Origin of the sequence: Mesorhizobium hawassense, assembly GCF_003289945.1 — a bacterium.
GTDB classification, from domain to species: domain Bacteria; phylum Pseudomonadota; class Alphaproteobacteria; order Rhizobiales; family Rhizobiaceae; genus Mesorhizobium; species Mesorhizobium hawassense.
Map to the genome: position 1 here is coordinate 1 of NZ_QMBP01000005.1, position 51,840 is coordinate 51,840.

Consider the following 51,840-nt stretch of genomic DNA (forward strand, 5'->3'; position numbering starts at 1 on the left):
GGGGGAGATCAGCAGCGGCGTGCTCAGCGCCATTCCTCCAACGCGATTGCGGAAAGCGTATGCGCCAGCCAACCTTCCCCCTTGCGGCGAAGACACCCAGCGGGGCAAGAAAGTGACTGCACGCCAATTGAGCGAGCCTGAGCCACCGTCAAAGGCAAGAGCATGAATAGTTTCCTGGACGAGGTTGAAGCATCGTTTCCCGCAGCGCTGCACCTTCCTGAAGAGCTCAGGATGGCACTCCGCTGGATGGAGCAAAATGGCTTTGTCCAGCAGGAGGCAATTCGCTACTGCGGACTTTATCCTGCAAGTGTGCCGCGAGGATTGCGCTCGGCATCGGCCCATTTCACCAAGGTTGATTCTAACCATGCGGGATACTGGCTGGGCAATCACGACACGTCGGTCACAAGCAGGCTGGCGCCATTTATCGTTACTGGGGCCGATGGATCCTACGCGGGGCTTTGGCTGGACGATAGCGGACGGCAACGATTCGTGCATATGGGCTCTGGGTCCGGTTCCACGCTGGCCTGTGTGTTGGTGAGCAATGCTGTCGATCTCTTGCGCTTTTTAGCCATCGGCTATGAGGAAACATGTTTGCCGGATCTTTTCGACCTTACACCCGAAGGCGCTTACGCGGAGGAATATTCGAACGATCCATACCGCCCGCCTTTAGAGTTCCGGCATTGGGTAGAAACCAGCTTTGGGGTTCAAATCCCAAAAACTGCCTCAGAGATTGTCGGGCAGACAGCGTGTATGGACGACGGTTATTCTGATGATCCCTTCTGGCAATGGGCTCGCAAGGTTGCCGCTTAGAATCCCATGACATCATTCCATCTCGTCGAATCCTCGATCGCCGATCTGCGCCGCGCGCTGGAGGATGGCATGGTCACCAGCGTCGAGCTCACCGCCGCGTATCTGCGGCGCATTGCGCACTACGACCGGCACGGCATCGCGCTCAACGCCGTGCCGATCCTCAACCCGAACATGTTCGAGGAGGCGGAAGCGTCCGACCGCCGCCGCCGTTCTGGCAAGTCGCTCGGGCCGCTCGACGGCATCCCTTACACCGCCAAGGACAGTTACAAGGTGAAAGGCCTGACGGTCGCCGCCGGCTCGCCGGCCTTCGAGCATCTGACGGCAAGCGAGGACGCCTTCACCATCGCCCGGCTGCGCGCCGCTGGCGCGGTGCTGATCGGTCTCACCAACATGCCGCCGATGGCCAATGGCGGCATGCAGCGTGGCGTCTATGGCCGCGCCGAGAGCCCGTACAACAAGGATTTTCTCACAGCTGCCTTCGGTTCGGGCTCGTCGAACGGCTCGGGGACGGCGACGGCTGCCAGCTTCGCCGCCTTCGGGCTGGGCGAGGAAACCTGGTCGTCCGGGCGCGCTCCCGCCTCCAACAACGCCCTGGTCGCCTATACGCCGTCGCGCGGTGTGATCTCGGCCCGCGGCAACTGGCCCCTGGTGCCGACCATGGATGTCGTGGTGCCGCACATGCGCAGCGTTCCCGACCTGCTGGAACTGCTCGACGTCATTGTCGCCGACGATCACGAGACGCGCGGCGATTTCTGGCGCGTGCAGCCCTGGGTGGAGATCCCGAAGGCCTCGGCGCTGCGGCCTGCAAGCTATGCCGCGCTGCCGCTGCAAGGCGCGCTCGAGGGCAAGCTTCTCGGCGTGCCGAAAATGTATATCGGCAGGGATGAAGGCGCGGACCGCCCGATCGAAACCCGCGCGTCGGTGCTGGAGCTCTGGCGGCAGGCGGCGCGCGACCTCGAAGCGCTCGGCGCCGAAGTGGTCGAGGTCGATTTTCCCGTCGTCTCCAATTACGAGCGCGACCGCCCCGGCGCGCTGTCGATGGCCGATCGCGGCCTGGTGCCGCCGGACTTCGCCGAGCGCGATCTCTGGGACCTGTCGATCTGGTCGTGGGACGATTTCCTGCGTGCCAATGCCGACCCGGCCATTCCCGATCTCGCCTCTGTCGACGGCAGGAAGATCTTCCCGCAGCCGCCCGGCGCGCTGCCCGACCGTTACGGCGACGCCGACTTCGATCTGGCGCACTATGTCGAGCGCGCCCGGACAGGTGTGACGCCGCTCATGGAGATTCCCACCATCGAAGAGGGGCTGAAAGGCCTTGAGGCAACGCGCCACGTCGACTTCGAGGCGTGGCTCGATGCCAACGGCCTCGATGCGGTGGTGCTGCCGGCCGTTGCCGATGTCGGCCCGGCCGATGCCGACGTCAACGAAGCCTCGGCCGCGCTTGCCTGGCGCAATGGCACCTGGGTCGCCAACGGCAATCTCGTCTGGCGCCATCTCGGCATCCCGACGGTGACGGTGCCGATGGGCACCATGGCCGATATCGGCATGCCGGTCGGGCTGACTTTTGCAGGCAGGGCCTATGACGATGTCGCGCTGCTGACGATTGCCGGCGACTACGAGCGCGCCACGCAGCGCCGCACCGTTCCGCCACGCACGCCGGCGCTGGCCGACGACGTGTTCGAGGGCAGGGCGGGTGCTGCCTGCGATGCGCCGCTCGGCCTCACGCTGAGCGTCGAGACGATCCACGGTGGTGATACCGATGAGATTGCGATCGTGCTAGCGGTTGGGGCGGAGGAGCCGGCCGCCGTGAAAGTCCACGTCAACGGCGAATCGGTCCTCATGCAGGCAAACGGCAGCCGCCACACCGGCCGGGTGGTCGTGCCTGCCTCGACGCATCAAGGGTTTCATAGCGTCTGGCGAGCGGCCTATGGCTCGATCGTCACGGCAGTGGTGCGGTTGCCGGATGGGCGCGCAGGCGGTGCGTATGTTGTGACGGGCGGGATTGGCTGAGGCGGCGAAGCTGCTGATCTCCCCCCTCGTGGGGGAGATGGCCGGCAGGCCAGAGGGGGGGCGCTGTCCCGCCGGCGTCTCAATCAACCTTCGCGCTTGGATAAGACCCTCGCAAGGCAAATTAGGAAAGCCGCGTTCCTTCGCGCCCCCCTCTGCCCTGCCGGGCATCTCCCCCACAAGGGGGGAGATTGGCAGTTTCGGCGCCGCCGCTACCCCACCAAATCCACCACCAGCGCCATCACCCCGAACACCGCTCCAACGGCGCATACCGCGTTCCAGCCGCCCCAGGCCCAGGCGATGCCGGCCAGCAGCGAGCCGATCGCGCCGCCGATGAAGAAGATGCCGACGAACAGCCCGTTGATGCGGCCGCGCGCCTTCGGCTGCAAGAGGTTGACGGCGCGGCGGCCGAGCGTCTGATCGCCGACGACGCCGATGTCGAGCAGCACCGCGCTCGCGCCCATCAGGATGAGCGGCAGCCATGCGCCGCCGGTCGCGGCGGCTCCCGCAAAGGCGGCGAGTCCGAGCGCCGCAATCAGCACGAGATGGCAGGCAATCGTCGCCGGCCGCGTCCAGCCGCGGTCGCCGGCGCGCCCGAACAGCGGCGTCCCCGCCGCGCCCCCGGCGCCGACCAGCGCGAACAGCGCGATGCCCTTCTGGCTGAGGTCGAAAGGCGGAGCCGCGAGCCTGAGCGCCACCGCCGTCCAGAACACGCTGAAGCCCGCCATCACCAGGGCTGCGGTCAGGGCACGCCGCCGCAGCACCCGCTCCTGGCGCAGGAGCTCGAGCAGCGAGGCGATGAGCGCTGTGTAGCTCGCATGCGCCAGTGGCCGGCGCTTCGGCATGGCGAAGCCGAGCAGGAGGGCGAGCAGCGCCAGCGTCGCGGCGACGATGCCGTAAAAGGCGCGCCAGCCGAAAGCGTCGGCGACGAGGCTGGCCAGCGGCCGCGACAGCAGGATGCCGATCATCAGCCCGCTCATCACGTCGCCGATGACGCGCCCGTCCTGTCCGGGGGGCGCCATGGAGGCCGCGACCGGCACCAGCACCTGGATGCAGGAGGACGCCGCGCCCAGCACGAACAGCACGAGGAGCAGCGAAGCCGCCGACGGCGCGACGGAAGCGACCGCCGACGCCAGCACCGCCGCGCCGAGCATGCGCAGCACCAGCACGCGGTTCTCGACCAGGTCGGCGAGCGGCACCAGGAAGAACAGCCCGGCGGCATAACCGAGCAGGGCGGCCATCGAGACGAGCCCGGCCTCGGATGCCGCCGCGCCCAGCGACGGGCCGATCAGCCCGACCAGCGTCTGCGGCGCGAAGATGTTGGTGATGATGATGCCGACCGACCCGGCAAACAGCAGTGTCTGCGCCCGGGTGATGGTTTGAACGCCGGTCTCGGCAGGGGCCGCGGCGAACGCCGCCGGCACCATTTCAGCGTTGTCCGATCCGTCCATGATGAGTCCTCGCAATCCTCATATCTCACGAGTACTTTATTCCAGGTCAGCATAATGCTACAATTCAAATGACCTGATAATGATTATGCGAGATGCGCATGAACATTCACGATCTCGAAGCTTTCGTCGCCGTCGTCGAGACCGGCTCCATCGTCGGCGCCTCGGCCAGGCTGAACCTCACCCAGCCTGGCGTGACGCGCCGCATCCAGAACCTCGAGGAACGGCTGGCCACCCCCTTGCTCGACCGCCAGTCGAAGCCGTTGAAGCCGACGGTCGCCGGCCGGGAGGCCTACGAGCATGGCCGCCGCGTGCTGCGCTCGCTGGAAGACCTGAAGGCGGGCGTCTCGCTGGACGGCGCGGTGCGCGGCGAGTTCCGCCTCGGCATCATGCCATACCTGTCGACCAGCGCCTTGTCGGCGCCGCTCGACAGCCTGCGCGAAGCCTTCCCGCAGCTGACGCTGAAGATCACCTCCAGCCTGTCGCCGCGCCTGGTCGAGCAGGTGCAGCACAGCGAGATCGACGCCGTCGCCGTCTGCCTGCCCGAAGGGGTCGCGCCGCCGCCGGAGCTTGCCTGCGACGATCTCGGCGCGCAGTCGGTGCTGCTCGTCGCTTCGCCGGACCTCGGCGTGCCGAGGCCCGTCGAGATCGGCGCGCTGTCGCGCTACCCCTGGGTGCTCAACGAAACCGGTTGCGGCTTCCGCGCCTTCATCCGACATCGCTTCGAGGTGGCAAGGCTGCCCTTCCATGTCGGCGTCGAGGCGCAGGGCGCGGACTTGCGTATGTCGCTGGTGGCGCGCGGCCACGGCATCGGCATCGTCACGCCGGGCGCGCTGTCGGGCAGCCAATGGCGCGACGCCGTCGAGGCGGTCGACTGCCCCGGCTTCAAGCCGCAGGTGCGCTGCTGGCTCTTGCACCGCCCGCCCGCCGGCAGGCTGGCGCGGCCGATCGCGGTTTTCCGCGATGCGCTGGCGGAAGCGCTGAAAGGCCCAATGCCGCTGATGTCGTAGGGCGGGGCGCCGGAACCGCCGATCTCGCCCCTTGTGGGGGAGATGGCCGGCAGGCCAGAGGGGGGCGCTGTCCCGCAGGCGTTTCGGTCAACCTACCGACCACTGGGATCGATGCTGGTGGGCCAACTGGGGAACGCCGCGTTCCTTCGCGCCCCCCTCTGCCCTGACGGGCATCTCCCCCACGAGGGGGGAGATCACTCTCTCCCCCGCCTTGACCCATCCCCCACCCACGCTATCTTCGCCGCCATGCCAGACACCGCCACCGCACCGCTCATCGTCATCGACCTGCAGACCGGCATGTTCGACGGCCGTTTCGAGCCGCCGATCCATGACGCCGACGCCATCGCCGAGCGTACGCGCGCACTGATCGACTGGGCGCGCAACTCCGGCCGTAAAGTCGCGTTCGTGCGCCATGACGGGCCGGAAGGCGACCCGCTGGCGCCAGGCGCTTCCGGCTGGCCGGTCTGGCCGCTGCTCGGCCAGGCCGCCGACGAGCCGACCTTCGGCAAGCGTGTCGGCAACGCCTTTTCCAACCCCGAGCTGGCCGAATGGGTGGCCTGGCAGGGCGCCAGGAACGTCGTACTCATCGGCGCCCAGACCGATTTCTGTGTCGCCGCCACCGTGAAGGGCGCCTTTGCCGAAGGGCTCGGCGTCACCGTGGTCTCCGACGCGCATTCGACGCTGGACAGCGACAAGGAAAAGGCGCCCGACATCATCGCCCGCCACAACGAGGCTTTCGCGGCGCAGGGCGTGCGGATGACGACGACGGCTGAGCTGGTTGGCTGAGCGCGAGAACCCGAGGAGCCCATCTTGCCCGACCTCGCTCTCCCCGCCGAAGGTGGCTGCCGCTGCGGCCGCGTGCGCCTGAGGATCTTGGCGAAGCCGTTGCTCACCATGGCCTGCCATTGCACCGGCTGCCAGTCGATGTCGTCCAGCGCCTATTCGCTGAGCGCGGCCATTCCCTCGCAAGGTTTCGAGATCACCAAGGGCGAGCCGGTGATCGGCGGGCTGCATGGCGCGTCGAGGCATTATTTCTGCGGCCACTGCATGACCTGGATGTTCACCCGCCCCGAAGGGCTCGACTGGTTCGTCAATTTGCGCCCGACCATGCTCGACGAGCATGCCTGGTTCACGCCCTTCATCGAGACCTGGACGGCAGAGAAATTGCCCTGGGCGACGACGGGAGCGGTACACAGCTACACGGCGCTGCCGTCCTTCGAGGAGTATGAGCCGCTGGTCGCCGAATACGCCGGCGCGCAAGCCTGACGAAGTGCACGGCTGGTCAAAAAAACGGCGACCTGGTCAGGTCGCCGTTGGCATCTCCGTCAATGGTCGACGCGTCCGTTGGGGGCGCATTGTTGGGGATGTGCTTGGGCGTCCGCGTCGACCACGGCGGCCTCATACCGCAGACTCCACTATCGCATTTTTTTGGTGCGCGGAAACTTACGCGAAAGCGGAATAGGCGGGGGTGATCTCCCACAACGAGCGAAACACTTTCCAGCCCCGCTGCATTGACCTCATTCATCGGAAAGGCGACGAGTAACCCGGTCACTTTCAATGGATTGCATCTTGAACCAGACTCATTTTCTCAACGCCCGGCTGGCCGATGGCACGGTCGCCGACCTCACCGTGGCTGGCGGCCGCTTCAGCGCCATCGCGCCGGCCGGCAACGCAGCCAGGTCCGGCGCCGTCGATCTCGCCGGCCGGCTCGTCCTGCCGGCTTTCGTCGAAGGCCATATCCATCTCGACACTTCCTTCTACGGCGATGCCTGGCGCCCGCACGTTCCCTGCGCCAATGGTTTCGACGTGCGCGAGCGGGTGGCTTTCCAGATGCGCAACCTCGAGCAGGCCGCGCCGATGGCGGAGCGCGCGAAAAACCAGCTCGAGCTCTGCGTCGGCCACGGCAGCCTCGCCATGCGCAGCCATGTGATGGTCGATGCGGCGGTCGGGCTGAAGCATGTCGAGACGATCCTCGCCGTGCGGGAGAAATACCGCGACCTCATCGATATCCAGCTCGTCGCCTTTCCGCAGAGCGGCATCCTGTCCTCGCCCGGCACCGCGGAGTTGCTCGACGAAGCGCTCAAGCTCGGCTGCGACCTGATCGGCGGGCTCGATCCGGCGAGCTTCGACCGCGATGTGAAGGGCCATCTCGACGTCGTCTTCGGTCTTGCCGAAAAGCATGACGCCGGCGTCGACATCCACCTGCATGACCGCGGCACGCTTGGCCTGTTCGAGATCGAGGAGATAGTCGCCCGGACCACGGCATCAGGCATGCAGGGAAAGGTCGTCGTCAGCCATGCCTATGGGCTGGGCGACATCTCCGCCGATGCGTTGGCCGGAGCGGGCGAGCGGATCGCCGCCGCCGGCGTCGCCATCATGACCAACGCGCCCGGCGATCATCCTTTCCCGCCAGTGGCCGCGCTGCGCAAGGCGGGTGTCACGGTCTTCGCCGGCTCCGACAACATCCGCGATTCCTGGTGGCCCTATGGCGATGGCGACATGCTCAACCGCGCCAACATGATCGGCTACCGCTCCGGCTTCTATGAGGATTGGGAACTGGAAGCGGCTTACGACGTGGTGAGCCATGCCGGCGCCAGGGCGCTGGGGCTGGAAGGTTATGGCATCGCGGTTGGTGCGAAGGCCGACTTTGTGGCGCTGAAGGCCGAGCATGTGCCGGAAGCAGTGGTGGCGGTGCCGACGGAGCGCACGGTCTATCGCGCAGGCAGGGAAGTGGCACGGGGCGGGAAGGTGAGCTTTCTAGGCTGCCCTATATATCGCTCGCCTGACATTGCCTGAAACGGTAGACTGAATCCGAATGGCTTTGGAGGGATAGCCATGTCGCAATTCAATGTCGGCTTCGTCATTTTCCCGGGCATCACCCAGCTCGACTTAACCGGCCCGTTCGAGGTCTTGAGCCGGCTGGCAACGCCTGCCTCCATGTCCGTACCGAGCCGGTTTCCGCAGGCGAAGACCTTTGTCGCGGCCAAGACCATGGCGCCGGCCGTGAGCGACCGAGGCCTTCTACTGCTGCCCGATTGCACCTTCGAAGACTGCCCGCCGCTCGACCTGATCTGCGTGCCTGGCGGCGCAGGCATCATCGACGCGCTCGCCGACGTCGAGACGATCGGTTTCATCCGCCATCAGGCAGCGAATGCCCGCTACGTCACGTCGGTCTCCATTGGAGCTTTCCTGCATGGCGCCGCCGGGGTGCTGAAGGGGCGTCGCGCCACCACGCATTGGGCGCATACCGACCTGCTGCCGCTGGTCGGCGCCACCCACGAAAAGGCGCGCATCGTGCGCGACGGCAACATCTTCACCTCGGCTGGCGTGTCCGCCGGCATCGACTTCGCTTTCGCGATCGTCGCCGAGCTTGCAGGACCTGAGGTCGCAAAAGCCATACAGCTTTCGATCGAGTATGACCCCGCGCCGCCTTTCGATGCCGGCCACCCCGACAAGGCATCTGAAGCGGCAGTTGCGCTAATGGTCCAGCGCAACGCCGCCGCCCACGCAGGGATCGAGCAGGCGCTGGGCAGGCTGTCGATGTCGGCGAACTGAGCCGCAGGCCCTCCGTTGGCTTGACAGCCTGTGTGCCGATACCTCACCTTCCGCGCGAGGTTGGGGAACAAGGACCATGAAGAAAGAATACTCGAAGCCGACGCTCGTCCGCATAGGCCGGCTCTCGGCCCAGACCGCGCAGCAGGCCGGATCGGATTCGCAGGCGCCGGAGTAAGGCGCGGCTTCTTTTCGACGGGAATGTGAATCAGAACATCGGGCGATGGGCTTAAGCGTCTGCGGTACAGGCCATGCGTTCCGACACCCGGCACGCAAGCTGTGCGGCCGATCCCGGTAAATTAGTTTGCATGCATATGTTTCAAGCCATCCCGGCTTCGTGAAGCATTTCACCGTTCGCGCGCAATCCCCTGGTTACAGACGCATCGCAAAAGCGGCGCCGGGTGAATGGGCGGCGCCGGTTTGCGCCGCTGATTTATGGGAGTTTGCGATGTTCAAAAGTCTCAACCGAATCCGCGCCGCCTTCGCGCAGGCCAGCAAGCGCCGCCGCACGACGCGCGAACTCAACGAATTGCCGACCGAGATCAAGAAGGACATCGGCTGGCCGGACAGGGCCGAGCCGGACGAAATCCGGTTGCCGTTCTGAGGCAAAGACAAACGCGCCGCCCCAACGCGGGCGGCATGTCGCCGGGTTCGGCCGCCGGCGTCGGCCGATCACACATGGTGGTCCGGCCACGCCTTTCAGGAAACGTCCTCAGCCAATTTCGGCAACGACTGTCCCGGACACCGGATCGGTCACGCCGAGATCGCCGCCGAGATCCTCCAGCATATCGCGGAACGTGTCGAGAATGCCGATCATCATCGGGCGCGCCGCGGCGAGGCTGTCCATGTCGTTCCACTCGCCGACCATGCAGAATGTGCGCTCGCCGGTCTTGATGAGCGCACCTTTGCGAAAGCCCTTGGCGTTCAGCGAAACCTTCGCGTGCGCGTCGACGAAGGCTTTCTCCTTGCCTGGCTTGGTACGAAAACGGACGACGTTGTAGGCGGTCATGGCGTCCTCCCGTCAGCCGGCGGGCTTGTAGGCGCCGGCTGCCTTGTTGGCGGCCGCGATCACTGCCTTCATGTCGAGCTCTTCGAGGACGACGAGATCGCTCACCGAACCGCTTGCCCGCACGGCAAGCGTCATACCCATCCCGGCAATCTGGTCCGGAACCTCGCCATTGACGATGACGTCGTAGAGGCCGCGCGTGAACATCAGGCTGTTCATCCGGCCGCCGACGCTTTCAAACAGCGCCGCGATGGCTACTTCCCGGTTCGATCCTTGCATCAGCCCTTTGGCGGCATGGGGTTCGTAAGTCGCGAGTATGGTAACCTTCATGGGATCCTCCTCCAGATATCATGAGCGCCCGGCTGCTCGAGCAGCGCGGACTTGCTGGCTTTTCCTTGGTATTTGACCTGGTCCGTGGACCGCCGGGACGACATGGCCAACGGCGGTTCAGCCGGAGCATGGCTTCGGCTTCCTACAATATGCGCTTTTTCTAATATAACGACAATCCCGCCATGTGCCGGCGGCGGGGGCCCTTGCCCGCTTATCGACCGTCGCGAGTGGCTGTCGTTATCCCAGCCACCACCACAGCCCGCCAATCGCAAACGCGATGGCCAGCGCGACGCCAGCCAGCATCGCATAGGATCCCATGATCATCCCGCTGATGATCTTCTTGATGCTGGCACGGTCGTTGAGGTTGGGGAAGGGCTCATTGGGCAGCGCGACGCCGAGGAAATCGCAGAGCGGCGCCCAGCCGTCGCTGGCCTTGAACACCAGGAGCTTCTCCGGCGGCACCGCCGCCTTCACCTCGGAGATATAGGCATTGTAGCGCGCCACCGCCTTGTCGCGGTCGTCCATCACGCCCTTCAGCGTTCGGCCCCAGACCAGCTTGCGTGACATGTCGCCGAACTTGCGGCCGAACGGCGTCAGCCATTCCAGCACTTTGAACTGCCAGACATTTTCCGTGAAGTAGATCGTGTCGATGGTGCTGTCGTACCAGGCTTCGGCGCCGCGCGGATGCAGCGTCAGAAGCACTTTTGCTTCCGGATAGGCAGCCATCAGCTCGCGCCACACGCAGCAGCCGGGATTGTCGACGGTCGCCCGGTAATTGGCGAAGACCCGGTTCCAGTCGTGCTGGCTGCCCGGCTGGCTGTTCGCCACCTTGCGCCAGAAGTCGAGATGGCCCTTGTTGGCCTTGTTGATGATGACTTCCTGCATATGGTAGCTCGGAAAGCCAAGCCGGTTCAGCGCGGCGAAAGTCGACCATGTGCCGGTGCGGCCGAACCCGGCCCCGATGAGTTCGAGTGTCATGCGCATCCCCCTGCAGCCGGATTGTTTTTCTCTCAGTTGCCGGCTAGCTGGTTGCGATCGTGCGCCTGGCCAAACCATGGCGCAATGGTTTTTCATTAGCATTTGCGAAAATCCGGGGCCAACGCATGTCGCCCAAAAGTGCGAATCGGTTTTGCGAGTACGATTTGCGTGAAAGAATGTCGTCTGAACGATGCGCCATGACCGTTTTGTGTATTCACGCGAGGCGCCGCGACTGATAATAGGTCAACCAAGCTGACCTAAATAGAAGCACTGCGGGAGGTGCGCCTTGACCCTGTTGAACCTTCTGGCCTCGCGCTCGTCGCGCATGAAGGCTTCGGAAATCCGCGAGCTGTTGAAGCTGCTCGACCAGCCGGACATCATTTCGTTTGCCGGCGGCATTCCCGACCCGTCGCTGTTTCCGGCGCAGGCGATCGGCGATGCCTACCAGGCCGTGCTCGGCGGCCCGGAAGCAGGGACGGCCTTGCAATACCAGGTCAGTGAGGGCTTCCTGCCGCTGCGCAAATGGCTGGCCGGCCAGATGGGCAAGCTCGGTATCCAGTGCGACGAAGGCAATATCTTCATCACCTCCGGCTCGCAGCAGGCGCTCGACTATCTCGGCAAGCTCTTTTTGTCCCCCGGCGACACGGCCTTGGTCACCTGGCCGACCTATCTCGGCGCGCTGCAGGCCTTCAACGCCTATGAGCCGCGCTACGACCGGCTGAACACCGCCGGGGGCAACATGACGCCGGAGGCCTATCGCGCCGCTGCGGCTGCGAATGGCGGCAAGGTGAAATTCGCCTACCTGGTGCCGGATTTCGCCAACCCGACCGGCAACACGCTGGACGCCAGGCAGCGCGAGGCGGTGCTCGACCTTGCGGGCGACCTCGACATCGCCGTGATCGAGGACGCCGCCTACCGGGCGCTGCGCTATGACGGCGAGGGCGTGCCGCCGATCCTGGCGCTCGACTGCGCCCGTTCGGGCGGCATCGACAAGGCGCGCACGCTCTATTGCGGTTCCTTCTCGAAAATCCTGTCGCCCGGCATGCGCGTCGGCTGGGTCTGCGCGCCGCGCCATGTCGTGGAAAAGCTGGTGCTGATGAAGCAGGCCTCCGACCTGCACAGCCCGTCGATCAACCAGATGGTCATGCACCGCGTCGCCGAAACCATCTTCGACGATCAGGTGGACAAGCTGATCGGCGCCTATCGCAAGCGCCGCGACGGGCTGCTTGGCGCGCTCGAAGCCAATATGCCCGACGGCATTTCCTGGAGCCGCCCGGACGGCGGCATGTTCGTCTGGCTGACGCTGCCGGAAGGCACGGATGCCACCGAATTGCTGGCGCGTTCGGTCAAGGAGGCGCGCGTCGCCTTCGTGCCCGGCAACGCCTTCCACGCCGACGGCACCGGCCGCAACACGCTGCGCATGTCGTTTACGTTGGCCGACGACCGCGCGGTGGGCGAGGGCGTGCCGAGGCTGGCCAAGCTGCTGAAGTAAGGGACGCGCGGCGTCTAAGCTGCCAATCTCCCCCCTCGTGGGGGAGATGTCCGGCAGGACAGAGGGGGGCGCGAGGAACGCGGCCTTTCCGTCTTGTCCGTCTTCCAACCGCTGAGACGCGGGCGGGACAGCGCCCCCCTCTGCCTTGCCAGGCTTCTCTCCCACAAGGGGGAGATCAGCAGTTTAATTCGCCGGCTATCACCTGTCTCTCGCGCAGGCGTGATTGGTAGTGCGCAGGCGTGATTATCGGCCCGGCCGGTTCCTCGGCTAGGGTCGCGACCGATCCAACACCCCCTGGATCGACCCGACCGTGGTGTCCCACCTCCATGGTCCGTATGAAAGAGCCCCGACGGCCTCCACCGGCGGGGCTTTTTCGTTTTCCGTGCAGGCCGGCGCGTCGGCTGCCCTCTTTCGGGCCGCTTTTGCGCTACGCTGCGTTATCTCAGGGAGGATAGGATGAGTTTGCGCCTCGGCTTCATCACGCTAGCCCTTGCTGCCTTCGCCACCCAGGCGCAGGCGTTCGAGATCTCCAGCCCGTCGGTCTCCGACGGCAAATGGGATGCGAAACATCTCGGCGACAAGGCCGGCTGCGGCGGCAAGAGCGTCTCGATCGCGCTTGCCTGGAAGGACCCGCCGGCCGGCACCAAAAGCTACGCGCTGACCATGTTCGATACTGACGCCAATGGCGGCAAGGGTTTCTGGCACTGGCTGGCCTGGAACATCCCGGCCAGCGCCAAGGGTCTGAGCGAAGGCGCCGGCGCGCAGGGCGGCAAGCGCATGCCCAGGGGCTCGGTGCTGGGCAAGGGCGGCGTTGGCCGCGCCGGCTATTTCGGCCCATGCCCGCCGCCGGGCAGCGGCGAGCACCACTATGTCTTCACGCTCTATGCGCTCGGCGAAAAGACGCTGCGCATTCCTGACAATCCGCTGCCGGACATGGTCTCGGTCGCCGCCAAGAGCTCGGCGCTGGGCGAGGCGAGCGTGACGTATACATACGGGAGGTAGCGGAGTTGATCTCCCAGCGACCTTCGCATTCGTCATCCTAGGGCGAAGCAAGGAGCGAAGCGACGCGCGCAGACCCTAGGATCCATGCCGTGGCGCTAAAGCGTTGCAACGGTTACAGAATTCTGCACCGTTGCGCTCCACGAGAGAGGTCACGGCATGGATCCTCGGGTCAAGCCCGAGGATGACGAAGCGTTGGCTGGGCCGAGAACCAAGCGCTGAAAGCTGCCCCCCTCTGGCCTGCCGGCCAAGCATTTACTCCGCCGCTTGCAGCTTGTCCTGCGTCTTCGTCTCGAAGTCGCTGGCGTCGTGGCGCTCGCGCAGCTGGAACGCCGGATCGCCGGACATGCGGTTGACCATGCGGCCGCGCTTCACCGCTGGCCGCGCGTCGATCGCGTCGGCCCAGCGCTGCACGTTCTTGTATTCGTGCACCGAGAGGAACTGATGGGCGTCGTTGTAGCTGCGGCCCTTGGCGAGCCCGCCATACCAGGGCCACACCGCCATGTCGGCGATGGTGTAGTCGGGGCCGGCGAGATATTCGCTCTCCGCCAGCCGGCGGTCGAGCACGTCCATCTGCCGCTTGGTCTCCATGGCGAAGCGGTCGATGGCATATTCGATCTTCTCCGGCGCATAGGCGTAGAAATGCCCGAAGCCGCCGCCGAGATAGGGGGCCGAGCCCATCTGCCAGAACAGCCATGAGAAGGTTTCGGCGCGTGCCGCGCGCTCGGTCGGCAGGAATTCGCCGAATTTCTCGGCGAGATAGGTCAGGATCGAACCGGACTCGAACACCCGAACCGGCTTCGGCTCGCTGCGGTCCATCAGCGCCGGGATCTTCGAGTTCGGATTGACCTCGACGAAGCCCGAGCCGAACTGGTCGCCGTCGCCGATCTTGATCAGCCAGGCATCGTATTCGGCGCCCTTGTGGCCGAGCGCCAGAAGCTCCTCCAGCATGATCGTTACCTTCTGGCCGTTGGGCGTGGCCAGTGAATAGAGCTGCAGCGGGTGCTTGCCCACCGGCAGTTCCTTGTCATGCGTCGGGCCGGCGATCGGCCGGTTGATCGAAGCGAACTCGCCGCCATTCGGCTTGTTCCAGGTCCAGACTTTCGGCGGGATGTATTGGTTCATCGTGACGGCCTTGCGGGTTCGGGAGGGCAGCGACGTCTGCTGATGCCGATAGACTTAGGTGCGGGTTTGCGCGCGTCAAAGAAAAAAGTTCAATTTTCGTTGAACTAGTGCTTGGGCCAGCATCTTTCCCTTCTCCCACAACAAGGGGAGAAGGGAAATCCGCCCTTGCACCGCGCGCCTTTGGCCATACTTATAGAAAAACACCCGCAATGCAGGATGGATCGATGACCATCGAGAAAATTTCGCGCTCCGTCGTTGCCGTGCGCGCCACGGTTCCGGACGACGCTTTCACCGCCAATGCGCTCGGCACGCGCCGCGAGGGCAGCGGCGTGGTGATCCGCGACAACGGGCTGGTGCTCACCATCGGCTACCTCATCACCGAGGCCGAGGAGGTGTGGCTGACCGACCAGGACGGCCGCGTGGTCGCGGCACATGCTCTGGCCTATGACCAGGAGACCGGCTTCGGCCTGGTGCAGGCATTGTCGCCGCTCAATCTGCCGGCGGTCCAGCTCGGCAACGCCAGCAAGGCCAGTATCGGCGACGCCGTGACGCTCGCCGACGGCATCGGCCAGCAGGTCGACGCCCACATCGTCACCAAGCAGGAGTTCGCCGGCTACTGGGAATATCTGATCGACGAGGCGATCTTCACCGCGCCCGCGCATCCGTCCTGGGGCGGGGCGGGCCTGTTCGACCGCGACGGCAAGCTGCTCGGCGTCGGCTCGCTGCGCCTGCAGATGAGCCGCGCCGGCGAGGTTGCCGACATCAACATGGTCGTGCCGATCGACCTCTTGCGGCCGATCCTTGACGACCTCATCAAGCGCGGCCAGGCGGCCAAGGCGCCGCGTCCGTGGCTCGGCGCCTTCTCGGCCGAGTCGAACGGCATGGTGGTGGTGATGAGCGTGGCCGAGGGCGGCCCGGCGGCAAAGGCGGGCCTGCGCCAGGGCGACATCATCTCCGACGTGCGCGACGGCGAGGTCGACGGTCTCGCCGATTTCTACAGAAAACTCTGGGAGAACCCGGCCGGCTCGGAAATTCCGCTGCGCGTCGTGCGCGACGGCCGCGAGACCTGGCTGCGCGTCAAATCCGCCGACCGCAATTCCTTCCTGAAGAAGCCGCAGCTGCAGTAGCGCCGCCCGCCCGATGCATCCGAGGCTGCTGACGACCTTTCTGGCGGTCGCGCGAACACGCAACGTCACGCGCGCCGCGCAAGAGGTCAATCTCGCCCAGTCGAGCGTCAGCGACCAGATCCAGGCGCTGGAGGCCGAGCTTGGCGCCAGCCTCTTCACCCGCTCGCGGCAGGGGCTGGACCTGACGCCGGCGGGCGAGGCGCTGAAACCCTACGCCGAGGATCTGCTGGCGCTCGCCGACGACGCACGCGCCGCCATCGACGCCACCAGGGCAGGGACGGCCGGCAGCCTTTCGATCGGCGCGCTGGAGACGATCGCCGCCGCAAGGCTGGCTCCATGGCTCGCCGCTTTTCGCGCCGCGCACGCGGGCATCGATATCAAGCTCAGGATCGCCGGCAGCGGCGAGTTGCTGCGCCGGCTGGGCGAGGGCGAGATCGACGTCGCCTTCTGCTTCGAGCGGCCCGCCGATCTTGAAGTTGCCGACGCGCCGGACCAGCGCCTGATGAGGCGCGTCGTGGCACACGAGCCATTGGCCCTGATCGCGCCGCCCGGCGACAACCGGGTGGATGTCGATCTGGCGGCGCTAGCCGAAAAGCATTTCGTCGCCACCGAGACCGGCTGCGTCTACCGCGCCATGGTCGACAAGGCGTTTGCCGAGGCAGGCCTGGGCAAACCCGGCCTCGCCGCCGAAGCCGGTAGCATCGACGCCATCGCCGGGCTGGTGGCGGCCGGCGCCGGCTTTGGCCTCGTGCCGCGGCTGGCGGTCGCCGCCGCGATCGATCGCGGCGAGGTGGCCGAGCTTGCCTGGCCCGGCCCGGTTCGCTCGGCCGACATCGTCATGACCTGGCGGCGCCGCCGCGTCCAGCCGCCGGCGCTGAAGGCGCTGCTTGCTGCTGTCGATGAGGGCTTTGCTTCGGTCAGCTCAGCCGGTGCCCGCCCTCGACATGCAGTGTCGTCCCCGTCGTAAAGCCGTTGCCGATCAGGAAACGGATCGCGTCGGCAATGTCGTCTGGCCGTCCGACCCGTCCGGCCGGCAGGCGCTTCGCCATCGCGGCCAGCGTCTCGTCCTTTTTGTCACCGGCGACGAACTCCCAGATCGGCGTGTCGACCCAGCCGGGCGAGACGGCGTTGACGCGGATCGGCGCCAACTCGACCGCCAACGCCCGCACCAGCCCTTCCAGCGCTGCGTTGACCGCCGCGACCACCGCGCCGCGCGCCGCCGGCCGGTAGGCGGCAATGCCGGAGACGAAGGTCAGCGAACCGCTCGACGCCAGCTTGGGCGCGCCATGCTTGGCAAGCAGCAGCGGCCCATAGAACTTGCTCTCCACCACCCGCTGCGCGGCCGAAATTTCGATCTCGGGCAACAGCCGGTAGGCGCCTTCGATCGCGGCGGCCGTGCTGACGATATGGTCGAGCCGACCGATACGCGCGAAAAGTGCCGCGACCTCATTCTCGCGGCTGATGTCGACCGCCGCCGTTTCGAGCGCGTCAGGGCGGCCGAGCCCGTCCCGCGCCGCGCTCAGCTTCGCTCCGCCGCGCCCGGCGATGATGACGTGCGCGCCTTCCTCGAGGCAGCGCCCGGCGAGCGCCAGCCCCATCCCCGAACTGCCGCCGACGATCAGGATTTTTTCCATGTCCATGCCTTTCCTCTGCATGGACGCCGATGTGGCAGGCGGCCGCGCGAAGCGGAAACGGAAGAAACCGATAGTGCTATCGGCGAGTCCGATGGCATTGGCTAGCTGGCCGGTTGCCGTATTTCGCCAATCAACAATCTACAATCTGCAGATATTGGGGCACCGCAAGCCCGCGCATCACGTGGTCTCGCGTCATGATCGGGATTTTGCGAACCCGGGCGGTAGCGATCAGATAGCAGTCGCCTGGGTCCTTGTGGCCAGTCACCGTCACCACGGCTGCCGCCTCTATCGCGATACGCTGTTTGATTGGAATGATTTTAGCCGCAGTAGCTTCAATTGCGGCCGAAAACCAGCGTGCCGGAGTATTGGCACCGAGGTCAGGCGGTGCCTTGTGCGCGGGCTTCCGCGCTGCAATAGCCAACTCCCATGCTGTGATCGGAGATACGAAAAGCGTGCCGGCGTCTTGATTTTCGCCGATTGCCACCAGCGCATCATTGGAAAGCGGCTCGGCGCCACTCACTAGCCAGTAAAGAACGTGAGTGTCGAGCAGGATGCCCGGCACTATCAGCCTTTAGCCGCGTGTTTCGCAGTCTGCGGCTTGCCTTTGAGGGCTTGCTCGGCGATAGGCTTCGTCAAGTCCACGTTCTTCTTGATCGCGAACTTGCTGCCTTTCAGCGATTGCGCGCCGCGCACGGTCACAAACTGACCGGTCTTCGCGTTGCGGACTGTCACGTTTGATGCGGTGCTTGTCTTAGCCATGCTCCCTATATAGCCACTTTCGCACGTTCGGACGAGGGCAATTGTGTTCAGGGGTGACGATGCTCGTTGAAGGAAGACTTCTGTAATGGCCCCGATCAAGGTCGATCCCGACAAGGTCCGCGAATTCCCCGATGCCGAGAGCTTCCTTGCCTGGCTGGCCGACAACCACGCCTCTGAAAGCGAGGTCTGGATCAAGGTCCACAAGGTCGGCTCGGGGCTGGCTTCGATCACGCCGAAGCAAGCGATCGACGTCGTGCTTTGCTTTGGCTGGATCGACGCGGTGCGCAAGTCGCTCGACCACAAGAGCTTCCTGCAGCGCTACACGCCGCGCGGCAAGAAGAGCATCTGGAGCAAGATCAACATCGACAATGTCGCGCGGCTGGTCGAGGAGGGCCGCATGACCAGCCACGGCCTGCGCGAGGTCGAGGCGGCCAAGGCCGACGGCCGTTGGGACCGCGCCTATGGCGGCTCGAAGGACATGACCATCCCGCCCGACCTGCAGGCGGCGATCGATGCCGAACCGAAGGCGAAGAAGATGCTGGAAACGCTTTCCGCCCAGAACCGTTTCTCGCTCGCCTTCCGCACCCACAACATGAAGACCGAGGCGGGGCGCAAGAAGAAGATCGCCGATCTGGTGGCGATGCTGAAGCGGGGCGAGACGATCTATCCGCAGAAGAAAAAGTAGAGCGCGATCCCCAAAAAGGGGATTCCGGTTTGGCAAATATCACACGCAGCCAAAGCCCGAGAAAACAAAAACGCCGTCCTTTGGAGGACGGCGTTTCCGGGAAGCGGTGATCCCGGTTCCCTTTGAAGCGGCGCGGGATCATCCGTCATGAAGTCTTGCGCAATAGCTTAAAAAATCTGGCGGGAGTGGGTCTTATGCGGCCTGCTTCTTGGTGTGCTTCTTGTGGGCGTGCTTGTGCGCGCGCTTCACATGATGCTTGCGCACGTGATGCCGACGGTGCTTGCGCAGGTGATGCTTGCGGGCGTGATGACGGCGGTGATGCTTCTTGTGCTTCTTGTGCTTCTTGTGATGCGCGACCTTGGCGGCGGGCTTCGCCGTCTCGGCGGCGGCCGGAGCAGCGGTGGTCGAGGCCGGAGCCGTGGTGGTCGTCGCCGGCGCGGTCGTCGTCGTCGTGCTGGTCTGGGCGTTGGCGGCGGGCACCGCGAAAGCGAGCGCGACGGCCAGGCCGAGCGCGGAAAGAAGGGTCTTTTTCATATCGGCATTCCTTTTCGAAGATCGATATCGGATTGTCGCTCGCCGCATTCGTCGGCTGCTCCGGGTATCGTTATGACAGCCGGTCTTTTCGCGAGTTTTTCCAAACTGTTGAATCTGGTTTCTGGATTGTGTCCGGCATTTCCCCACCCGTGGAATGGATGGCTGCCTGGTGGTCAAAATCCGACGCTTGGTATCCGATGCGGAACGCGCCTTTCGACCGACCCAGGCGGACTATCGGACTCGACGATGGCATCCAAGCCGCTGCTGGGCTAATGTTGCCCGAACGAGGCCAAAACGCTGTCCGGCCGATAGACCTGTTGTTAACACCAGCGTCTGGCGCCACTTCGTACTGGAAGATCAGTTCCGATGCCTACGTTGCTATCGCTGCCTGACGACATATCGATCGAATCGGCGCTCGGGGAATCTGTCCTTGAAGCCGCTCGCCGGGCAGATGTCCCGATCGCCTGCGCTTGCGGCGGCAAGGCCAAGTGCTCGACCTGCCGGATCTGGATTCTCGACGGTGCGGACGGCTGCCCGGAGCGCACCGCGCTGGAGCGCACGCTCGTGGAGCGATTGGGGCTTGGCAACAACGTGCGTCTGGCTTGCCAGCTCAGACCTGCCTCCGACATCACCTTCCGCAGGCTCGTGCTCGACGAGACCGACCTGCGAATGACCAGTCAGTTGCTTCCGCACAGGTCCACGAGCGCGGGCGAGCTGAAGTCGGTCGTCATTTTCTTCAGCGACGTGGCCGGGTTCACCCACTTCTCCGAGACGTTGACGCCCTACGATGTCATGTATCTGCTCAATCGGTATTTCACTCAGGTCGCCGAAGTCATCGAGCTCAACGACGGCTACATCGACAAGTTCGTCGGCGACGGGCTTATGGCGATATTTGGCGTGAACGGCCAGGACGATGCACCGGTGCGCGCGGTCAATGCGGCCCTGCAGACCCTTGCCACGGTCGATCGGCTAAAACCCTTTTTTGCCTCGATGTACGGCATCGACTTCGATATTCGCGTTGGTTTGCATCTGGGCGAAGCGGTGATCGGCTCGGTCGGATCACCCGGCAACGAGCGCCTGACGGCTATCGGCGATGCGGTCAATGTGGCGAGCCGGGTCGAAGCGGCCAACAAGGAGGCCGGAACCCGCCTCCTGATTACCGAGACGCTCTATGAACAGGTAAAGAATGAGGTTGAAGTATCCGATTTCATTCGGGTGCGTTTGCGCGGTACCTCCGACCGAATTTCGCTGTACGAGATAAAGAAGCTGAAGGTTGAAGCCGAGCGCCGGCTGAACGAAAAAGGCGCGCGGGAGACTATGCAACTGGGCGGCAAGACGTGGCACCGGGCGGTCGCCACGAGCGAACTGAAGGACGGCGACCACAAAGTCATCGAGTTCCAGGCGCTCTATGCCGTGATTTTGCGCAGGGGCGGGCGCGTCTATGCCTTTAACAATGCCTGCCCGCATTTGAAGTTGCCATTCTTCGAGACTGCCTCGCGGGCCAACGGCCACGCAGGACGGGCGAGCACTTTCGGCGAGGACGGCACGCTGGTGTGTCGCTGGCATCACAGCGGATTCGATCTGGATACAGGCGAAATCGTAAGGTGGTGCGAGGCGCTCAACGAGGACGGAACTTCGGCCGGCATGGAGATGCTCGGCGATATCTCGAAGAACCGGGCTCCGTTGCGTCTCATTCCATGCCGCGAGGAGGACGGCTACATCTGGGTCGGTCTCGATTGAGCGTGCCGGCCATCGTCCAAAATTCCCGCCAATCCGCTGTCGGTCTCGACCAGTGGCGGGTTCCTCCAGCCGTTAGGCCCTGAGGCCTCCTCGCCACGCCGACCGGGCTTATGACTCCTTACCACGCGTCAGATTCTGACCACTGGCGCTCGGCGAGGAGGGGCAGTGCTCCCGGATGCGGCTACCTCCTTCTGCGGGGCGGCGATGGCGATCCGGTTTGCTCGAGACCGCGCCCATTCATGAGCCGCATTGCGCAGTGAGCGCCAACTCGGCGCTCTAATCGGTCGGCGTGATCGATCCCATCTTTGCTGTCGATAAGAGGAAATTGAAAGAGCAGGAGCAATGACCAACAACAAGGATCATTCCGGCAGGGTGGCGCTGGTCACCGGCGGCAACCGAGGCATCGGCCTGGAGGCGGCGAGGCAACTGGCCGAACTCGGCTTCACCGTGCTCATCGGCGTGCGCGATCTCGCCAAGGGCGAGGCGGCGGCGAACACGCTGGACGGCAAGGTCGAGGCCATCGCGCTCGATGTCGCGGCGCCCGATGCGGCAGCGCAGGTCGCGGCCGAGGTCGAGCGCCGCTTCGGCCGGCTCGACGTCTTGGTCAACAACGCCGCCATCCATTACGACCCATCGGCGCGGGCGCTCAAGCCCGACTGGACGATGATCCGCGAGGCTTTCGAGACCAATGTCTTCGGCGCCTGGCGCGTTGCCGCCGCCTTCGCGCCGTTGCTCAGCGCCTCCGGCCATGGCCGGCTGGTCAACGTCTCGTCGGAAGGCGGCTCGCTCGCCTCGATGGGCGCCGGCGCGCCGGCCTATTCGACCAGCAAGGCGACGCTCAACACGCTGACCCGCATCCTGGCGGGCGAATTGCGCGGTTCGGGCGTGCTGGTCAATTCGATCTGCCCCGGTTGGGTCGCGACCGACATGGGCGGGCAGGGCGGTCGTCCTGTCGCGCAAGGGGCAGCCGGCATCGTCTGGGCCGCGACCTTGCCGGACGACGGCCCGACCGGCGGCTTCTTCCGCGACCGCAAGAAACTGCCGTGGTGAGCGGTTCGAGAAATCATTTAATGACGGCAAGGGTATCCAAAATGGCTATATCATATTGTTTTTAAACAGTTTTCCACTATTATGATGGGGGACTGGCATAAAAGTGGAAAAATGCATATAACAAACTGAATAATAGTGATTTTCCACTATCAGAATGGAGAGGCAACGGAAGAGTGGAAAAATTGAGCCTGAGGGAGCTGACGGGCGAGCAAAGGCGCCAGTTCATCGACACCCAGCAGGTCTATGAGGCCTGGCTGAGCGCCGAGGCTGAGCGCATGAGGCGCTTTGCCGGCAGCATGCGCTGGGTTGAGCGCAACGGCGCCGACTATCTATTGCGCAAAATAAGGCAGGCCGAAACCTCGCTCGGTCTTAGAAGCCAGGAGACGGAAAAGGCATTTGCCGCTTTCTCCGAGGGCAGGGACCTCAACAAGGATCTGCTGGCAGGCCTGTCCGCGCGCCTGGACGGATTGGCCAAGGTCAATGTGGCCATGGGATTGGGAAGGGTGCCGGCCATCGCCGCACGCATTCTGAGACGCTGCGCCGAGACGAACCTCTTGGGAAAACAGTTGCTCGTCGTCGGCACGAATTCCCTGTTTGCCTACGAAGCGTTGGCGGGGGTCCAGATTTCCAGCGGGCTCGTCGCGACCGGCGATATCGATCTGCTCTTCGATTCGCGCCGGCGCATCAGCTTCGTGACGTCGGAGAAAATCAGCCAGTCGGGCCTGATAGGCATCTTGCGGAAAGTCGACAAATCCTTCAGGCCGCTGCAGCCGAGAGCCTTCAGGGCCACCAACCGCGACGGCTATCTGGTGGACCTTATCCGGCCGCAGGCAAGAAATGTTCTAGGAGACCGGTCGCCGGCGTCGATCACCTCGATTGCCGATGATCTTGAGGGCGCGCCGATCGACGGGCTGCAATGGCTCATCAACGCGCCGAAGACGGACGGCATCGCCATCGACGAGCGCGGCTATCCCGTGAAGATACCGACGATCGACCCGCGAGTGTTTGCGCTTCACAAGGCCTGGCTGGCGCGGCGGCCCGACCGCTCGGCCGTCAAGGCAAGCCGCGATCGCGAGCAGTCGGAGGCCGCGGCGCTCATCGCCGAACAATATCTGAAGCTGCCTATGGACGAAGACGAAGAGTATCTGGCGGCTTTTCCGGCAGCGTTGCGCGAGGCGCGCTCGACGCTTGCTCCCCACAATCCACCGGGGCTTTCGGAAGACGCGCCGATCGAGCCGGACTGGTAGAGCGACGCGCCTTGGAGCAATTCCAGGAAAAGTGTGAGCGGTTTTCCGTTTGGAATTGCGTAAAAACAAAGAGTTAGAACGGTTCGCCGGTTCCGTGTGAAACGGTGAACCGCTCTAGGCCGCGTCGTTCTTCCCGATCTCCTGCAGGTAGAAGATCTTGCTAGGCTGCAGGTGGTTGACGCACAGCTGCGCCAGCTCCTGATTGTCGCGGTGTTTCATCGCCTTGATCATCAGTTCGTGCTGCCGGCGCGACACCTCGAGCTGTTCGGGGTCGGCCAGTGAATTGGCCCGCACCGGCAAGCTCAGCCGCATATACTGCTCGATCGACGACACCAGGTAGTCGTTGCCGCAGGCCGAAAACATCGTGATGTGGAAACGATCGTTCGCTTCATGGATGCCGCGCAAATTGCGTGCGTCGACTTCGCGACTATAGGCGCCATGAATCTCCATCAGTTCCTCGATCAGCGCCTCGCTTGCCGGCAGTGGAAGCATGAGCGCCGCCTGCCGCTGCAAGAGCTCCCGCACCTCGTAGATCTGCCGGACCTCCTCGGGCGACAGCCTTCTCACCATCGCGCCCTTGTTGCGTTCCCGCGTGGCGACGCCGAGTTTTTCGAGCTGGTAGAGCGCCTGGCGGATCGTATGCCGCGACACCGGGAAGCGGGCAAGCAGCACGTCCTCGACCAGCCGCGTGCCCGGCGCCAGCCGGCCGAAGATGATGTCTTCCTCCAGCGCCCTGACCACATCGGCTTCCTTGCCGCCATAATCCGTCACGGTGAGCATCCATAATTGCTTATCGGCAAGCGGAGTTTGCCGCGTTCGTCCTGCTCCGGCAATCGCGTGATCGTGCCGGTCCGCGCAGCAACCTCACGTGGTCGTGACCCCATGGGCCCGGGCAGGGGGCGGCATGCTACGAAAATAGCATTCTCCGATCGCGAAACTGAATGCTACGGTCGCCGCGCTTGCAATTCAGGCAGGCAGCGGTCCGCGGCACGGTGGAGGTGACGCGGGACGCTTGTTTTCAACGAAAATCGGGGCGGGACAGTTGAACCATCGCGAGGCCGGCGCGTTTGACGTGGTTGGCCACAAGGGAGGAATACCAGTGAAAGCATCCTATCTCGTCTCGGCCGCGTTGCTTGCGGCATCGGCAATGCCGGCGGCGGCCGGCCAGATCTCCGACGGCAAGGTCAAGATCGGCATCCTCAACGACCAGTCGGGCGTCTATGCCGATTTCGGCGGCAAGTGGTCGGTCGAGGCCGCCAAGATGGCGGTCGAGGATTTCGGCGGCAAGGTGCAGGGCGCGCCGATCGAGATCGTCAGCGCCGACCATCAGAACAAGGCCGATATCGCCTCCAACATCGCCCGCCAATGGTACGACACCGAGCAGGTCGACGCGATCATGGAGCTCACCACCTCGTCGGTGGCGCTCGCCGTCCAGGGCATTTCCAAGGAAAAGAAGAAGATCGATATCGTCACCGGCGCCGCCTCCACCGACCTTACCGGCAAGCAATGCTCGCCCTATGGTTTCCACTGGGCCTACGACACCCATTCGCAGGCCGTCGGCACCGGCGGCGAGCTGGTCAAACAGGGCGGCGACAGCTGGTATTTCATCACCGTCGACTACGCCTTCGGCTATTCGCTGAAGGACCAGACCGCCAAGCTGGTCGAGGCGAGCGGCGGCAAGGTGCTGGGCGAGGTGCGCTATCCGCTCGGCGCAACCGACTATTCCTCCTTCCTCCTGCAGGCGCAGTCCTCCGGCGCCAAGATCGTCGGCCTTGCCAATGCCGGCCTCGACACCTCGAACTCGATCAAGCAGGCGGCCGAGTTCGGCATCGTCGCCGGCGGCCAGAGGCTGGCCGCGCTCCTCTTCACACTGGCCGAAGTGCATGGCCTCGGCCTGCAGGCGGCGCAGGGTGTGGTGCTCACCGAAGGCTATTACTGGGACCGCGACGACAAAAGCCGCGACTTCGCCCAAAAATTCTTCAAGCGCACCAACCGCATGCCCAACATGATCCAGGCCGGCACCTATTCGGCGGTGACGCAATATCTGAAGGCCATCGACAAGGCCGGCACCGACGAGACTGAGGCGGTGGCCAATGAGCTGCATGAAATGCCGGTCAACGACGTCTTCACCGCCAACGGCAAGGTGCAGGCCGACGGCTCGATGGTGCACGATATGTATCTCTACCAGGTCAAGAAGCCGGAAGAGTCGAAGAAGGACTGGGATTACTACAATTACCTGGCGACCATTCCGGGCGACAAGGCCTTCATGAAGGCCGAAGACAGCGGCTGCCCGCTCGTCACCAAGTGACGCTCGACACCGCCACCGCCGTCCGCCCGGACGGCATCGACCGGACGCCGCGGGTGGTGCTTTCCGCCCGCGGCCTCAGGCGCGACTTCGCCGGCTTCGTCGCCGTGAAGGATGTCGACCTCGACGTCCATCATGCCAAAATCCATGCGCTGATCGGCCCGAACGGCGCCGGCAAGACGACCATCTTCAACCTCTTGACCAAGTTCCTGCAGCCGACCAGCGGCAGGATCGAACTGCTCGGCAGCGACATCACCCGCACGCCGCCGGCGCGCGTTGCGCGCATGGGTCTCGTGCGCTCCTTTCAGATATCGGCGATCTTTCCGCACCTTTCCGTCCTCGACAATGTGCGCGTCGCCCTGCAGCGTCCGGGTGGGCTGGGCTACCAGTTCTGGCGCCCGGTCTCGGCGCTCGACGCGCTGACGCCGAGGGCGCGCGAGCTGCTCGCCATCGTCGGCCTCGACGATGCCGCGCATCGCCTGGCCGGCGATCTCTCCTATGGCAGGAAGCGCGTGCTGGAGATCGCCACGACATTGGCGCTCGACCCGAAAGTGCTGCTGCTCGACGAGCCGATGGCCGGCATGGGGCATGAGGATGTCGGCATGATCTCCGGCATCATCCGCTCGCTGGCGAAAGACCGCGCCGTGCTGATGGTCGAGCACAACCTCACCGTCGTCGCCGATCTCTGCGACTGGATCACCGTCATGCAGCGTGGCCAGGTGCTCGCCGCCGGCGACTACAAAACCGTTAGCAAGGACGAGCGCGTGCGTGTCGCCTACATGGGGACAGCGCATGAAGAGGGTCGGGCATGAGTGAGCCGCTGCTTGCCGTGCGCGATCTCCACGCCTGGTACGGAGAAGGCCACGCTTTGCACGGCGTCGACCTCGACGTCATGCGCGGCGAAACGGTGACGCTGCTTGGCCGCAACGGCGTCGGCAAGACGACGACGCTCCGCGCCATCATGGGGCTGATCCGCAAGCGGACGGGAAGCGTCACCTTCAATGGCAAGGATCTTCTGCGCCTGCCGCTGCACCGCGTCGCGCATCAGGGCATCGGCTTCGTGCCGGAGGAGCGCGGCATCTTCGCGACCCTTACCGTCGACGAGAACCTGATCTTGCCGCCGGTGGTCGCCAAGGGCGGCATGAGCGTCGAGGAAATCTTCGAGCTCTTCCCCAATTTGAAGGAGCGCCGCAACAGCCAGGGCACGAAACTCTCCGGCGGCGAACAGCAGATGCTGGCCATCGCCCGCATCCTGCGCACCGGCGTCGAGATGCTGCTGCTCGACGAGCCGACGGAGGGCTTGGCGCCGGTCATCGTCCAGCGCATCGGCGAATTGCTGGCGACGCTGAAGAAGCGCGGCATGACCATTCTCTTGGTCGAGCAGAATTTCCGCTTCGCCGCCCGCATCGCCGACCGCTTCTACCTGATGGACCACGGCAAGGTGGTGGAAGGGTTTCCGGTCGACGAGTTTTCCGCGCACACCGACAAATTGCACGAGGTGCTGGGGGTATGATCGCATCATGTTGACGGTCTTCGGCATACCCATCCAGGCGCTGCTCGGCCAACTCCTCGTCGGCCTGATCAACGGCTCGTTCTACGCCATGCTCAGCCTTGGCCTCGCCGTCATTTTCGGCCTGCTGCGCATCATCAATTTCGCCCATGGCGCGCTCTACATGCTGGGCGCCTTCATCGGCTATCTGCTGCTGGTGCATCTCGGCATCGGCTACTGGCCGGCGCTGGTCATTGTGCCCTTGCTCGTCGGCTTGCTCGGCATGCTGGTCGAGCGCCTTGCTTTGTCGCGGCTCTACCGACTGGACCCGCTCTACGGCCTGCTCTTCACCTTCGGGCTCGCCTTGGTCATCGAAGGCGTGTTCCGCTATTACTACGGCGTCTCCGGCAATCCCTATGCCGTGCCGACGCTGCTCGCCGGCGGCACCAATCTCGGCTTCATGTTCCTGCCCAACTATCGCGGCTGGGTCGTGGTTGCTTCGCTGATCGTCTGCATCGGCACCTGGCTTTTGATCGAGAAAACCAGGCTCGGCTCATACCTGCGCGCCGCCACCGAGAACCCGGAACTGGTGCAGGCATTCGGCGTCAACGTGCCGCTGCTCTTGACGCTCACTTACGGATTGGGCGCCGCCCTTGCAGGGCTCGCCGGCATTCTCGCAGCGCCGGTCTACCAGGTCAGCCCGCTGATGGGTTCGGATCTCATCATCGTCGTCTTCGCCGTCGTCGTGGTCGGCGGCATGGGCTCGATCCTCGGCGCCATCGTCACCGGCTATATGCTCGGCCTCGCCGAGGGCCTGACCAAGGTGTTTTATCCGGAAGCCTCTAACCTCGTCGTCTTCGTCATCATGGCGATCGTGCTGCTCCTGCGCCCCGCCGGCTTGTTCGGAAGGGACGCCTGAGATGAGCGAGGCGACCCTTCACGCGGAACGCGCCGCCGCCTCCGTCAGGCTGGAACGGGCGCTGGTGGCGCTGGGCATCCTGGTGCTAATCGCGGCGCCCTTCGTCATCTACCCGATCTTCGTCATGAAGATGCTGTGCTTCGCTCTGTTCGCCTGCGCCTTCAACCTTTTGCTCGGCTACACCGGCCTGCTGTCCTTCGGCCACGCCGCCTTCTTCGGCGGCGCCGCCTATTTCTGCGCCTATGCCGTGAAGGCCTGGGGCTTGCCGCCCGAGGCCGGTATCCTGCTCGGCACCGCGGGCGCCGCGCTGATGGGCCTGGTCATGGGCTTCCTCGCCATCCGCAGGCAGGGCATCTATTTCTCGATGATCACACTGGCGCTGGCGCAGATGTTCTATTTCTTCTGCGTCCAGGCGCCCTTCACCGAGGGCGAGGACGGCATTCAGGGCGTTCCGCGCGGCCATCTCTTCGGCGTCGTCGACCTCGGCGTCACCATGAACATGTATTTCTTCGTGCTCGTCGTCTTCCTGATCGGCGTCTTCGCCATCTGGCGCATCGTCAACTCGCCCTTCGGCATGATCCTGCGGTCGATCCGCGAGAACGAGAACCGCGCCATTTCGCTCGGCTATTCCGTCGGTCGCTACAAGCTCGCCGCCTTCGTCATGTCGGCGGCGCTCGCCGGCCTTGCCGGCGCCACCAAGGCGATCGTCTTCCAGTTCGCCACGCTCACCGACGTCACCTGGCAGATGTCGGGCGAGGTGATCCTGATGACGCTGCTCGGCGGCATCGGCACCATGGTCGGCCCGGTTGTCGGCGCCGGGCTGGTGGTCGGGTTGGAGAATACGCTGGCGACCTCCGGCTTCCCGGTGACCATCGCCACCGGCCTGATTTTCATGGTCTGCGTGCTGATCTTCCGGCGCGGGATCGTGGGCGAGATTCATGCACGGTGGCTGGGGCGGGGAGGCAAAGGCTCCTAGGCCGCCGCCTCGAACCGCTCGATCTCTTTGAGCTCTTCCTGAAGCGACGCGCCCTCGACAGCCAGATCGTAACTGGCCTGCATGTTCATCCAGAACTGCGGTGTTGTGCCAAAGAACTTTGCCAGACGCAAAGCCGTGTCCGGCGTAACAGGCGTGGTCTCGTTGGCCAGGCGCTCGATACGCGTGCGTGGGACGTGAAGCTTCTTCGCCAGCGTATACGGTTTCAGGTCGAGCGGCTCGAGAAACTCGGCCCTCAATATCTCGCCGGGGTGAATGGGTCTGTCGAGGTTGATCATTCGGTTCCGCTCCTGCGAAGAGAGCTGGTCGGCTCGTTAGTGATAATCGGTGATCTCTACATCGTCCGCCCCGCCATCGGTCCATCGAAAGCAAACGCGGAATTGGTCGTTGATGCGAATTGAGTACTGGCCGGCGCGATCGCCTTTCAGCGCCTCAAGTCGGTTTCCCGGCGGGACCTTGAGATCCACAAGTTCGGTGGCGTTATCGAGCATGAACAATTTCCGCTGAGCGGTACGAACCAGATCTGCCGGAAACCCTTTCGGAGCTTTGCCTGTCGAAACCGCTTCCGTGGTCTTGTCCTTGAACGAACGTATCATCCACCGCCCTCGAATCGTATCCTACCATGATACGTTCCTCCGATCAAGAAGAAAGTATCGTTTCATGATACGAGATCTCGAACAGACTATGCCCGTCAAGGCCACGCGAACGCCATACGTCAGGCAGCGCGCTTCGGTTCCACCGCGAACGGGCTGAGGCCGAGCCACGTCTGCATCTGCTTGCCGATGGCCTTATCGCCGGTCAACGCGACTTTCGCGCCGGCCTTCTCGACGGTGAGCAGCCCCATCCAGATCGCCGTCATCGTGTGCAGGTCGGTCGAGACGTAGAGGTCGACCTCGAAGCCCGGATCGTACCAGCACAGATCGACCTCGCCGTGCTTTTCGACGATCAGCCACCACGAGCGTTTCGACGCCGGCAGATCCTGATACAGAAATTGTATTACGGTTCGTCCTTCGGGTAGCGGCGAGGGGTTCAGGTTGCGCCGCATATCCCACATCAGCAGCGACGGATCGAGGTTCTTCAGCGACAGCCGGGACTCGACCCATTTCTGTCCCCAGAAGCCCATCGCCTCGACCACGGGGCGCAAATCGCGGCCCGCCTCGGTCAGCCGATAGTCGAAGATGCCCTTTTCGCCGGGGACTTCCCCGCGCTCCACGATCCCGGCCAGCTCCAGCTCCTTCAGCCGTTGCGACAGAAGCGTCGGCGACATCTTCGGCACGCCGCGGCGCAGGTCGTTGAAGCGGGTCGAGCCCGCCACCAGCTCGCGCATCAGCACCATCGTCCAGCGGGTGCACAGCACCTCGGCCGCCATGGATAACGGGCAGAACTGCTTGTATCCGTGCTGTGCCATGACCGGTGTCCCTCCCTCGAAGCCGGAGCGAACATTAGCCCTTCATGAATGAAGCCGCGAGTACAGAAACTGTACCTGCCAGTACAGATCGCGGACTGGTTGGCGCAGGCCCCGCCATGCGAGCTCCTTGGCCGACGCACGGGATTTCCCTGTGCGCGGCAACCAGGAGAGTCAAGCATGACCGCTTACCTCATCGCGGACATCAAGGTGAAAGACCCGAAATGGATACCGGCCTACGCCGCTTCGGTGCATGAGCTGGTTCACAAGCATGGCGGCAGGTATCTGGCGCGCAGCGGCAATGTGAAGACGCTCGAGGGCGATCCGCTCGACACGACACTGATCGCGCTAATGGCATTCCCGTCGGAGGAGGCGGTGCGCGCCTTCACCAATGATCCAGCCTACGCACCCTTCGTATCGGCCCGCCAGGGCGGCAGCGACAGCCGCTTCCAGATGATCGACAACACCGATGTGGCAGGAACGATTTCATATCTGCCGAAGGGATGATCGGCGGCGGCCGCATCGAACCCGGGATCATCAAGCACAAACAGCCACGGCGCTTGCCCGTCGCGCCGCCGTATTTCCGGCGGCCGGCCAGCCGGGCTTTTCAGGAAGAACGAGAATGAACATGACACCGAACTTTTGGAACAGGCTTCTCATGGCGGCGGCCCTGTCGTCGGCCTGCACGACCCTCGCGCAGGCGTATCAGGACGGGGCTGCCTCCGTATCCGGCGCCAGCCCGCTGGCCGGCAAGGTACGAGCGGCCAACAGCCGGTTTCTCGACGTCAAGGCTGCAACGGCCGAAGGGTACGCGCCCATTCCCTGCGCCAGCGGCATAACCGGCGGCGCGATGGGCATCCATTACGTCAACGGCGATTATCTGAAGGACGACAAGGTCGACATCGCGCGCCCCGAAGCGGTGATGTACGAGCCGATGGCCGATGGCTCGCTGAAGCTGGTGGCGGTTGAATACATCACCTCGAAAGGGCCGGCGGCGCTGGATGGCCAGCTGTTCAACTTCAACAGCGCGCCCAACCGCTACGGTCTGGGCGAGTTCTACGAACTGCATGTCTGGGCCTGGAAGGACAACCCGACCGGCACCTTCGTCGACATGAACCCGAAAGTCTCGTGCGAACACGCGATGGCGCCGACCCAGTAGGAGCAGATGCCAGGCGGCGCCATGCCGCCTGGCGTTTCTACGCCAGCGACACCTCCAGCCCGACCTTCACGCGGTCCATCGCCACGAAGGTGCGGAACCGTTTCACATTGTTGTCCGCGAAGAACAGCCGCCTTGTCAGCGCCTCATAGTCGGCCATCGAAGCCACGGTGACGACCAGGATGAAGTCGGCCTCGCCGGTGACGTAATAGCATTGCTGCACTTCCGGCACCGCGGCAAAGCCGCGCTTGGCGGCGTCGATCAGTTCGGCGCGCTCGCTCTCCACCTCGACCTCGACGAAGATGGTGATCGGATGGCCGACCCTGGCCGGATCGACCAGCGCGACATTGGCGCGGATGACGCCGGTCTCCTCCATGCGCCTGATGCGCCGCTGCACGGCCGGCGCCGACAGATTGACCCTCTCGCCGATGACGCGTTGCGGCGTCGTGTTGTCCCTTTGCAGGATGGCGAGGATCGCGCGGTCATAGGCGTCGAGTTCAGGCGAAGCGGACATGGTGGCGTTCCAAACGAAACAAACTTGCATTTCAACCGCCAAAACAGAGCGCCTTTCTCGCTCGGCTTGCAATAAATTTCCAGTCATCGAGACGGAGAAAGCCGACCCATGTTCCTGCTCAATCGCCACCCGGACCATCGCCGGCCGCTGACCGAGGAAGACGCCGCGACGCTTGGGCTCGCCGAGGCCGCCGAAGCGGAACGCTTCCTTGCCGCGCGCGACAACCGTGCCGAGACGCCGCTGCATGCCTTGCCGGCGCTGGCCGGCGAGCTCGGCATCGGCGCGCTGCATATCAAGGACGAGGGCAAGCGCCTCGGCCTCGGCAGCTTCAAGGCGCTGGGCGGGGCCTATGCCGTGATGCATCTGGTGCTGGAAGAGGCGGCAAGGCGGCTCGGTCGCGTCGTTGACGTCGCGGAACTGCATAGCCACGAGGTCAAGGCGGTCGCCGCCGGCATGACCTTCGCCTGCGCGACCGACGGCAATCACGGGCGCTCGGTGGCGCAGGGCGCCGGCCTCGTCGGCGCGCGCTCGATCATCTTCGTCCATTCCGGCGTCAGCGACGAGCGCGTGGCGGCCATCGCCCGCTTCGGCGCCGAGATGGTGCGCATCGCCGGCGACTACGACCAGTCGGTCAGGGAAGCCGCCCGCGTCGCTGACGAGCGCGGCTGGACCGTCGTCTCCGACACCTCCTGGCCGGGCTATGAGCGCATTCCGGGGCTGGTGATGCAGGGCTACACGGTGATCGTGCGCGAAGCGCTGAAGCGCTTGGCCCAGCCGCCCACCCACGTCTTCCTGCAGGCCGGCGTCGGCGGCTTCGCCGCGGCGGTGGCCGGCCATCTCGCCATCGTGCTCGGCGAGGATCGCCCCAAGGCAGTCGTGGTCGAGCCAGCGCGTGCGGCCTGCCTCTATGAAACCGCGAAGGCCGGGCGCCCCGTCGCGATCGAGCACAGCAAGCCCACGGTGATGGCGATGCTCGAATGCTACGAGCCGTCGCTGGTCGCCTGGCGCGTGCTGTCGCGCATCGGCGACGCGTTCATGACCGTGGACGAGGAAGATGCCGTCGCGGTGATGAACCGCCTGGCGCGACCTTCGGGCGACGACCCTGCGATCGTCTCCGGCGAGAGCGGCGGGGCGGGGCTCGCCGGGCTGATCCGCGCCGCCGGCGACAGGAAGATGCGGGCCGCGCTCGGCCTCGACACGGCCTCCCGCGTGCTCATTGTCAACTCCGAAGGCGCGACCGACCCCGGCCGCTATGCCGAGTTGGTCGGGATGGCGCCGGACGAGGTGACGCGGGAGAAGCAGCCGGCATGAGCAACCTCACGATCAACGCCGACCGTCTGCTTCGCCGCATCGAGGAGCTCGGCAGCCTTGGCCGCGATGCGCAGGGCCGGCTCGTCCGCGTCGCCGCATCCGACATGGACAGGCTCGGCCGCGACCGCCTCGTCGGCTGGCTGGAGGAGGCGGGGCTGGACGTTGCCGTCGACCGCATCGGCAACATCTTCGGTATCTGGAAGACCGGCGCCAACGCAAGCCAGGCGCCGATCATGCTCGGCTCGCATATCGACACGGTGATCGACGCCGGCATCTATGACGGCTGCTACGGCGTGCTCGCCGGCCTCGAGGCGATCGAGAGCCTGAAGGAGGCCGGCTTCGCGCCGGCGCGCCCGCTCGTCGTCGCCGCCTTCACCAACGAGGAGGGCGTGCGCTTTTCGCCCGATATGATGGGTTCGCTGGTCTTTGCCGGCGGCCGCGACCTTGGCGAAGCGCTGGCCTCGGTCGGCACCGACGGCACGGTGCTGGGCAAGGAGCTGGAGCGCATCGGCTATGCCGGCAGCCTCGAGCCCGGCTTCCTCGAGCCGCATGCCTATGTCGAGCTGCATGTCGAGCAGGGGCCGGTGCTCGAGCGCGAAGGCATCGCCATCGGCGCCGTCGAGAACCTGCAGGGCATTTCCTGGCAGCGCATCACCATCGGGGGCGAGGCCAACCACGCCGGCACCACGCCGATGTCGATGCGCCGCGATGCCGGCGTCGCCGCCGCGCGGGTGATCGGCTTCCTCGCGGACCGCGCCGACGCCTCGTCGACGCGGACGGTCGCCACCGTCGGCACCATCGCCTTCGAGCCCAACGCCATCAACGTCATCCCGTCGCGGGCGACCTTCACCATCGATCTGCGCGATCCGAACGAAACCCACCTTCGCGAACAGGAAGCAGCGCTCGCCGCCTTCCTCGAAAAACTTGCCGCAAGCGCCGGTGTCACCATCCATGCCGAAAGCCTGGCGCGTTTCGAGCCGGTCACCTTCGATGCCGGCATCGTCTCGCTGATCGAGGATGGCGCCAGGGCCGCCGGCTTTTCCTGCCGGCGCATGACCTCCGGCGCCGGCCACGACGCGCAGATGATCGCGCGCATCGCGCCGTCGGCGATGATCTTCGTGCCCAGCCGGGGCGGCATCAGCCACAATCCAGCCGAGTTCACCGCCCCCGGCGAACTGGTGGCCGGCGCCAACATCCTGCTCGGCGTCGCCGCCCGGCTGGCAGCCGACTGATTGCGGAGAAAACGCATGCGGGCGTCGCCGACACCGTGCCATCGGGTCAAAATACCCCCAAAAATAGTCAAGTTTGATGTTTCGAGTCGCTGCGAAGCGAACATTCGGCGACATCCAATCGAAACAAACTTCAATCACTTAGCCAATTAAGGCGCCAAAATCCCGCCGGATTCGCGCCCGCCAACAGAGTTTCAGTGCCTTGCAGGAAAGCTAGCATGCTGCTTCTCAACCAACGTCCAGAACACAACCAGCCGTTGGTTGCCGCCGATGCAGAGGCCCTCGGCATGGCCGGCGGCGCGCGAGCCGAGCATTACCTCGGGGCGCGCGACGACCATGCCGAAACACCGCTGCACGGCTTGCCGGCGCTGGCCGATGAGCTCGGCATCGCGGCGCTTCATGTGAAGGATGAGGGCCAGCGCCTTGGCCTTGGCTCCTTCAAGGCGCTGGGCGGCGCCTATGCCGTCGTCCGGCTGGTGCTGGAGGAGGCCGGCAAGTGGCTTGGGCGCGCCGTCGATATCAGCGAGATGAACGACGCCAAAGTGCGCCAGATCGCGTCGAGCATGATCTTCGTCTGCGCCACCGACGGCAATCACGGCCGTTCGGTCGCGCAGGGCGCCGGCATGGTCGGCGCGCGTTCGGTGATCTACGTCCATGCCGGCGTCAGCGCCGAGCGTGTCGCGGCAATCGCCCGCTTCGGCGCCGAGATCGTGCAGGTCGAGGGCGGCTATGACCATGCTGTGCGCGAAGTCGCCCGCGTCGGCGCCGAGCGCGGCTGGAAGATCGTCTCCAACACCTCCTGGCTGGGCTATGAGCGCGTGCCTGGCCTGGTCATGCAGGGCTATACGGTGATCGTGCGCGAGACGCTGCGGCGCATGGCCGAGCCGCCCACGCATGTCTTCCTGCAGGCCGGGGTCGGCGGTTTCGCGGCGGCGATCGCCGGCCATATGGCGGTAATGCTGGGCGACCGGAGGCCGAAGGCGATCGTGGTCGAGCCGAAGCGCTCGGCCTGCGTCTTCGCCTCGGCCCAGGCCGGGCGACCGGTATCGATCGCCAATCAGCAGTCGACCGTGATGACGATGCTCGAATGCGCCGAGCCGTCCCTCGTCGCTTGGCGCGTGCTGATGCGAGTCGGCGATGCCTTCATGACGGTGGACGAAGAGGACGCGGTCGCGGTGATGAAGCGGCTGGCGCGGCCCCTGGGCAACGATCCGGCCATCGTCTCCGGCGAGAGCGGCGGAGCAGGGCTCGCCGGACTGGTCCGCGCCGCGGGCGACAGGCAAATGCGCGCCGCGCTCGGCCTCGACAGCCATTCGCGCGTGCTCGTCATCAACTCGGAGGGCGCGACCGACCATGGCCGCTTCGCCGAGCTGGTCGGGATGGCGCCGGAAGAGGTGTTCCTGCAGACTGCCTGAGACAGGCTTGAGGGCGACGATGACTGAACTCGACCGACAGGCACTGCTCAGCGAAATGACGGCGTGGCGGCATGATCTCCACGCCCATCCCGAATTCGGCTTCGAGGAAAAACGCACCGCCGCCTTCGTCGCGCAACAGCTGCGCGGCTTCGGGCTGCAGGTCGCCGAGGGCATCGGCGGCACCGGCGTCGTCGGCACGCTGACGCGCGGCAGCGGCAATCGCGCCATTGCGCTGCGCGCCGACATGGACGCGCTGCGCATCGCCGAGCAAGGGACCGCGCCTTATCGCTCACAGGCACCCGGCACCATGCATGCCTGCGGCCATGACGGCCACACATCGATGCTGCTCGGCGCCGCCAAGCTGCTCGCTAGCGAAGGCGGCTTCGACGGCACCGTGCGCTTCATCTTCCAGCCGGCCGAGGAATGGGGCAAAGGCGCGCTGGCCATGCTCGACGACGGTCTGTTGGAGCGCTTCCCCTTCGAGGAGATTTTCGGGCTGCACAACATGCCCGGCCTGCCGATCGGTCATTTCGAGACGCGGAGCGGCCCGGTGATGTCCGCCGAGGACAATTTCGAGATCGTGCTCAAGGGCCTCGGCGGCCACGCGGCGCGGCCGCATGCCGGGCAGGAGACGCTGGTCGCGGCCTGCGCGCTGGTCGTCAATCTGCAGACCATCGTCTCGCGGCGCCTGAGCCCTGCCGATATCGCCGTCGTCTCGGTGACCGAGCTCATCACCGACGGCACCCGCAACGCGCTGCCCGGCATGGCGCGCATCCTCGGCGACTGCCGCAGTTTCCGGCCCGAGGTGAGCGCCGCGATCGAGACGGAGATGCGCCGCATCGCCAAGGGTACGGCGCAGGCCTATAACGTCGGGACCGATATCACTTACACGCGCGAGTTCGTGCCTTTGATCAACGATGCGGCGCTGGTGGATGAGGCACTTGCGGCGGCCAGGACGGTGCTGGCCGACGATGCCGTTGGCGTCGCCGCCGACGACGCTGTTCGCGTCGCGGCTGAGCCGATGACCGCCTCGGAGGATTTCGCCCGCTTCCTCGACCATGTGCCCGGATGCTTCGTCTTCATGGGCAATGGCGACACCGCGCCGCTGCACAATCCGGCCTATGACTTCAACGACCAAGGCCTGCTGCACGGCGCGCGGTATCATGCGGCGGTGGTGAGGCGCAGGCTGGCGGTGGGCGGCTAGCAATCTCCCCGCTTGTGGGGGAGATGCCCGGCAGGGCAGAGGGGGGCGCTGTCCCGCCGGCCTGCTGAAGCTTGGGTTCCTCGCCCCGCCAGACGCGGGGAGAGGTGTCCGCGAAGCGGACCGAGAGGGGCCTTCGCAGGGCGCTTCCCTCTCCGTCTCGGCTTCGCCGAGCCACCTCTCCCGACATTCGTGGGGCGAGGAACCTTGATCCTGCAACGCCGCGATCCTTCGCGCCCCTCTCTGGCCTGCCGGCTTTCGTCGCTCGGAAAGCCAAGCAATTGGCTTCCCGTCCGCTGCGCGGACCGCTCCTCAACCCCCACAAGGAGGGAGATTAGCTGTACCCCCGGTAACTCTTTCTTCTCTGCTTTCATGCAATATTGCTGGGACGGGACGGCAAGAACAAAGAATGGCGGACGACAATAAACGCAATGGCAAGTTCTGGGCGCTGGCGCTCGACCGCGCACATCTCGGCCTATGGGACTGGAATCTGTCGACCGGCGATTGCTACTATTCGCCGACCTGGTCGAAGATGCTGGGCTATGAGGAGGGCGAGCTCGCCAACACCTCCGATCTCTGGCTGAAGCTCACCCATCCCGACGACCGCCAGCGCGCGCAGGAAAGCGGCGACCGCCATATCGTGGGCCTCGTCGAATCCATCGAGACCGAGCTGCGCCTGCGCCACAAGGACGGCCACTGGGTCTGGGTGCTCGACCGCGGCGGCATCGTCGAATGGGACGCCGACGGCAAGCCGTTCAGGCTGATGGGTGTGCAGACCGACATCACCCGGCAGAAAGAGGCCGAGGCGGCGCTGGAACAGGTCAACATCCGCTTTCGCCTGGCGCTCGCCGCCAGCGGCACCGGCATCTGGCACCACGATATCGGCACCAGGAAGAGCTATTGGGACGCGCGCAGCCGCGAGATATTCGGCCTCGTTGCCGACAACGACGAGGTGTCGGCCGAGCTGTGGCACACCTATCTCCATCCGGACGACAAGGAAGCCACCGAGCGCGCGCATGAGATCGCGCCGGGCTCCAACGAAGTCGTGGCCTCGCAATACCGCATCATCCGGCGTGACGGCCAGGTCCGCCATCTCGAATCTCTGGTGCGCTTCGTCGCCGATGTCGGCTCGGCCGGCCAGGTGCTGGGCACTGTGCGCGACATCACCGAGGAGAAGACTCGCGCCGAGGGGCTCGCCTTCGCCGCGCGTCACGACGCCCTGACCGGGCTGCTCAACCGCTCGGCCTTCGACCGGCTGCTTGCCGAAAACATCGCCCTGGCCGAGCGCCTGCCGCTTGGCGTGTTCTATGTCGACCTCGACTACTTCAAGGCGCTCAACGACTATGCCGGCCACGCCGCCGGGGATCTGGCGCTGAAGAGCGTGGCTGCCGGGATCCTCGCCAGCCTGCCGGCGTCGGCGCATGCGGCGCGCCTCGGCGGCGACGAGTTCGCGCTGATGGTGCCGAACTGCAACGACGCCTGTGCCGAGCGCCTTGCCCGCGCCGTGCTCGCCGCCGTGCGCGATGCCGATCTCGGCTCGGCGGTCAGCTCGCGCCGCCTTGCCGCCAGCATCGGCATCGCCTTCGTGCGCGACCGCAACATGAGCGTGGCCGACGCGCTCGCCTGCGCCGACGATGCCTGCTACGCCGCCAAGGCCGGCGGCCGTGACCGTTTCGCCGTGTTCTCGCCGGAGTCGGTCGCCGGCTCCGGCGGCCTCAACGCCGCGCGGCTCGCCGCCGACCTGGTCGACGCGATGGAGGACGGCCGGCTGAAGCTTTACGGCCAGGAAATCCACAAGCTCGGCCTGCCATGGAAGGACAGCCGTCATGTCGAGGTGCTGGCCAGGCTCGAAGGCCGCAACGGCAAGATGATCCCGCCCATCGATTTCGTGCCCGTGGCCGAACGCTTCGGCCTAGCCGCGCGGCTCGACCGCTGGATCATCCACACCGCGATGCTGCGCCATGGCGAGGCGATGCGCGCCGGCGCCATCTCGCTCGACTTCAACCTGTCGGCGCAGACACTTTCCGACCCGCAGCTCTGGAGCTTCGTCGACGAGGCCATCGCCGAAAGCGGCGCGCCTCCGTCGGCGGTCGGCTTCGAGATCACCGAGACCGCCGCCGTCACCAATTTCGACGCGGCCGAGGCATTCGTGCGCCGGGCGCGCGAGCGTCATTGCCGCGTCAGCCTCGACGATTTCGGCGCCGGCATGAGCTCGTTCGAATATCTGAGGCGCTTCCCCATCGACGCCATCAAGATCGACGGCTCCTTCGTCGAGCACATCGCCTACAGCCGCTTCGACCGAGAGATCGTCTCGGCGATCACCGGCATCGCCCGCTCGATGGGCGCCGCCGTGGTAGCCGAAAAGATCGAGGAAAAGAACGCGCTGGAGATCCTCATGGGCATGGGCGTCGCCTATGGCCAAGGCTATTTCCTGCACCGGCCCGAGCCGCTGGAGGCGATCGTGGCAAGAGCCGCGATTTCAAGGGAACGGCCGCATGCCAGGCTGGGTGCTATAAAATAAGCACTTACTAAAATTGAAATTACTCATTTAAGGGCCCCGTAATCCGCTACGATGATGATCCGAGTCACAAAGCGAATCGGAGCGCCTGGATGAAAACCCTTCCCTTGCTTGCGGCAACTGCAATCGGCCTGCTCGGCCTCTTCGCCACCCAGCCATCCCATGCGGGCTCGGATAACGGCGGCGGGCTGACGGCGACATCCACGGCCGACGATAATGAGGATCAGGTCAATACATCCAGCGTCGGCGACGACCATGAGGCCGCCGAGAATGACGAAGGCGGGCAGAATGGCAGCGGCGCCACTTCCGGCTCGCATGAAGGCGACCAGGGCGACGACGACCACGAAAGCGGGGACGATGGCAGCCATGATGGCGGCGGCGACAGCGGCAGCCATGACGGAGGCGGCGACAGCGGCAGCCATGACGGTGGCGGCGACAGCGGCGGCGACGACTGAGCGTCCGGATTGAAGGCCGCAATCCCGGATGGTGGTTTCCGGCAAGCAGAGGCGAGTCCCCGCTTGCCGGCGTCGTGTAACGGACAGGCTCCGCGGCCTTGCCGCGGCCCTCTTTCGGAATTGAGCCAAAACGAGGAGATAGCGCGGTTCATCGTTAAAAGGTGAACCATCGTTCTATCGAACTCTTAGGATACTCGGGCTATTGCCTGTGAAACGCTCCGCTCGGGACATGACGTCTTGGCTTGACTGTCCGGCGTCCGGTCCATGACGGAGGGGCGCCAGCGAGACCGGCGATGTCTTCGACGCTCAACACCGCTCTTGTAATCCTGCAGCAGCAACGTCTGCCGCCAATGGCTAGGCCGTCGGCGGACAATCTCGTCGCGACCACCGACAGCGCCTCCGGCCCCGCGGCTTCGCCGCTCATGCCGGCGGAGCCCGCGGTCTCGGCATCCATGTTCAGTCTCGACAGCCTCAACATCACGGCGACGAAGGTCCGGCTGATGCAGCGCGCGGGCAAGGAGTTCCGTGTCGATCAGGCCGACTACGAATCCGTGTCTTCCTACGGTTCGGCGATCAAGAACGCCGTCGAAGCGTTGAAACGGCAATCTCCGTCGGCGGTCCCCAAGATAGAAAGGCAGCTTGGCCTGGACCAGCTTGGCGTTTCGCTGGATACGCTCGTCAACGCGATCGTCGATCCGCGACACGGCGACCGGTTGGATGCCGCCTTGAAGCAGCATGCCGGCGGGCAGGGCAACCAGTTGGACGAGCTCGGGCTTTACGGCGGCTGAAGCCGGTTATCCCATCAGCCACCGCAACAGGCCCGCCGAGGCCACCCCGATCACCACCGTCGGCAGCATCGACAGCCGCGTCGCGGCAAGCAGGGTGATGGCGAGAGCCGCAAGGTCGGCCGGGTTCTTCGAGACGAAGTCCGGCGCGATCACCGAGATCAGCACGCAGCCGGGCGCGGCTTCCATCACCGCCGTGGCGCGCGGGCTGAGCGTGCGGTTCTTGAGCATCACATAGCCGCCAATGCGGGTGAGATACGTTACCCCGGCCATCGCCAGGATGGCGAGCACGGTCATCGGGTCGATCATTTGTCACCTGCCAGGAACCACGCGGCCAGCAGGCCGGACAGCGCGCCGGCCGCCACATACCAGGCGCCGGGCACGACGAGATAGATGAGCGCCGCCACCGTGAGGCTGACCAGCCATGGCCGCGCCGCGGCAAAGCCCTTCCACATGCCCCGCAGCAGCACCAGGAAGACGGCCGGGAAGGCCATTGCGAAGCCGTATGTCTCGACGTCACCGAGCACCGGGCCGAGCGCCGCGCCGCAGGTCGTGAACGCGACCCAGGCGAGGTAGAAGGGCAGGCCGGCGCCCAGATAGAAAGGCAGGCTGAAGGCCGGCCGCAGGCCGTCGGCGGCACGGCGTTGCGCGTCGGCCAGGCCAACCGCCCAGCTCTCGTCGCACATCAGGAACAGCGCCGGAAAAACCTGCCGCCTCGGCAAATGCTTGATGAACGGCGCAAGTGCCGCGCCCATCAGGAAATGCCGGCTGTTGACCAAAAGCGTGATGGCGGCGATCAGAAGGATATGTGGCGGCGAGGTCCAGAGCTGGATCGCGGCGAATTCGGAACCGCCGGCGAAATTGAGCCCGGTCATCAGCGACACCTCGACGACGGAAAGGCCTTTCTGCGCCGCTTGCGCGCCAAGCACCAGCGCATAGGGGATGATGCCGAGCAGCACCGGCGTCGAAGCGGCAAGCCCGCGCCGGAACTCTCCGCCGCGCCTGCTGTTGGTCTGGCCCTCGGCGAGGGCGATCTCGGAAACGCTCATGGCTCTGCCTTAGGCGGGCCTCGCGGCCGCCGTTCTCCTGTTCGGTTGTCGGATATCGGTGGCCGCACCATAGCCGAAACGCCGGGCAATCGGGTTGCGAAGATGCGCCGTTTCTGCCACGATTTGGCATTGGATAGCGTATTCAGGCAAAAGATTGGAATCATGCACCATGAAGCTGGATGACATCGACAGGCGCATCCTGCGCGCCCTGCAGCGTGACGGGCGCATGGCCAACAACGACCTGGCGAAGGAGGTCGGCCTGTCGCCGTCGCCCTGCCTGCGCCGCGTGAAACTGCTGGAGGAGGCCGGCGTCATCGACCGCTATGTAGCGGTGCTCAACCCCGCCAAGATCGGCCGCGGCCAGACCTTCTTCACCCGCATCTGGCTGAAGCAGCAGGACGAGGACACGATCGAGCACTTCGCCGCCGAGGTGGCGAAATTCCCCGAAGTGATGGAGTGTTACCTGATGCTGGGCGACTGCGACGCCATGGTGCGGATCGTAGCCGCCGGCATCGACGACTACCGCCGCTTCCAGTCGGAGCATCTGAGCCGCATCAAGGGCGTCCAGAACGTCAAGACGGATGTGCCCAGCCAAACGATCAAGCAGACTTCGGAGATGCCGCTTTAGGGGCTTCTTCCCTTCTCCCTGTTCAACGGGGAGAAGGTGCCCGAAGGGCGGATGAGGGGCGGCGCAGCGTTCGGCGTCCTGAGAGCCGACGGCAGCGCAACGACGACAAACTCGCGGCCTCGGTTCTGCCCCTCATTGCCCTGCCGGGCATTTCTCCCCGTATAGTGACGGGGAGAAAGGGGCGGCGGCGTCGATTTCGCAAATCGCGGACGCTTGCAATCTAAACGTCATCAATGATGCGCATGCCCCTCATTCCGCTTGCGCGTCGCTGCAGCCTTCTTCGCCGAGGCCGAACGATCCGCCGCGGAGCGCTCGCCCGAGGCCTTGCCGCCCATCCTGCCACCCTTGTGCGCGGCGGGATGGCCGGTGTGCTGGCCGCGCCCAGACCCGCCTTCCTTCTTGCCGCCGCCATCGTCCTTGTTGACGGTCGCCCAGGCGCGTCGCTCGGCTTCCTTCTGCGAAACGCCGCGATGCTCATAGCCCTCGGCGATATGGTCGGCCTTGCGTTCCTGCTTGTCGGTGTATTTGGATTTGTCGCCACGTGGCATGTTTCTTCTCCGTGATTGGAGGCGGGTCAGCTCTCCGCCTTCATGGTTCGCGCGATCTCGAGCAGCTTGTCGCGGTCATGCCCGTGCTCGCGGATCAATTCGCGCGCCTGCTTTGGCGACAGATCGGTGTTTTCCGCCAGGAACCGCACATCGGGATCGTCGCCGCCCTTGGTCGGCAGGTTGCCGGTCGCCGGCGCATGGGCGGCGTCAGGCCGGTTTGGGATGTTGTCGTTTGCCCGGGTCATCGCAGGGCTCCTTTGCTTTCAGTTCGCCGGCTGCCCGCGGCGCGCTTCCTTCTTGCGGCGCAGCACCTCGTCGGTGCCGACGATGTCCTTCGCGCCGCCGCTGATCGCGGTCGAGACCACGGCCGGCGGATCGCTGGCCGGAAAACTGTCCTCGAGGCCCGACTGCAACTGCTCTTCCAGCGTGCCCGGATTCTCCGACCGGCCTTCGGTGCGGCGCTCCTCGATCTGTTCCAGATCTTGCTTGGCGTCGGGGTGCTCGCGCACGTTGCGCAGCGTCGAAACGATGAGCTCGACGGCGAATTCCTTCATCGCCTCGGCATTCGGCGCTGCGACGTTGGTTTCCTCGATCAGCCGCACCAGCGATTGCTCGATCTTGTCCAGCTCGCGCATGCCTTGGCCCGCCAGTTTCTGGGCCAATGACTGGATCAGCAGCGGACCGAAGGTCGAATAGGCCTGCATGCGGGTCTCGTCGACACGTTCGGGATGAAGGGTATGCAGGGACATTGGTGCCTCCATGAAACATCCTGCTGCGGCGGCCTTTGAGGCGCCGGTCCTAGGGGAACTGGAGCAGGCGTAAGATGTTCCATTGCGGATGCAGCGGCGGAGGAAATAACGTTCGTCAAGCGGGCATTGGCAACCGATGTTCCGGCCGCAACATTTCGTGACCCCTGATCAGACTGAAGTCCGACCGAGACAACGCATTGGGCTGGCTTGTGCAACCTATGTGCTTTCTGCGAATTGGTGTGCGGCCGACGAGAAAGCCCCCTCCATCGCCGGCCATTCTGGTGCCCGCCGATCGCCCCCCGCGCAATTTCGGCGGGCACCAATATCCACAAACGAGAAGGCCGCGAGAGTCGGCTTCGGAGCGAGACGACGTTTTGACCTATATCTACGCCAAGCCCGCCCGGCAGGACGCCGAAAGCCTGCCTGCCAATGACAACAACCATGCCACCCGTGCCGACCTTTCCTTCCTCGATGTCATCAACGACGAGGACGAGGTCGCCGACATTGCCAGGCGCGCCGAGCGTCTCGGCCACGTCACGCTGATCGCCATGGCGATCGGCCTGGCGGCCCTGCCGGTGCTTTGCCTGATGCTCGTGTGATTCGGGTCGGACGGCGCTGCCGCGCGCCAATCTCCCGCAATGGTTGAGCGCTAGCGTCCGGAAAAGAAGGCGTCGAGCGTGGCCGCCGTCTCGATCGGCGATTCCTCCGGAAAGAAGTGGCCGCCGGGCGGGGCGCCGCTGCTGACGTCGTCCGCCCAGTTTCGCCACAGCGCCAACGGTCCGCCCTCCTGGCCGTACCATTCCGCCAGCGCGCCATGCTCGCTCCACAGCGCCAGCATCGGGCAGCCGATGCGCCGGCCCGCCTCCCGGTCGGCACGGTCGTGCTCGCGGTCGAGTGAAGCCGCCGCGCGATATTCCTCGCAGATCGCATGGATATGCGCCGGGTCGCTCAAAGCATCGACATAGGCCTGCCGCACGCCGGGCGGGAACGCGTCGGGCGCCGATCCCCAGCCGGCAAGCGCATTGTCGACGATGGCCTCGGCGGCGGCCGCCAGGATCGTCTCCGGCAGCGGTTCGGGCTGCGCCAGCAGCGACCACGGCCAATAGCCGAGCGCCAGCCTTGCGTCGGCACGGTCCCAGGCATCGGCGGTCGGGATGATGTCGAGCACGGCGAGCTTCCCGACGCGGTCCGGATGGTCGAGCGCCAACCGGTAGGCGACGCGCCCGCCGCGATCGTGGCCGGCGACCATGAAGCGCTGAAAACCGAGCGTCTCCATCAGCGCCACCATATCGGCTGCCATGGCCCGCTTGGCGTAGGGCGCATGGTCGGCGGAGGATGGCGGGCATGAGCTTTGCCCGTAGCCGCGCAGATCGGCGCAGACGACGGTGAAATCGCGCGCCAGGCCGGGCGCCACGTCGCGCCACATCAGATGCGTCTGCGGAAAGCCGTGCAGCAGGAGCAGGCCGGGCCCGCTGCCGCCACGGCGGGCGAAGATCCTTGCTGCGCCCGTGTCGATCTCCAATGCCTCGAAATCCGCGAACATGCTCGCCTCCGGCGAATGGGATGCTGGCCTCAGCTCCAGGCCGAGTGCAGCGTCAGCGAAGCCTCGAATATCTGCACCTTCTCCGCGTTGCGCAGCTTGACGGTGATCTTCAGCCGCTCGGCTCCCGGCGCCTCGTCGCGGGCAACGTCCTGCAGGATGCGCAACGCTTCCAGGCCGGCGCGCTCGCGATTGGCAAAAAGCTGCCCCTGGTCGTCGACCTGGCTATGCTCGGAATTATAGAGGTCGAAATAGTAGCGTTCCATCGTTGAAGCGTTCCCGGCCGTTCGCAAGGTTCAATCCCCGGCCGCGATCATGGTTCCAAGCATTTGATCCTGAGGGGAAATCCATGTGCGCCGCTGCCACGGCGCACGGCCGCCTGCAACCAGCCCCGCCCTGCGGCGTTAGCAGTTGCGAATGGAGGACGCCGGATGCTGGAATCGCTTTATCTCAACCTCGGCCAGCACGACGCCTTGTCGGAGGAAGAAAAGGCGCTGCTCGCCGGCGCCATGTCGCTCGAAAAATATGTCGCCGCCGGCGAGGATATCGTGACGGAAGGAGCCCGCCCGATCCACAGCACGCTGATCGTCGACGGCCTCGCGGCCCGATACAAGGTGCTTGAGGATGGCGGGCGCCAGTTCACCTCGCTGCAGGTCGCCGGCGACTTCGTCGACCTGCACGCCTTCCTCTTGAAGACGATGGATCACGGCATCATCGCGCTGTCGCCCTGTCATGTGCTGGCCGCCGAGCACGGCAAGCTCAAGGCGATCACCGAGCAGGCGCCGCATCTTACCCGGCTCTTGTGGCTGGATACGCTGGTCGACGGCGCCATCCACCGCGAATGGATCGTGGCCATGGGCCGCCGCTCTAAGATCTCGCATCTCGCGCATCTGATCTGCGAGCTGTTCGTCAGGCTGCAGGTGGTGAAGAAGACGCGCGACATGAGTTTTCATCTGCCGCTGTCGCAGGCCGAGCTCGCCGACGTGCTCGGCCTCTCGGTCGTCCATATGAACCGGGTGATCGGCACGCTGCGCCGCATGAACGTCATCAACTGGACGAGCCACCGGATCGTTATCCTCGACTGGGAGCGTCTGGTCGCGATCGCCGAGTTCGATCCGACCTATCTCAGCATGACGCGCGAGCCGAGATAGGTCGGCGATAATTGGATATCTAACTGGGCGGCGCCTTGGAGCGCGACGAGAGCTCGTCCAGCATGGTGAGCGCCGCGCTTGGCGAGGCCGGTTTCAGCAGGCCCTGTTGCATCGCGACCTTCTTGAAGGCGGCAAAGGCGATCGCCGGCCGGCAGGTGCCCGCGATCGCGTCATCCACCAGGCGGACCGCCTCGAGATAGTCCGGCGCCTCCTTGTTCCTCCAGGTTCCGGCCAGCGCCGTTTTTGCTTCGGCGACCGTGGTGACCAGCATCGATCCGCCGCTGATGAAGCGGATGGTAAGTGGCAGAAAACGGCTCATCTCTGTTTCACCACCCCAGCCATTCGCGGGTGCGCAAGGCAAGGCCGACAAAGGGCGCGGCCGTAATCACCGCGGCGGCGAGGACGAAAAGCGGATTGTTGGTAGGCAATGATTTCATGATGCACCATAAAAAGGGGTTGGCGGTAAACGATGACTGTGCCGGTCGGTTGCATCCGGCGGGCAAGTCCGCGCTAAAATCCTGATTTTACATATTGCTCGCGGGCCGGATCGGCGGCGCCGGCCGATGCGGTGGCCTGGGACGCGGCCTGAGCGGCACCTCGGCCAGCGAAGCGCGGATCACCCTGACGGGGACCGGCGGCATGGCGGCGCGCCGGCGCAGCAATGCGGCCGAGAGGCTGCCGATAAAAATTCGAACGTCCATGGGACTCCTCCTGAAGAGTCCCCCCAGGGACGAACGGTTAGCACCGCGCAGCGGCGGCCGCATTTAACTTTGATGTATGCCTGGGGCCGCGCCGAGATGCGGCAAACCGGCCCAACCTTTTCCCAACCCAACCTTTTTGGCCGGCAGGCGTTGTCCCTTCAACAAAGGAGAATGTCATGCCGACCAGCAGCCGAACGAAATCCGACGCCGCCCGGAAATCAGGCGCGGCCAAGAAGACGGACACGCGGAAGACCGCGCGCAGGCAGCGCAGCGTCCAGCGCAAGGTCGACGCAACCGATCGCCGTAAACCGAAGCCCAGAGCGTCAGGCGCGATGCAGGCCGGCGCCCGCCGCTACCCCACGCCGCCTTTCCCGAAACAGCACCATCCCAAGCCCGGCGAGGAATGGGCGATCGAACCGGCCCCGCTCTATGACGCGCCGTTCTGGCAAGGGTCGGGCAAGCTGGAGGACAAGGTCGCGCTGGTCACCGGCGGTGACTCCGGTATCGGCCGCGCGGTGGCTGTTCTGTTCGCGCGCGAGGGCGCCGATGTCGCGATCGTCTATCTCAGCGAGGACCGCGACGCCAAGACGACGAAGCAGGCGGTCGAGGCGGAGGGCCGGCGCTGCATCATCTTGCGCGGTGACGTCGCCAAACGCGCCTTCTGCCGCAAGGCGGTGGCCGAGACGGTGAAGGCTTTCGGCAGGCTGGACGTGCTGGTCAACAACGCCGCCTTCCAAGTCCACTCGGCCGACTTCGCCGATCTCACCGAAGCGCATTTCGACACCACGCTGAAGACCAATCTCTACGGCTATTTCCACATGGCGCAGGAAGCCGTGCCGCACATGAAACCGGGCTCGGCGATCGTCAACACCGGTTCCGTCACCGGCATCGAAGGGTCGAAGGAGCTGATCGACTATTCGATGACCAAGGGCGGCATCCACGCCTTCACCCGCGCGCTTTCCGGCAATCTCGTCGGCAAGGGCATCCGTGTCAACGCGGTGGCGCCGGGGCCTGTGTGGACGCCGCTCAACCCGTCCGAGAAGGAACCGGAAGACGTCTCGCAGTTCGGCGCCAAGACGCCGATGAAGCGGCCGGCCCAGCCGGAGGAGATCGCGCCGGCCTATGTGTTTCTCGCCTCGCCGCAATGCTCCAGCTACATCACCGGCGAGATCTTGCCGATCATCGGGGGTTACTGACCTATCAGGAGGATCCCATGAAAAAAGCGCTTCTCATCGCAGCCCTCACGCTGATCCCGGCGCTGCCGGCGGCGGCCCAGACGGCCGCCCAGCCGATAGATCAGCTGACGCAGAACTGCCAGGTCAAGCCCGACGCCAACGACGAGCAGCAAAAGCAGAAGCAAGAGGCCGCCACGGACGAATTGTCGAAGCAACTCGGCAATTGCGGCGGCGTGCTGAAGCCGCCGCCCACCGGCGACCAGAACGCCGCTGAACCGCCGCCGACCGGCAGTGAGATGCCGGTGATCAAGCCGGGCGAGGTCCCGCCTCAGACGAGCAAATGAGGCCAGCCTCGTCGACGATAGGAGTCAATGCTTCCGCTTCCCGCCTTGAACCCCTTTTTCGACCGGGGCATGGGCCTCGCGGATCAACTGCAGAGCCTCGTCGCGGGTGAGGCCGCATTTGCGGGCAAAATAAGCCGCCTCCTGGATCTCGGCGCGGGAGGCTGCCGCGGTGCCGGAAGTGGGCTGCCTGTTTTTCTTCTTGGCCATCGGTTCACCGCGCCATGAATCACTTAGTCAGCTAATTATATATCGATTGTCCCGCGTTGCAAATTTCGACGGCGTCCGCTCAAAATCGCGCGAACCGCTTCTCCACCTTGCGGGCGAACTTCACCCGCTCCTCGTGGGAGATGCTTTCCACCGAATATTTCGCCAGATAGAGGTGCTTCTCCGTGCGTCCGCACATGGATTTCAAGCCGCGCAAAAGCACCTTTCTGCCGGGGTCCTGCATATAGAGCCTGGTGTACCACCATGGCGATCCGGTGGTGGTGACCACGCCCATCCGGCGGATGTTCAAGAGCGCTGGTTTGATCATGCCGCCATCCGTCGGCAGTTCGAAGGCCACGCCCGGCCGCCACACGCGGTCGAAATATCCCTTGAGCATCGCGGGCATGCCCGACCACCAGGTGGGGAAGAAGAACACGCAGGCTTCGGCCCATTGCAGCGCGTCGATATAGACCCGCAGATCCGCCGGCACCGGCGACGGACCGGCGTGCCCCTTCAACTCCTCGACCTGCATGACCGGATCGAATTTCATGGCGTAGAGATCGAAGTCGACGACCTCGTCGCCCCTGGCCTTCAGGACTTCCACGACGTGCCGGTGAAGCGACGCCTGGTAGCTGTCCTGTGCCGGATGCGCGTAGACGAGATTGACCTTCATCGCATGCCCCCACGCGCCTCTGATCCTGTCTTGAGGCTAGTTCAACGCCGTTGCTCTGCCTAGTCGTGCGTTGGACATCGACAGGCGGCCGGAACCATCGCGCCGGCACCGGGTTGTGCTCAGCGGGCCGCGTCAGCCGGACCTGGTGGCAAAGAGAACAGGGCTGGTTTCTCCGGCTTCACGCCCTGGCCAACGAAAAGGCAGTCGAGCTCTTGTCCCACCCGGCCCGCTCCGTATTGGGCTTGGGTAGAAAATGGCAGAAAAGACGCAACCCACCAGAGACGGCGCCCCTGTCGCGTCCGAAATGGCGACGATGCCGGGCTGGGTCGACGAAGGCTGGATACTGCTGAAGGAAAGCGTCACCGGCTACATCAACGACAATGCGCTGAGCCACGGCGCGGCAATGGCCTTTTACGCCACCACGTCGCTGGCGCCGATCCTGCTGATCGTCGTTGCGATCGCCGGCTTCGTCATCGGCAACGATGCCGCCCAGCTTGCGCTGTCGGCCGAGATATCCGGCGTCATGGGCCCGCAGAGCGCAGACCTGCTCAAGGCCACGATCGAGACCGCCGCGCATCGCTGGTCGGGAACGCTTGCCACGCTGATCGGGCTGGTGACGCTGTTCATCACCGCGTCGGGCGTCTTCGGCGAGATGCAGCAGTCGCTGAACGAGATCTGGAAGGTGAAGCCCAACGGCGTGTCGCTGACGCGCATGGTCAGGGCAAGGGCAGCGAGCCTCGGCCTTGTCGGCGCGCTCGGCTTCCTGCTGCTGGTCTCGCTTGCCGCCAGCACCGCGATCTCGGCGCTGGGCGAAATCATCAACCGCGGCCTGCCCTTCGGCGAACTGATCGTCAGCGCCATCAACACGGCCGTCTCGTTCCTGCTGATCGCGTTGCTCTTCGCCGCGATCTACAAGGTGTTGCCGGACCGGACGCTGAAATGGCGCGATGTCGGCATCGGCGCGCTGGTCACGGCGCTGCTCTTCACCATCGGCAAGTCGCTGATCGGCTGGTACATCGGCACCAGCGCCATCGCCACCTCATACGGCGCGGCCGGCGCGCTGATGGTGGTGCTGGTCTGGGTCTACTACTCGGCGCAGATTTTCCTCTTCGGCGCCGAGATCACGCGCGCCTATTCGGTGCGCCGCGGCAGCCGGCGCGATCTGGCGCCGGTGGTGGCGAGAGCGAATGACCGGGCTGCAGCCAAGCCCAGCGCAACGATGCCCGTAGCCGCAGCCGGTGTTGGCCCGCGGGCGCCGCGGGCGTCGGCATTTGATAAGACCGGCATATGGATTGTCGTCAGCAGCCTGATGACGCTGCTGGTGGCGGGATATGTGCGCCGCGGGGACTGAAGCCGTGAAGCCGTTCTATTTCCGCTCTTCCCGCCTCTTCTCGATCTCGTAGGAAAGCCAGCGGCAGAACATGCCGATGATCGAGGCGGCGGCTCCGCCGAGCAGGCAGGCGATCAGAATTGAGCTTTTCGAGGCGCTCTCCCAACTGACGGTCGCGAGCAGGATAACGCTCACCGTGGAGATCACGTAGCCTGTGCCTTTGAGCAGATGGAGCGACGACCTGGTCATGCTGGGTTGCCTTCCAGATGGAATAATCAAATCCTGGTCCGGTTCCATTCGCCCTACAGGCAACGGCCGCCGCCATTCGATTGAGCGATGCGTGGGAACCAACGGCAACGAGCCCCGGTGACCCGCCGGGGCTCGTTAAAAGCTGGGCCGAAGAGAAAGTCCGGCCGTCGACTGACCGCGATTATGCGGCTTCGGCCGCGAGGTTGACGGCCGATTCGGCAAGCTTGGTCAGCGCGACGTCCGTCTCCTTCTCTTCACTCAGCGTCTTGT

At 64.9% G+C, this 51,840-nt stretch carries 64 protein-coding genes (1 of these 64 only partly in view); 37 read left to right on the top strand and 27 right to left on the bottom strand.

Translation table 11 applies throughout. From position 1 onward, the window contains the following. Positions 1–162 precede the first annotated feature (162 nt). Complete coding sequence (locus tag DPM33_RS12390) at positions 163–810, top strand: hypothetical protein (RefSeq protein WP_112097733.1); 648 nt, start codon at positions 163–165, stop codon at positions 808–810. A gap of 6 nt (positions 811–816) precedes the next feature. Next, positions 817–2,820 (top strand): amidase, encoded by a 2,004-nt coding sequence (locus DPM33_RS12395; protein WP_112097734.1) that lies wholly within the window; start codon positions 817–819, stop codon positions 2,818–2,820. A gap of 209 nt (positions 2,821–3,029) precedes the next feature. Here the strand turns inward: DPM33_RS12395 and DPM33_RS12400 are convergent, their stop codons facing one another. Next, positions 3,030–4,244, bottom strand: a complete 1,215-nt coding sequence (locus DPM33_RS12400; RefSeq protein WP_112098032.1) for an MFS transporter — start codon at positions 4,242–4,244, stop codon at positions 3,030–3,032. 122 nt (positions 4,245–4,366) lie between these two features. On the opposite strand from DPM33_RS12400, the gene DPM33_RS12405 reads away from it, so the two are divergent. The 7 genes from DPM33_RS12405 to DPM33_RS35800 all read left to right on the top strand — a co-directional run bounded on the left by DPM33_RS12405 (position 4,367) and on the right by DPM33_RS35800 (position 9,431). Further along, on the top strand, positions 4,367–5,275 hold the full coding sequence (locus DPM33_RS12405) for a LysR family transcriptional regulator (protein WP_112097735.1): 909 nt from the start codon (positions 4,367–4,369) through the stop codon (positions 5,273–5,275). 246 nt (positions 5,276–5,521) lie between these two features. Continuing rightward, on the top strand, positions 5,522–6,061 hold the full coding sequence (locus DPM33_RS12410; protein ID WP_112097736.1) for an isochorismatase family protein: 540 nt from the start codon (positions 5,522–5,524) through the stop codon (positions 6,059–6,061). Between the two features lie 24 nt (positions 6,062–6,085). Beyond that, positions 6,086–6,541, top strand: a complete 456-nt coding sequence (locus DPM33_RS12415; RefSeq protein WP_112097737.1) for a GFA family protein — start codon at positions 6,086–6,088, stop codon at positions 6,539–6,541. A gap of 291 nt (positions 6,542–6,832) precedes the next feature. After that, on the top strand, positions 6,833–8,071 hold the full coding sequence (locus DPM33_RS12420) for an amidohydrolase family protein (protein WP_112097738.1): 1,239 nt from the start codon (positions 6,833–6,835) through the stop codon (positions 8,069–8,071). A gap of 39 nt (positions 8,072–8,110) precedes the next feature. Next, positions 8,111–8,830: a DJ-1/PfpI family protein gene (locus tag DPM33_RS12425; RefSeq protein ID WP_112097739.1), complete on the top strand. Its 720-nt coding sequence runs from the start codon at positions 8,111–8,113 to the stop codon at positions 8,828–8,830. Positions 8,831–8,906: 76 nt separating this feature from the next. Next, entirely contained in the window at positions 8,907–9,005 is a 99-nt protein-coding gene (locus tag DPM33_RS37740; protein WP_425373493.1) for a putative RiPP precursor, read from the top strand. Positions 9,006–9,164: 159 nt separating this feature from the next. After that, positions 9,165–9,431, top strand: coding sequence for a DUF1127 domain-containing protein (locus DPM33_RS35800; protein ID WP_146770231.1), 267 nt, complete (start codon positions 9,165–9,167; stop codon positions 9,429–9,431). A gap of 108 nt (positions 9,432–9,539) precedes the next feature. On the opposite strand, the gene DPM33_RS12430 is transcribed toward DPM33_RS35800, so the two are convergent. The 3 genes from DPM33_RS12430 to DPM33_RS12440 form a co-directional block, all read right to left on the bottom strand. Beyond that, complete coding sequence (locus DPM33_RS12430; RefSeq protein WP_112097740.1) at positions 9,540–9,836, bottom strand: putative quinol monooxygenase; 297 nt, start codon at positions 9,834–9,836, stop codon at positions 9,540–9,542. Positions 9,837–9,848: 12 nt separating this feature from the next. Then, positions 9,849–10,163 (bottom strand): GYD domain-containing protein, encoded by a 315-nt coding sequence (locus DPM33_RS12435; protein WP_042642850.1) that lies wholly within the window; start codon positions 10,161–10,163, stop codon positions 9,849–9,851. Positions 10,164–10,400: 237 nt separating this feature from the next. Next, entirely contained in the window at positions 10,401–11,141 is a 741-nt protein-coding gene (locus tag DPM33_RS12440) for a sulfotransferase family protein (RefSeq protein WP_112098033.1), read from the bottom strand. Positions 11,142–11,466: 325 nt separating this feature from the next. Here DPM33_RS12440 and DPM33_RS12445 point away from each other — a divergent pair, with 325 nt between their 5' ends. Beyond that, positions 11,467–12,633, top strand: coding sequence for an aminotransferase-like domain-containing protein (locus DPM33_RS12445; protein ID WP_208648400.1), 1,167 nt, complete (start codon positions 11,467–11,469; stop codon positions 12,631–12,633). 456 nt (positions 12,634–13,089) lie between these two features. Next, entirely contained in the window at positions 13,090–13,635 is a 546-nt protein-coding gene (locus tag DPM33_RS12450) for a YbhB/YbcL family Raf kinase inhibitor-like protein (RefSeq protein WP_112097742.1), read from the top strand. A gap of 252 nt (positions 13,636–13,887) precedes the next feature. On the opposite strand, the gene yghU is transcribed toward DPM33_RS12450, so the two are convergent. Continuing rightward, positions 13,888–14,757, bottom strand: a complete 870-nt coding sequence (gene yghU / locus DPM33_RS12455; protein ID WP_112097743.1) for a glutathione-dependent disulfide-bond oxidoreductase — start codon at positions 14,755–14,757, stop codon at positions 13,888–13,890. A 224-nt stretch (positions 14,758–14,981) separates the two neighbouring features. Between yghU and DPM33_RS12460 the strand changes: the two genes are divergently transcribed. Beyond that, positions 14,982–15,884 (top strand): S1C family serine protease, encoded by a 903-nt coding sequence (locus DPM33_RS12460; protein ID WP_112098034.1) that lies wholly within the window; start codon positions 14,982–14,984, stop codon positions 15,882–15,884. Positions 15,885–15,897: 13 nt separating this feature from the next. Continuing rightward, on the top strand, positions 15,898–16,851 hold the full coding sequence (locus DPM33_RS12465) for a LysR family transcriptional regulator (protein ID WP_112097744.1): 954 nt from the start codon (positions 15,898–15,900) through the stop codon (positions 16,849–16,851). Here DPM33_RS12465 and DPM33_RS12470 read toward each other — a convergent pair. The 3 genes from DPM33_RS12470 to DPM33_RS12480 all read right to left on the bottom strand — a co-directional run bounded on the left by DPM33_RS12470 (position 16,802) and on the right by DPM33_RS12480 (position 18,277). Beyond that, entirely contained in the window at positions 16,802–17,524 is a 723-nt protein-coding gene (locus tag DPM33_RS12470) for an SDR family oxidoreductase (protein ID WP_112097745.1), read from the bottom strand. The genes DPM33_RS12465 and DPM33_RS12470 overlap by 50 nt on opposite strands. A 124-nt stretch (positions 17,525–17,648) precedes the next feature. Beyond that, positions 17,649–18,080, bottom strand: coding sequence for a type II toxin-antitoxin system VapC family toxin (locus tag DPM33_RS12475; protein ID WP_167449040.1), 432 nt, complete (start codon positions 18,078–18,080; stop codon positions 17,649–17,651). Between the two features lie 2 nt (positions 18,081–18,082). Further along, positions 18,083–18,277: a hypothetical protein gene (locus tag DPM33_RS12480; protein WP_112097747.1), complete on the bottom strand. Its 195-nt coding sequence runs from the start codon at positions 18,275–18,277 to the stop codon at positions 18,083–18,085. A gap of 85 nt (positions 18,278–18,362) precedes the next feature. Here DPM33_RS12480 and DPM33_RS12485 point away from each other — a divergent pair, with 85 nt between their 5' ends. After that, the gene (locus tag DPM33_RS12485; protein WP_112097748.1) at positions 18,363–18,962 is read left to right on the top strand and encodes a YdeI/OmpD-associated family protein; all 600 of its coding nucleotides are present in this window, start codon (positions 18,363–18,365) and stop codon (positions 18,960–18,962) included. A 192-nt stretch (positions 18,963–19,154) separates the two neighbouring features. Here the strand turns inward: DPM33_RS12485 and DPM33_RS12490 are convergent, their stop codons facing one another. Further along, positions 19,155–19,496 (bottom strand): hypothetical protein, encoded by a 342-nt coding sequence (locus DPM33_RS12490; protein WP_112097749.1) that lies wholly within the window; start codon positions 19,494–19,496, stop codon positions 19,155–19,157. Between the two features lie 366 nt (positions 19,497–19,862). Here DPM33_RS12490 and DPM33_RS12495 point away from each other — a divergent pair, with 366 nt between their 5' ends. The 3 genes from DPM33_RS12495 to DPM33_RS12505 all read left to right on the top strand — a co-directional run bounded on the left by DPM33_RS12495 (position 19,863) and on the right by DPM33_RS12505 (position 23,533). Next, positions 19,863–21,236, top strand: coding sequence for an adenylate/guanylate cyclase domain-containing protein (locus DPM33_RS12495; protein ID WP_112097750.1), 1,374 nt, complete (start codon positions 19,863–19,865; stop codon positions 21,234–21,236). A 342-nt stretch (positions 21,237–21,578) separates the two neighbouring features. Further along, on the top strand, positions 21,579–22,286 hold the full coding sequence (locus tag DPM33_RS12500) for an SDR family NAD(P)-dependent oxidoreductase (RefSeq protein WP_112097751.1): 708 nt from the start codon (positions 21,579–21,581) through the stop codon (positions 22,284–22,286). A gap of 182 nt (positions 22,287–22,468) precedes the next feature. Further along, complete coding sequence (locus DPM33_RS12505) at positions 22,469–23,533, top strand: GSU2403 family nucleotidyltransferase fold protein (protein WP_112097752.1); 1,065 nt, start codon at positions 22,469–22,471, stop codon at positions 23,531–23,533. Between the two features lie 114 nt (positions 23,534–23,647). On the opposite strand, the gene DPM33_RS12510 is transcribed toward DPM33_RS12505, so the two are convergent. Then, entirely contained in the window at positions 23,648–24,313 is a 666-nt protein-coding gene (locus DPM33_RS12510) for a GntR family transcriptional regulator (protein ID WP_112097753.1), read from the bottom strand. A gap of 319 nt (positions 24,314–24,632) precedes the next feature. On the opposite strand from DPM33_RS12510, the gene DPM33_RS12515 reads away from it, so the two are divergent. Genes DPM33_RS12515 through DPM33_RS12535 form a run of 5 tightly spaced genes read left to right on the top strand, consistent with a single transcriptional unit; the run spans position 24,633 to position 29,222 of the window. After that, on the top strand, positions 24,633–25,841 hold the full coding sequence (locus DPM33_RS12515; RefSeq protein WP_112097754.1) for an ABC transporter substrate-binding protein: 1,209 nt from the start codon (positions 24,633–24,635) through the stop codon (positions 25,839–25,841). After that, positions 25,838–26,650, top strand: coding sequence for an ABC transporter ATP-binding protein (locus DPM33_RS12520; RefSeq protein WP_245442109.1), 813 nt, complete (start codon positions 25,838–25,840; stop codon positions 26,648–26,650). The genes DPM33_RS12515 and DPM33_RS12520 overlap by 4 nt, the downstream gene beginning before the upstream one ends. Then, entirely contained in the window at positions 26,647–27,351 is a 705-nt protein-coding gene (locus DPM33_RS12525; RefSeq protein ID WP_112097755.1) for an ABC transporter ATP-binding protein, read from the top strand. Before DPM33_RS12520 ends, DPM33_RS12525 begins: the two co-directional genes overlap by 4 nt. A gap of 7 nt (positions 27,352–27,358) precedes the next feature. Continuing rightward, on the top strand, positions 27,359–28,246 hold the full coding sequence (locus DPM33_RS12530) for a branched-chain amino acid ABC transporter permease (RefSeq protein WP_112097756.1): 888 nt from the start codon (positions 27,359–27,361) through the stop codon (positions 28,244–28,246). A 1-nt stretch (position 28,247) separates the two neighbouring features. Further along, positions 28,248–29,222, top strand: a complete 975-nt coding sequence (locus tag DPM33_RS12535; RefSeq protein ID WP_112097757.1) for a branched-chain amino acid ABC transporter permease — start codon at positions 28,248–28,250, stop codon at positions 29,220–29,222. On the opposite strand, the gene DPM33_RS12540 is transcribed toward DPM33_RS12535, so the two are convergent. The 3 genes from DPM33_RS12540 to DPM33_RS12550 all read right to left on the bottom strand — a co-directional run bounded on the left by DPM33_RS12540 (position 29,219) and on the right by DPM33_RS12550 (position 30,648). Then, the gene (locus DPM33_RS12540) at positions 29,219–29,518 is read right to left on the bottom strand and encodes a HigA family addiction module antitoxin (RefSeq protein WP_112097758.1); all 300 of its coding nucleotides are present in this window, start codon (positions 29,516–29,518) and stop codon (positions 29,219–29,221) included. The two genes, DPM33_RS12535 and DPM33_RS12540, sit on opposite strands and share 4 nt — an antisense overlap. Positions 29,519–29,554: 36 nt before the next feature. Then, entirely contained in the window at positions 29,555–29,836 is a 282-nt protein-coding gene (locus DPM33_RS12545) for a type II toxin-antitoxin system RelE/ParE family toxin (protein ID WP_112097759.1), read from the bottom strand. 119 nt (positions 29,837–29,955) lie between these two features. Beyond that, on the bottom strand, positions 29,956–30,648 hold the full coding sequence (locus tag DPM33_RS12550) for a winged helix-turn-helix transcriptional regulator (protein ID WP_112097760.1): 693 nt from the start codon (positions 30,646–30,648) through the stop codon (positions 29,956–29,958). 177 nt (positions 30,649–30,825) lie between these two features. Here DPM33_RS12550 and DPM33_RS12555 point away from each other — a divergent pair, with 177 nt between their 5' ends. Together DPM33_RS12555 and DPM33_RS12560 are read left to right on the top strand one after the other, a co-directional pair. Further along, the gene (locus DPM33_RS12555; RefSeq protein WP_112097761.1) at positions 30,826–31,152 is read left to right on the top strand and encodes a DUF1330 domain-containing protein; all 327 of its coding nucleotides are present in this window, start codon (positions 30,826–30,828) and stop codon (positions 31,150–31,152) included. 121 nt (positions 31,153–31,273) lie between these two features. Continuing rightward, positions 31,274–31,804, top strand: a complete 531-nt coding sequence (locus DPM33_RS12560; RefSeq protein ID WP_425373500.1) for a hypothetical protein — start codon at positions 31,274–31,276, stop codon at positions 31,802–31,804. A gap of 37 nt (positions 31,805–31,841) precedes the next feature. Here the strand turns inward: DPM33_RS12560 and DPM33_RS12565 are convergent, their stop codons facing one another. Then, positions 31,842–32,315 (bottom strand): Lrp/AsnC family transcriptional regulator, encoded by a 474-nt coding sequence (locus tag DPM33_RS12565; RefSeq protein WP_112097762.1) that lies wholly within the window; start codon positions 32,313–32,315, stop codon positions 31,842–31,844. 108 nt (positions 32,316–32,423) lie between these two features. Between DPM33_RS12565 and DPM33_RS12570 the strand changes: the two genes are divergently transcribed. From DPM33_RS12570 to DPM33_RS12600, 7 genes are all read left to right on the top strand, one after another. Further along, positions 32,424–33,626 carry a diaminopropionate ammonia-lyase gene (locus tag DPM33_RS12570; RefSeq protein WP_112097763.1) on the top strand — a complete coding sequence of 401 codons (1,203 nt, stop codon included), beginning with the start codon at positions 32,424–32,426 and terminating at the stop codon, positions 33,624–33,626. Continuing rightward, positions 33,623–34,858 (top strand): Zn-dependent hydrolase, encoded by a 1,236-nt coding sequence (locus tag DPM33_RS12575; RefSeq protein ID WP_112097764.1) that lies wholly within the window; start codon positions 33,623–33,625, stop codon positions 34,856–34,858. The genes DPM33_RS12570 and DPM33_RS12575 overlap by 4 nt, the downstream gene beginning before the upstream one ends. 215 nt (positions 34,859–35,073) lie before the next feature. Further along, positions 35,074–36,270, top strand: a complete 1,197-nt coding sequence (locus DPM33_RS12580; protein ID WP_112097765.1) for a diaminopropionate ammonia-lyase — start codon at positions 35,074–35,076, stop codon at positions 36,268–36,270. Positions 36,271–36,289: 19 nt separating this feature from the next. Next, a complete protein-coding gene (locus DPM33_RS12585; RefSeq protein ID WP_112097766.1) occupies positions 36,290–37,474 on the top strand; it encodes a M20 aminoacylase family protein in 1,185 nt (394 codons plus the stop codon). Between the two features lie 406 nt (positions 37,475–37,880). Beyond that, complete coding sequence (locus DPM33_RS12590) at positions 37,881–39,992, top strand: EAL domain-containing protein (RefSeq protein WP_112097767.1); 2,112 nt, start codon at positions 37,881–37,883, stop codon at positions 39,990–39,992. Positions 39,993–40,081: 89 nt separating this feature from the next. Beyond that, on the top strand, positions 40,082–40,444 hold the full coding sequence (locus DPM33_RS36180) for a hypothetical protein (RefSeq protein WP_167449041.1): 363 nt from the start codon (positions 40,082–40,084) through the stop codon (positions 40,442–40,444). Positions 40,445–40,737: 293 nt separating this feature from the next. Beyond that, positions 40,738–41,232: a hypothetical protein gene (locus DPM33_RS12600; RefSeq protein ID WP_112097769.1), complete on the top strand. Its 495-nt coding sequence runs from the start codon at positions 40,738–40,740 to the stop codon at positions 41,230–41,232. Between the two features lie 6 nt (positions 41,233–41,238). Here DPM33_RS12600 and DPM33_RS12605 read toward each other — a convergent pair whose 3' ends face one another. Further along, positions 41,239–41,538, bottom strand: a complete 300-nt coding sequence (locus DPM33_RS12605) for an AzlD family protein (protein ID WP_112097770.1) — start codon at positions 41,536–41,538, stop codon at positions 41,239–41,241. Then, positions 41,535–42,278 carry an AzlC family ABC transporter permease gene (locus DPM33_RS12610; RefSeq protein WP_112097771.1) on the bottom strand — a complete coding sequence of 248 codons (744 nt, stop codon included), beginning with the start codon at positions 42,276–42,278 and terminating at the stop codon, positions 41,535–41,537. The genes DPM33_RS12605 and DPM33_RS12610 overlap by 4 nt, the downstream gene beginning before the upstream one ends. Positions 42,279–42,447: 169 nt before the next feature. On the opposite strand from DPM33_RS12610, the gene DPM33_RS12615 reads away from it, so the two are divergent. Further along, positions 42,448–42,906 (top strand): Lrp/AsnC family transcriptional regulator, encoded by a 459-nt coding sequence (locus DPM33_RS12615; RefSeq protein ID WP_027169750.1) that lies wholly within the window; start codon positions 42,448–42,450, stop codon positions 42,904–42,906. A gap of 230 nt (positions 42,907–43,136) precedes the next feature. On the opposite strand, the gene DPM33_RS12620 is transcribed toward DPM33_RS12615, so the two are convergent. The 3 genes from DPM33_RS12620 to DPM33_RS12630 are packed head-to-tail and all read right to left on the bottom strand — an operon-like array spanning position 43,137 to position 44,203. Further along, complete coding sequence (locus DPM33_RS12620; RefSeq protein WP_112097772.1) at positions 43,137–43,454, bottom strand: plasmid stabilization protein; 318 nt, start codon at positions 43,452–43,454, stop codon at positions 43,137–43,139. A 26-nt stretch (positions 43,455–43,480) separates the two neighbouring features. Further along, on the bottom strand, positions 43,481–43,699 hold the full coding sequence (locus DPM33_RS12625; protein WP_112097773.1) for a hypothetical protein: 219 nt from the start codon (positions 43,697–43,699) through the stop codon (positions 43,481–43,483). 18 nt (positions 43,700–43,717) lie between these two features. Continuing rightward, positions 43,718–44,203, bottom strand: coding sequence for a hypothetical protein (locus DPM33_RS12630; protein ID WP_112097774.1), 486 nt, complete (start codon positions 44,201–44,203; stop codon positions 43,718–43,720). A gap of 374 nt (positions 44,204–44,577) precedes the next feature. On the opposite strand from DPM33_RS12630, the gene DPM33_RS12635 reads away from it, so the two are divergent. Beyond that, complete coding sequence (locus DPM33_RS12635) at positions 44,578–44,802, top strand: hypothetical protein (protein WP_112097775.1); 225 nt, start codon at positions 44,578–44,580, stop codon at positions 44,800–44,802. A 50-nt stretch (positions 44,803–44,852) separates the two neighbouring features. Here DPM33_RS12635 and DPM33_RS12640 read toward each other — a convergent pair whose 3' ends face one another. Further along, a complete protein-coding gene (locus DPM33_RS12640; RefSeq protein ID WP_112097776.1) occupies positions 44,853–45,746 on the bottom strand; it encodes an alpha/beta fold hydrolase in 894 nt (297 codons plus the stop codon). A 29-nt stretch (positions 45,747–45,775) separates the two neighbouring features. After that, positions 45,776–46,009: a DUF6894 family protein gene (locus DPM33_RS12645; RefSeq protein ID WP_112097777.1), complete on the bottom strand. Its 234-nt coding sequence runs from the start codon at positions 46,007–46,009 to the stop codon at positions 45,776–45,778. A gap of 165 nt (positions 46,010–46,174) precedes the next feature. Here DPM33_RS12645 and DPM33_RS12650 point away from each other — a divergent pair, with 165 nt between their 5' ends. Further along, a complete protein-coding gene (locus DPM33_RS12650; protein WP_112097778.1) occupies positions 46,175–46,894 on the top strand; it encodes a Crp/Fnr family transcriptional regulator in 720 nt (239 codons plus the stop codon). Positions 46,895–46,913: 19 nt separating this feature from the next. On the opposite strand, the gene DPM33_RS12655 is transcribed toward DPM33_RS12650, so the two are convergent. Together DPM33_RS12655 and DPM33_RS36185 are read right to left on the bottom strand one after the other, a co-directional pair. Continuing rightward, positions 46,914–47,213, bottom strand: coding sequence for a DUF982 domain-containing protein (locus tag DPM33_RS12655; protein WP_112097779.1), 300 nt, complete (start codon positions 47,211–47,213; stop codon positions 46,914–46,916). Between the two features lie 205 nt (positions 47,214–47,418). Next, on the bottom strand, positions 47,419–47,595 hold the full coding sequence (locus DPM33_RS36185) for a hypothetical protein (RefSeq protein WP_167449042.1): 177 nt from the start codon (positions 47,593–47,595) through the stop codon (positions 47,419–47,421). A gap of 176 nt (positions 47,596–47,771) precedes the next feature. Here DPM33_RS36185 and DPM33_RS12660 point away from each other — a divergent pair, with 176 nt between their 5' ends. Continuing rightward, complete coding sequence (locus tag DPM33_RS12660; protein WP_112097780.1) at positions 47,772–48,791, top strand: SDR family oxidoreductase; 1,020 nt, start codon at positions 47,772–47,774, stop codon at positions 48,789–48,791. A gap of 17 nt (positions 48,792–48,808) precedes the next feature. Next, positions 48,809–49,114, top strand: coding sequence for a hypothetical protein (locus DPM33_RS12665; RefSeq protein ID WP_112097781.1), 306 nt, complete (start codon positions 48,809–48,811; stop codon positions 49,112–49,114). A 24-nt stretch (positions 49,115–49,138) separates the two neighbouring features. Here the strand turns inward: DPM33_RS12665 and DPM33_RS12670 are convergent, their stop codons facing one another. Further along, complete coding sequence (locus tag DPM33_RS12670; RefSeq protein WP_112097782.1) at positions 49,139–49,321, bottom strand: hypothetical protein; 183 nt, start codon at positions 49,319–49,321, stop codon at positions 49,139–49,141. A 79-nt stretch (positions 49,322–49,400) separates the two neighbouring features. Beyond that, positions 49,401–49,991 (bottom strand): NAD(P)H-dependent oxidoreductase, encoded by a 591-nt coding sequence (locus DPM33_RS12675; protein WP_112097783.1) that lies wholly within the window; start codon positions 49,989–49,991, stop codon positions 49,401–49,403. 313 nt (positions 49,992–50,304) lie between these two features. Between DPM33_RS12675 and DPM33_RS12680 the strand changes: the two genes are divergently transcribed. Next, positions 50,305–51,342, top strand: a complete 1,038-nt coding sequence (locus DPM33_RS12680; protein ID WP_112098037.1) for a YihY/virulence factor BrkB family protein — start codon at positions 50,305–50,307, stop codon at positions 51,340–51,342. Between the two features lie 15 nt (positions 51,343–51,357). Here the strand turns inward: DPM33_RS12680 and DPM33_RS12685 are convergent, their stop codons facing one another. Beyond that, positions 51,358–51,570, bottom strand: a complete 213-nt coding sequence (locus DPM33_RS12685) for a hypothetical protein (RefSeq protein ID WP_112097784.1) — start codon at positions 51,568–51,570, stop codon at positions 51,358–51,360. Between the two features lie 181 nt (positions 51,571–51,751). Next, on the bottom strand, positions 51,752–51,840 hold the end of the coding sequence (locus DPM33_RS12690; protein ID WP_112097785.1) for a YciE/YciF ferroxidase family protein. It continues 424 nt past the right edge of the window; 89 of the gene's 513 nt are visible here — the last part of the coding sequence; the start codon falls outside the window, past its right edge; it ends in the stop codon at positions 51,752–51,754.

Excerpts from the sequence above, each read along its gene's own strand:
- DPM33_RS12390 (WP_112097733.1), top strand. The coding sequence starts at position 163 with ATGAATAGTTTCCTGGACGAGGTTGAAGCATCGTTTCCCGCAGCGCTG.
- DPM33_RS12395 (WP_112097734.1), top strand. The coding sequence starts at position 817 with ATGACATCATTCCATCTCGTCGAATCCTCGATCGCCGATCTGCGCCGC.
- DPM33_RS12400 (WP_112098032.1), bottom strand. The coding sequence starts at position 4,244 with ATGGTGCCGGCGGCGTTCGCCGCGGCCCCTGCCGAGACCGGCGTTCAA.
- DPM33_RS12405 (WP_112097735.1), top strand. The coding sequence starts at position 4,367 with ATGAACATTCACGATCTCGAAGCTTTCGTCGCCGTCGTCGAGACCGGC.
- DPM33_RS12410 (WP_112097736.1), top strand. The coding sequence starts at position 5,522 with ATGCCAGACACCGCCACCGCACCGCTCATCGTCATCGACCTGCAGACC.
- DPM33_RS12420 (WP_112097738.1), top strand. The coding sequence starts at position 6,833 with ATGGATTGCATCTTGAACCAGACTCATTTTCTCAACGCCCGGCTGGCC.
- DPM33_RS12425 (WP_112097739.1), top strand. The coding sequence starts at position 8,111 with ATGTCGCAATTCAATGTCGGCTTCGTCATTTTCCCGGGCATCACCCAG.
- DPM33_RS37740 (WP_425373493.1), top strand. The coding sequence starts at position 8,907 with ATGAAGAAAGAATACTCGAAGCCGACGCTCGTCCGCATAGGCCGGCTC.
- DPM33_RS12430 (WP_112097740.1), bottom strand. The coding sequence starts at position 9,836 with ATGACCGCCTACAACGTCGTCCGTTTTCGTACCAAGCCAGGCAAGGAG.
- DPM33_RS12435 (WP_042642850.1), bottom strand. The coding sequence starts at position 10,163 with ATGAAGGTTACCATACTCGCGACTTACGAACCCCATGCCGCCAAAGGG.
- DPM33_RS12440 (WP_112098033.1), bottom strand. The coding sequence starts at position 11,141 with ATGACACTCGAACTCATCGGGGCCGGGTTCGGCCGCACCGGCACATGG.
- DPM33_RS12445 (WP_208648400.1), top strand. The coding sequence starts at position 11,467 with ATGAAGGCTTCGGAAATCCGCGAGCTGTTGAAGCTGCTCGACCAGCCG.
- DPM33_RS12450 (WP_112097742.1), top strand. The coding sequence starts at position 13,090 with ATGAGTTTGCGCCTCGGCTTCATCACGCTAGCCCTTGCTGCCTTCGCC.
- yghU (WP_112097743.1), bottom strand. The coding sequence starts at position 14,757 with ATGAACCAATACATCCCGCCGAAAGTCTGGACCTGGAACAAGCCGAAT.
- DPM33_RS12460 (WP_112098034.1), top strand. The coding sequence starts at position 14,982 with ATGACCATCGAGAAAATTTCGCGCTCCGTCGTTGCCGTGCGCGCCACG.
- DPM33_RS12465 (WP_112097744.1), top strand. The coding sequence starts at position 15,898 with ATGCATCCGAGGCTGCTGACGACCTTTCTGGCGGTCGCGCGAACACGC.
- DPM33_RS12470 (WP_112097745.1), bottom strand. The coding sequence starts at position 17,524 with ATGGACATGGAAAAAATCCTGATCGTCGGCGGCAGTTCGGGGATGGGG.
- DPM33_RS12480 (WP_112097747.1), bottom strand. The coding sequence starts at position 18,277 with ATGGCTAAGACAAGCACCGCATCAAACGTGACAGTCCGCAACGCGAAG.
- DPM33_RS12485 (WP_112097748.1), top strand. The coding sequence starts at position 18,363 with ATGGCCCCGATCAAGGTCGATCCCGACAAGGTCCGCGAATTCCCCGAT.
- DPM33_RS12490 (WP_112097749.1), bottom strand. The coding sequence starts at position 19,496 with ATGAAAAAGACCCTTCTTTCCGCGCTCGGCCTGGCCGTCGCGCTCGCT.
- DPM33_RS12495 (WP_112097750.1), top strand. The coding sequence starts at position 19,863 with ATGCCTACGTTGCTATCGCTGCCTGACGACATATCGATCGAATCGGCG.
- DPM33_RS12500 (WP_112097751.1), top strand. The coding sequence starts at position 21,579 with ATGACCAACAACAAGGATCATTCCGGCAGGGTGGCGCTGGTCACCGGC.
- DPM33_RS12510 (WP_112097753.1), bottom strand. The coding sequence starts at position 24,313 with ATGCTCACCGTGACGGATTATGGCGGCAAGGAAGCCGATGTGGTCAGG.
- DPM33_RS12525 (WP_112097755.1), top strand. The coding sequence starts at position 26,647 with ATGAGTGAGCCGCTGCTTGCCGTGCGCGATCTCCACGCCTGGTACGGA.
- DPM33_RS12530 (WP_112097756.1), top strand. The coding sequence starts at position 27,359 with ATGTTGACGGTCTTCGGCATACCCATCCAGGCGCTGCTCGGCCAACTC.
- DPM33_RS12535 (WP_112097757.1), top strand. The coding sequence starts at position 28,248 with ATGAGCGAGGCGACCCTTCACGCGGAACGCGCCGCCGCCTCCGTCAGG.
- DPM33_RS12540 (WP_112097758.1), bottom strand. The coding sequence starts at position 29,518 with ATGATCAACCTCGACAGACCCATTCACCCCGGCGAGATATTGAGGGCC.
- DPM33_RS12545 (WP_112097759.1), bottom strand. The coding sequence starts at position 29,836 with ATGATACGTTCGTTCAAGGACAAGACCACGGAAGCGGTTTCGACAGGC.
- DPM33_RS12550 (WP_112097760.1), bottom strand. The coding sequence starts at position 30,648 with ATGGCACAGCACGGATACAAGCAGTTCTGCCCGTTATCCATGGCGGCC.
- DPM33_RS12555 (WP_112097761.1), top strand. The coding sequence starts at position 30,826 with ATGACCGCTTACCTCATCGCGGACATCAAGGTGAAAGACCCGAAATGG.
- DPM33_RS12560 (WP_425373500.1), top strand. The coding sequence starts at position 31,274 with ATGACACCGAACTTTTGGAACAGGCTTCTCATGGCGGCGGCCCTGTCG.
- DPM33_RS12565 (WP_112097762.1), bottom strand. The coding sequence starts at position 32,315 with ATGTCCGCTTCGCCTGAACTCGACGCCTATGACCGCGCGATCCTCGCC.
- DPM33_RS12570 (WP_112097763.1), top strand. The coding sequence starts at position 32,424 with ATGTTCCTGCTCAATCGCCACCCGGACCATCGCCGGCCGCTGACCGAG.
- DPM33_RS12575 (WP_112097764.1), top strand. The coding sequence starts at position 33,623 with ATGAGCAACCTCACGATCAACGCCGACCGTCTGCTTCGCCGCATCGAG.
- DPM33_RS12580 (WP_112097765.1), top strand. The coding sequence starts at position 35,074 with ATGCTGCTTCTCAACCAACGTCCAGAACACAACCAGCCGTTGGTTGCC.
- DPM33_RS12585 (WP_112097766.1), top strand. The coding sequence starts at position 36,290 with ATGACTGAACTCGACCGACAGGCACTGCTCAGCGAAATGACGGCGTGG.
- DPM33_RS12590 (WP_112097767.1), top strand. The coding sequence starts at position 37,881 with ATGGCGGACGACAATAAACGCAATGGCAAGTTCTGGGCGCTGGCGCTC.
- DPM33_RS36180 (WP_167449041.1), top strand. The coding sequence starts at position 40,082 with ATGAAAACCCTTCCCTTGCTTGCGGCAACTGCAATCGGCCTGCTCGGC.
- DPM33_RS12600 (WP_112097769.1), top strand. The coding sequence starts at position 40,738 with ATGTCTTCGACGCTCAACACCGCTCTTGTAATCCTGCAGCAGCAACGT.
- DPM33_RS12605 (WP_112097770.1), bottom strand. The coding sequence starts at position 41,538 with ATGATCGACCCGATGACCGTGCTCGCCATCCTGGCGATGGCCGGGGTA.
- DPM33_RS12610 (WP_112097771.1), bottom strand. The coding sequence starts at position 42,278 with ATGAGCGTTTCCGAGATCGCCCTCGCCGAGGGCCAGACCAACAGCAGG.
- DPM33_RS12615 (WP_027169750.1), top strand. The coding sequence starts at position 42,448 with ATGAAGCTGGATGACATCGACAGGCGCATCCTGCGCGCCCTGCAGCGT.
- DPM33_RS12620 (WP_112097772.1), bottom strand. The coding sequence starts at position 43,454 with ATGCCACGTGGCGACAAATCCAAATACACCGACAAGCAGGAACGCAAG.
- DPM33_RS12625 (WP_112097773.1), bottom strand. The coding sequence starts at position 43,699 with ATGACCCGGGCAAACGACAACATCCCAAACCGGCCTGACGCCGCCCAT.
- DPM33_RS12630 (WP_112097774.1), bottom strand. The coding sequence starts at position 44,203 with ATGTCCCTGCATACCCTTCATCCCGAACGTGTCGACGAGACCCGCATG.
- DPM33_RS12640 (WP_112097776.1), bottom strand. The coding sequence starts at position 45,746 with ATGTTCGCGGATTTCGAGGCATTGGAGATCGACACGGGCGCAGCAAGG.
- DPM33_RS12645 (WP_112097777.1), bottom strand. The coding sequence starts at position 46,009 with ATGGAACGCTACTATTTCGACCTCTATAATTCCGAGCATAGCCAGGTC.
- DPM33_RS12650 (WP_112097778.1), top strand. The coding sequence starts at position 46,175 with ATGCTGGAATCGCTTTATCTCAACCTCGGCCAGCACGACGCCTTGTCG.
- DPM33_RS12655 (WP_112097779.1), bottom strand. The coding sequence starts at position 47,213 with ATGAGCCGTTTTCTGCCACTTACCATCCGCTTCATCAGCGGCGGATCG.
- DPM33_RS36185 (WP_167449042.1), bottom strand. The coding sequence starts at position 47,595 with ATGGACGTTCGAATTTTTATCGGCAGCCTCTCGGCCGCATTGCTGCGC.
- DPM33_RS12660 (WP_112097780.1), top strand. The coding sequence starts at position 47,772 with ATGCCGACCAGCAGCCGAACGAAATCCGACGCCGCCCGGAAATCAGGC.
- DPM33_RS12665 (WP_112097781.1), top strand. The coding sequence starts at position 48,809 with ATGAAAAAAGCGCTTCTCATCGCAGCCCTCACGCTGATCCCGGCGCTG.
- DPM33_RS12670 (WP_112097782.1), bottom strand. The coding sequence starts at position 49,321 with ATGGCCAAGAAGAAAAACAGGCAGCCCACTTCCGGCACCGCGGCAGCC.
- DPM33_RS12675 (WP_112097783.1), bottom strand. The coding sequence starts at position 49,991 with ATGAAGGTCAATCTCGTCTACGCGCATCCGGCACAGGACAGCTACCAG.
- DPM33_RS12680 (WP_112098037.1), top strand. The coding sequence starts at position 50,305 with ATGCCGGGCTGGGTCGACGAAGGCTGGATACTGCTGAAGGAAAGCGTC.
- DPM33_RS12685 (WP_112097784.1), bottom strand. The coding sequence starts at position 51,570 with ATGACCAGGTCGTCGCTCCATCTGCTCAAAGGCACAGGCTACGTGATC.